At 72.5% G+C, this 41,337-nt stretch carries 31 protein-coding genes and 2 pseudogenes; 14 read left to right on the forward strand and 19 right to left on the reverse strand.

Going from position 1 to position 41,337, the window contains the following annotated elements; translation table 11 throughout:
* Positions 1 to 102 precede the first annotated feature (102 nt).
* Complete coding sequence (locus tag ACWDSL_RS28390; protein WP_450490098.1) at positions 103 to 1,311, reverse strand: lipid II:glycine glycyltransferase FemX; 1,209 nt, start codon at positions 1,309 to 1,311, stop codon at positions 103 to 105.
* A 200-nt stretch (positions 1,312 to 1,511) separates the two neighbouring features.
* Here ACWDSL_RS28390 and ACWDSL_RS28395 point away from each other — a divergent pair, with 200 nt between their 5' ends.
* A complete protein-coding gene (locus ACWDSL_RS28395; RefSeq protein WP_450490100.1) occupies positions 1,512 to 2,708 on the forward strand; it encodes an Ig-like domain-containing protein in 1,197 nt (398 codons plus the stop codon).
* 86 nt (positions 2,709 to 2,794) lie between these two features.
* Here ACWDSL_RS28395 and ACWDSL_RS28400 read toward each other — a convergent pair whose 3' ends face one another.
* The 4 genes from ACWDSL_RS28400 to uraD form a co-directional block, all read right to left on the reverse strand.
* Positions 2,795 to 4,219 carry an 8-oxoguanine deaminase gene (locus ACWDSL_RS28400; RefSeq protein ID WP_450490102.1) on the reverse strand — a complete coding sequence of 475 codons (1,425 nt, stop codon included), beginning with the start codon at positions 4,217 to 4,219 and terminating at the stop codon, positions 2,795 to 2,797.
* Positions 4,220 to 4,236: 17 nt separating this feature from the next.
* Positions 4,237 to 5,145 (reverse strand): factor-independent urate hydroxylase, encoded by a 909-nt coding sequence (pucL, locus tag ACWDSL_RS28405; protein ID WP_450490104.1) that lies wholly within the window; start codon positions 5,143 to 5,145, stop codon positions 4,237 to 4,239.
* Positions 5,146 to 5,151: 6 nt separating this feature from the next.
* The gene (gene uraH / locus ACWDSL_RS28410) at positions 5,152 to 5,505 is read right to left on the reverse strand and encodes a hydroxyisourate hydrolase (protein ID WP_450490149.1); all 354 of its coding nucleotides are present in this window, start codon (positions 5,503 to 5,505) and stop codon (positions 5,152 to 5,154) included.
* An 83-nt stretch (positions 5,506 to 5,588) separates the two neighbouring features.
* On the reverse strand, positions 5,589 to 6,104 hold the full coding sequence (gene uraD, locus ACWDSL_RS28415; RefSeq protein ID WP_450490105.1) for a 2-oxo-4-hydroxy-4-carboxy-5-ureidoimidazoline decarboxylase: 516 nt from the start codon (positions 6,102 to 6,104) through the stop codon (positions 5,589 to 5,591).
* 282 nt (positions 6,105 to 6,386) lie between these two features.
* On the opposite strand from uraD, the gene ACWDSL_RS28420 reads away from it, so the two are divergent.
* Positions 6,387 to 10,121 (forward strand): HAMP domain-containing protein, encoded by a 3,735-nt coding sequence (locus tag ACWDSL_RS28420; RefSeq protein ID WP_450490151.1) that lies wholly within the window; start codon positions 6,387 to 6,389, stop codon positions 10,119 to 10,121.
* A gap of 69 nt (positions 10,122 to 10,190) precedes the next feature.
* The gene (locus ACWDSL_RS28425) at positions 10,191 to 12,614 is read left to right on the forward strand and encodes a SpoIIE family protein phosphatase (protein WP_450490107.1); all 2,424 of its coding nucleotides are present in this window, start codon (positions 10,191 to 10,193) and stop codon (positions 12,612 to 12,614) included.
* Positions 12,615 to 12,632: 18 nt separating this feature from the next.
* Here ACWDSL_RS28425 and ACWDSL_RS28430 read toward each other — a convergent pair whose 3' ends face one another.
* The gene (locus tag ACWDSL_RS28430; protein WP_450490109.1) at positions 12,633 to 13,046 is read right to left on the reverse strand and encodes a helix-turn-helix domain-containing protein; all 414 of its coding nucleotides are present in this window, start codon (positions 13,044 to 13,046) and stop codon (positions 12,633 to 12,635) included.
* A complete protein-coding gene (locus ACWDSL_RS28435) occupies positions 13,043 to 13,324 on the reverse strand; it encodes a hypothetical protein (RefSeq protein WP_089508865.1) in 282 nt (93 codons plus the stop codon). Before ACWDSL_RS28435 ends, ACWDSL_RS28430 begins: the two co-directional genes overlap by 4 nt.
* Before the next feature lie 174 nt (positions 13,325 to 13,498).
* On the opposite strand from ACWDSL_RS28435, the gene ACWDSL_RS28440 reads away from it, so the two are divergent.
* Both ACWDSL_RS28440 and ACWDSL_RS28445 read left to right on the forward strand, forming a co-directional pair.
* Positions 13,499 to 14,236 carry a hypothetical protein gene (locus tag ACWDSL_RS28440; protein ID WP_450490111.1) on the forward strand — a complete coding sequence of 246 codons (738 nt, stop codon included), beginning with the start codon at positions 13,499 to 13,501 and terminating at the stop codon, positions 14,234 to 14,236.
* Positions 14,237 to 14,394: 158 nt separating this feature from the next.
* A complete protein-coding gene (locus ACWDSL_RS28445) occupies positions 14,395 to 15,345 on the forward strand; it encodes an alpha/beta fold hydrolase (protein ID WP_450490113.1) in 951 nt (316 codons plus the stop codon).
* Here the strand turns inward: ACWDSL_RS28445 and ACWDSL_RS28450 are convergent.
* The 3 genes from ACWDSL_RS28450 to ACWDSL_RS28460 form a co-directional block, all read right to left on the reverse strand.
* Positions 15,340 to 17,229: a hypothetical protein gene (locus ACWDSL_RS28450; protein WP_450490115.1), complete on the reverse strand. Its 1,890-nt coding sequence runs from the start codon at positions 17,227 to 17,229 to the stop codon at positions 15,340 to 15,342. The two genes, ACWDSL_RS28445 and ACWDSL_RS28450, sit on opposite strands and share 6 nt — an antisense overlap.
* Positions 17,230 to 17,430: 201 nt before the next feature.
* The gene (locus tag ACWDSL_RS28455) at positions 17,431 to 19,194 is read right to left on the reverse strand and encodes an AMP-binding protein (RefSeq protein WP_450490117.1); all 1,764 of its coding nucleotides are present in this window, start codon (positions 19,192 to 19,194) and stop codon (positions 17,431 to 17,433) included.
* 37 nt (positions 19,195 to 19,231) lie between these two features.
* Positions 19,232 to 20,980 (reverse strand): AMP-binding protein, encoded by a 1,749-nt coding sequence (locus ACWDSL_RS28460; RefSeq protein ID WP_450490119.1) that lies wholly within the window; start codon positions 20,978 to 20,980, stop codon positions 19,232 to 19,234.
* A gap of 100 nt (positions 20,981 to 21,080) precedes the next feature.
* Between ACWDSL_RS28460 and ACWDSL_RS28465 the strand changes: the two genes are divergently transcribed.
* Complete coding sequence (locus ACWDSL_RS28465; protein ID WP_450490121.1) at positions 21,081 to 21,923, forward strand: response regulator transcription factor; 843 nt, start codon at positions 21,081 to 21,083, stop codon at positions 21,921 to 21,923.
* A gap of 162 nt (positions 21,924 to 22,085) precedes the next feature.
* Complete coding sequence (locus tag ACWDSL_RS28470; RefSeq protein ID WP_450490123.1) at positions 22,086 to 23,270, forward strand: magnesium and cobalt transport protein CorA; 1,185 nt, start codon at positions 22,086 to 22,088, stop codon at positions 23,268 to 23,270.
* Positions 23,271 to 23,277: 7 nt separating this feature from the next.
* On the opposite strand, the gene ACWDSL_RS28475 is transcribed toward ACWDSL_RS28470, so the two are convergent.
* A complete protein-coding gene (locus ACWDSL_RS28475; RefSeq protein ID WP_450490125.1) occupies positions 23,278 to 24,402 on the reverse strand; it encodes a winged helix DNA-binding domain-containing protein in 1,125 nt (374 codons plus the stop codon).
* Between the two features lie 121 nt (positions 24,403 to 24,523).
* Here ACWDSL_RS28475 and ACWDSL_RS28480 point away from each other — a divergent pair, with 121 nt between their 5' ends.
* The 3 genes from ACWDSL_RS28480 to ACWDSL_RS28490 all read left to right on the forward strand — a co-directional run bounded on the left by ACWDSL_RS28480 (position 24,524) and on the right by ACWDSL_RS28490 (position 27,542).
* Positions 24,524 to 25,438: an SGNH/GDSL hydrolase family protein gene (locus ACWDSL_RS28480; protein ID WP_450490127.1), complete on the forward strand. Its 915-nt coding sequence runs from the start codon at positions 24,524 to 24,526 to the stop codon at positions 25,436 to 25,438.
* 171 nt (positions 25,439 to 25,609) lie between these two features.
* A complete protein-coding gene (locus ACWDSL_RS28485; protein WP_450490129.1) occupies positions 25,610 to 26,494 on the forward strand; it encodes a phosphatidylinositol-specific phospholipase C domain-containing protein in 885 nt (294 codons plus the stop codon).
* A gap of 661 nt (positions 26,495 to 27,155) precedes the next feature.
* Complete coding sequence (locus ACWDSL_RS28490; protein WP_450490131.1) at positions 27,156 to 27,542, forward strand: tautomerase family protein; 387 nt, start codon at positions 27,156 to 27,158, stop codon at positions 27,540 to 27,542.
* A 1-nt stretch (position 27,543) separates the two neighbouring features.
* Here ACWDSL_RS28490 and ACWDSL_RS28495 read toward each other — a convergent pair whose 3' ends face one another.
* Together ACWDSL_RS28495 and ACWDSL_RS28500 are read right to left on the reverse strand one after the other, a co-directional pair.
* Positions 27,544 to 28,194, reverse strand: a complete 651-nt coding sequence (locus ACWDSL_RS28495) for a response regulator (RefSeq protein WP_450490153.1) — start codon at positions 28,192 to 28,194, stop codon at positions 27,544 to 27,546.
* A 5-nt stretch (positions 28,195 to 28,199) separates the two neighbouring features.
* Positions 28,200 to 29,405, reverse strand: a complete 1,206-nt coding sequence (locus tag ACWDSL_RS28500) for a sensor histidine kinase (protein WP_450490133.1) — start codon at positions 29,403 to 29,405, stop codon at positions 28,200 to 28,202.
* 178 nt (positions 29,406 to 29,583) lie between these two features.
* Here ACWDSL_RS28500 and ACWDSL_RS28505 point away from each other — a divergent pair, with 178 nt between their 5' ends.
* Together ACWDSL_RS28505 and ACWDSL_RS28510 are read left to right on the forward strand one after the other, a co-directional pair.
* Positions 29,584 to 30,537, forward strand: coding sequence for an ABC transporter ATP-binding protein (locus ACWDSL_RS28505; RefSeq protein ID WP_450490135.1), 954 nt, complete (start codon positions 29,584 to 29,586; stop codon positions 30,535 to 30,537).
* Entirely contained in the window at positions 30,534 to 31,328 is a 795-nt protein-coding gene (locus ACWDSL_RS28510; protein WP_450490137.1) for an ABC transporter permease, read from the forward strand. Before ACWDSL_RS28505 ends, ACWDSL_RS28510 begins: the two co-directional genes overlap by 4 nt.
* A gap of 36 nt (positions 31,329 to 31,364) precedes the next feature.
* Here the strand turns inward: ACWDSL_RS28510 and ACWDSL_RS28515 are convergent.
* The 6 genes and pseudogenes from ACWDSL_RS28515 to ACWDSL_RS28540 all read right to left on the reverse strand — a co-directional run.
* Positions 31,365 to 32,021, reverse strand: a pseudogene (locus ACWDSL_RS28515) (glycoside hydrolase family 6 protein); the annotation flags it as partial.
* Positions 32,022 to 32,552: 531 nt separating this feature from the next.
* A pseudogene (locus tag ACWDSL_RS28520) lies at positions 32,553 to 33,008 on the reverse strand (glycoside hydrolase family 6 protein); the annotation flags it as partial.
* 156 nt (positions 33,009 to 33,164) lie between these two features.
* Positions 33,165 to 34,349 (reverse strand): XdhC family protein, encoded by a 1,185-nt coding sequence (locus ACWDSL_RS28525; protein WP_450490139.1) that lies wholly within the window; start codon positions 34,347 to 34,349, stop codon positions 33,165 to 33,167.
* Between the two features lie 78 nt (positions 34,350 to 34,427).
* Positions 34,428 to 36,800 carry a xanthine dehydrogenase subunit D gene (pucD, locus tag ACWDSL_RS28530; protein ID WP_450490141.1) on the reverse strand — a complete coding sequence of 791 codons (2,373 nt, stop codon included), beginning with the start codon at positions 36,798 to 36,800 and terminating at the stop codon, positions 34,428 to 34,430.
* 3 nt (positions 36,801 to 36,803) lie between these two features.
* A complete protein-coding gene (locus tag ACWDSL_RS28535; protein ID WP_450490143.1) occupies positions 36,804 to 37,319 on the reverse strand; it encodes a (2Fe-2S)-binding protein in 516 nt (171 codons plus the stop codon).
* Complete coding sequence (locus ACWDSL_RS28540; protein ID WP_450490145.1) at positions 37,310 to 38,191, reverse strand: FAD binding domain-containing protein; 882 nt, start codon at positions 38,189 to 38,191, stop codon at positions 37,310 to 37,312. The genes ACWDSL_RS28535 and ACWDSL_RS28540 overlap by 10 nt, the downstream gene beginning before the upstream one ends.
* A 231-nt stretch (positions 38,192 to 38,422) precedes the next feature.
* Between ACWDSL_RS28540 and ACWDSL_RS28545 the strand changes: the two genes are divergently transcribed.
* Positions 38,423 to 40,192, forward strand: a complete 1,770-nt coding sequence (locus ACWDSL_RS28545; protein WP_450490147.1) for a PucR family transcriptional regulator — start codon at positions 38,423 to 38,425, stop codon at positions 40,190 to 40,192.
* A 220-nt stretch (positions 40,193 to 40,412) separates the two neighbouring features.
* Positions 40,413 to 41,210, forward strand: coding sequence for a hypothetical protein (locus tag ACWDSL_RS28550; RefSeq protein ID WP_089509190.1), 798 nt, complete (start codon positions 40,413 to 40,415; stop codon positions 41,208 to 41,210).
* Positions 41,211 to 41,337: the final 127 nt, after the last annotated feature.

Below are 41,337 nucleotides of genomic sequence, written 5' to 3' on the forward strand. Positions count from 1 at the left end.
GCGGCGCCGCCACCCGGCTCGCCTGGCCCGTCGGCCTGGCCGGGCCGGCCCGGCCCGCGGGGCCCACCGGACCTGCCGGGCCCACCGGGTTCGCGGGGGCGCTCATCGGCGGGCCAGGTAGAGCTGGAAGGCGCGGTGGAGCGCGTGGTTGGCGGTGCCGCTCAATGGTGTCTCCCACTCCCCCAGCGTCTCGACGACCTGGCCTCCGGTGCCCAGCTTCCAGCGCATCAGCCCGAACGGCCGTTCGTCGGGGTCGAGTGTGGAGGGTACCCCGCGCATGTCGTAGACCTCCGCGCCCTGGGCGTGGGCGTCCAGCATCATCTGCCACTGCAGGGCGTTGGAGGGGCGTACCTCGCGTCGGTGGTCGGCGGAGGCGCCGGTCTGATACCAGACCCGCCGGCCGACCGTGATCATGGTGTGGGCGGCCAGGATCTCGCCCTCGTACCGGGCGAGGTACAACCTCATCCGGCCCGGCGCCTCAGCGTTGAGGGCCGCGTACTGGCGCTCGTAGTACGTCAGGGAGCGGCCGAGCCGGAAGCCGTCGCGCTCCTCGGTGATCCGCAGCAGCCGGTAGAACTCGGGGAGTTCGGCGGGGCCGCCCAGCTCCACCCGTACGCCCGACTTGTGGGCCCGGCGGATGTTGCGCCGCCACTCCTGGTTGAGCCCGCCCCACAGGTCCTCGCGGGTGCGGCCGGCCAGCGGGACGCGGAAGACATAGCGGGGCTGCGCGTCCCCGGCCCCGTCTCCGTCGTCGCCGCAGCGGCGCCAGCCGCGGGCGCGCAGCCGCTCGGTCACGACGGTGCCCAGTGGGTCGACCTGGCAGGTGAGGACGTCGGACAGCCGGCGTCCTGGGCCGGTGGCCGCCTTGAGCGCGGCGGCGGTCCAGCTGCGGTAGGCGGGCGTGGGGCCGATGCGCACGGCGAATACGCCGGAGGTGCGCAGCTGGCGCAGCAGCGGGTCGAGCCAGCCGTCGATGTCCGGGTCGGTCCAATCGGCGACGGGCCCCTCGGGCAGATAGGCGAAGTACTTCCGGGTGCCGGGCAGCTGGCGCAGCAGCACCAGCGCGACCCCGCTCAACTCTCTCGCCCCCGCCCCCGCCCCCGCCCCCTCGGGCCCGGTCTCCGGGCCCCAGCCGAGCAGTTGGGCCTGCCAGCCGTCCTTCACCGCGGCCCAGGACGGACACTGCAGAAAGCCGGGGCCCAGGGCGGAGCCGGTGCGGGATGCCAGGAAGGTGCGGTACGCCTCGGGGCTGATGGGCCCCAGCCGGGCTTGCCGCGGACGAGGGCTCGCCGTCACGAGCAGCGCTGACACTGCGCCTCCTCGGGTGCCGTTGATGGGAACGCGTCGAAGATTCACAGCCGCCCATGACCGCGCCGAGCGGCGAATGTGACCGGACGATGACCGTTCCTCTGCAGCTGCTGTCACATGGCCGCGAAGGCCGATTCCGGGGCTTTTCGCGGCTTAGAGTCCCGAGCGTCCCGTCATCTCCCCGACCTTCACGGAGGTTTCCGTTGCGCCAGATACGTGTGCGCCCCGCCGCCGCGGCCACGGCCGCCGCCGCCCTGCTGACCGCCGCGCTGACCGGCTGCTCCTCCGGCGGGTCGGCCCCGGCGAAGGCGGACGCGAAGGTCGGCGGCGGGGGCTCGGGCGGCGGCAAGGCGGTGACGGTCACCGTCACGCCCCGGAAAGCGGGCGAACCGGTCAAGGTCGCCGCGAGCGGCGGCACCCTCGCCTCGGTGACCGTCACCGACGGCCGCGGTGGCAGGCTCGGCGGCGCGGTGTCGCACGACCGCCGGACCTGGACCTCCGACCGCAACGCCGCGCCCGGCACCACGTACACCGTCAAGGCGGCCACCCGCGCCGAGGGCGGCGCCGCGGGAAACGCGAAGTCCACCTTCACCACCGCCGCGGCGGGCCTGGTCAACAAGGTGGACTGGCGGCCGGGCGGTGACACCACGGTCGGCGTGGCGCAGCCGATCTCCCTGGTCTTCGACCGCCCGGTGGCGAACAAGGCCGCGGTGGAGAAACAGCTCAAGGTCACCACCTCGAACCACACCGAGGGCTCCTGGGGCTGGATGAAGGACTGGTCGGGCAAGGACCGGGTGGACTGGCGGCCCAAGGAGTACTGGCGGCCCGGTACCCGGGTCACCCTGGACGCCCGGCTCAACGGCACCGACTCGGGCGCGGGCGGCGGCTGGTTCGTACGCGACTACGAGCTCGGCTTCACCGTAGGCGCCCGGCAGGTGGTCAAGGTCGACCTCGACAGCAAGCGGCTCACCCTGGAGCGCGACGGCAAGGCGGTACGGACCTTGCCGGTCTCCGGCGGCACCCCCGGCGCCGACACCGGCTCCTGGCGGGGCACGGAGGTGCTGATGGCCAAGGAGGGCACCATCCGGATGAACTCCGAGACCGTCGGCCTCGGCAACGCCTATGACGAGACGGTCGACTATTCGATGCGGCTGACCTGGTCGGGTACGTACGCGCACGCCGCGCCCTGGAACGCCGCCTACTTCGGCAAGGCCAACAGGAGCCACGGCTGCATCGGCATGAGCGACGCCGACGCCGCATGGCTCTACGGCCAGGCGCGGATCGGCGACCCGTTCGAGGTCAAGGGCGCGGAGACCAAGGGGCGGGTGGCGCTGAACAACGGCTTCGGCGACTGGAACGTCGGCTGGGAGGAGTGGCGGGCCAAGAGCGCCCTGCGCTGATCCGGGCTGGGGCCGAGCGCCCCCTCGGTTCCAGGAGAGCCAGGCCCCAGGAAGGCTCAGCCGTCAACCGCTCAACCGTCAGCCGTTCAGCCATCAGCCGCGATACGGGCGAGCCGGCGCGCCTCGTCGCCGGCGCGGCGGGCGATGTCGTCCTCGTCGGCGGTGAGCAGCCGACCCGACTCCACCACCGGGCGGCCGTCCACGAGCGACAGGGTCACCGGCGCCGGTGGGCCGAGGACCAGCGCCGCGACCGGGTCGGCGATCGTGGAGTGGCCGAGGCCGTCGAGCTTCCACAGCACCAGGTCGGCCAGTTTGCCCGGCTCCAGGGAGCCGATCTGCTCGTGGCGGCCGAGCACCCGCGCCCCGCCGTAGGTGCCGAGGCGCAGCGCCTGACGGGCGTTCAGCGCCGTCTCGCGGTGGGTGCCCAGGCGGTTGATCAGCAGGGCGTTGCGCAGTTCGGTGTGCAGTTCGCCGGACTCGTTGGAGGCGGTGCCGTCCACGCCGAGGCCGACCGGTACGCCGGCGGCCAGCAGGTCGGGGACGCGGGCGATGCCGGCGGCCAGGCGGGCGTTGGACGAGGGGCAGTGCGCCACGCCCGTACCGGTGCGGGCGAAGGCCGCGATGTCGGCGTCGTTCATATGGACGCAGTGCGCCATCCACACGTCCTCGCCCAGCCAGCCGGTCGACTCGAAGTAGTCGGTCGGGCCCATGCCGAACAGCTCGTGGCAGAACTTCTCCTCCTCCACCGTCTCCGAGCCGTGGGTGTGCAGCCGTACGCCCTTGCGGCGGGCCAGGACCGCGGCCTCGCGGAGCAGTTCGGTGGAGACTGAGAAGGGCGAGCAGGGCGCGACCGCGATCTGCAGCATGGAGTCGTACGAGGGGTCGTGGTGGGCGTCGATCGCCTCCTCGGTGGCGCGCAGCGCGTCCTCGATGGTCTCGACGGCGAAGTCGGGCGGCAGCCCGCCGTCCGATTCGCCGCGGTCCATGGAGCCGCGCGCGGCCGTGAACCGTACGCCCAGCTCCCTGGCCGCGCGCAGTTCGGCGCCCAGCAGGTCGCCCGCGCCGCGCGGGAAGACGTAGTGGTGGTCCATGGCGCAGGTGACGCCGCCGCGGACCATCATGGCCAGCGAGGCGCGCGCCGACTCGTACACCATGGGCTCGTCGATCCGCGCCCAGACCGGGTAGAGGGCGACCAGCCAGTTGAAGAGGTTGTGGTCCTGGGCCAGGCCGCGGGTGATCCACTGGTAGAAGTGGTGGTGGGTGTTGACCAGGCCGGGGGTCGCCAGCCGGCCGGTGCCGTCGACTCTGCGGACCACCCCGTCGAGGTCGGCGGGCGCGGGGCCCGGTCCCACCGACTCCAGGCGGTTGCCCGCGATGACGATGTGGCCGCTGGTGTACTCGGTGTCGTGGGCGTCCACGGTCGCGATGGCGCAGTTCTCGATGACGATGCGCTTCGCTGCCGCGGTGCTGTTCGGTTCTGCGGTGCTGTTCGGTTCTGCGGGCCGGTTCATGTCTGTCGTGGCGCCCTTCAGTCGGTGGCGATCCGGGGCCGGACGCCGTCCCGCAGGATCGTGGCCTCGATGAGGCCGTACGGCCGGTCGGCGGCGAAATAGACCTCGTTGTCGTTCTTCAGGCCGAAGGGTTCCAGGTCGACCAGGAAGTGGTGCTTGTTGGGCAGCGAGAGCCGTATTTCGTCGATCGCGGGCCGGTTTTCGATCACGCGGGCGCCCATCTGGTACAGCGTCTGCTGGAGCGAGAGCGAGTACGTCTCGGCGAAGGCGGCCAGCAGGTCGGCTCTGGCCCCGGCGTATTCCCGCTCCCAGTCCGGCGCGGGCTCGCCACCGTCGCCGCCGTCACCGTCACCGTCACCGGAACACCAGCCGTAGCGCCACCGGGCCTGCACATCGGTGGCGAGGATACGGTCGCGCACCTCCGGCAGCGTGGTGTATTTGTCCTTGACGAAGCCCCAGAACTCCGAGTCGGTGGAGTTCAGCACGGTCAGCCCCGTCAGCCCGGAGATCACCTCCCACCGCTCTCCGTCGAAGGTGACCTGGGCGGTGCGGGTCTCCTGTCCCGTACGGACGAAGGAGTGGCGGGCCGCCCCCGCGGTCTCGATCCGCTCCCAGCCGTACTCCTCGATCCGGATCCGGGCGGTGTGGATGGCGTCCTGGCCGGTGACGAAGTGACGGGCGAGCAGGATGCCGAACTGCTCGGGCGAGGCGATGCCGTGTTCCTTGGCGAAGGCGTACACGGTGTTCTTGGTGGTGTCCGTCGGCAGCACGTTGGCGTTGCTGCCGGAGAGGTGGACCTCGTCCATGTCGCCGGAGAGCGCCACCGACACGTTCAGGTCCTTGATGTGGTGGACGGCGCCGTCCCGCACGATCCGGACGACGCGGGTTTCCGCCTTGCCGTACTGGTTCTGGCCGAGTGTGGGCATCGGGTGCTAGCTCCCTCGGTATACGGAGTAGCCGAACGGGTTGAGCAGCAGGGGCACGTGGTAGTGCTCCCCGGGCTCGACGGCGAAGACCACCGCCACCTCCGGGAAGAAGGCTCCGTATCCCTGCCCCTCGGCTGATGGGTGTCCCGCGCGGGCGAGATACGGCTCGACCTCGAACCGCAGCCGTACGTGCGCGGTGCCCTCGGGGAGGGCGGGCAGGTCCTTGCAGCGGCCGTCGGCGTCCGTGCTGGAGCCGGCGTGGGCCGCCCAGGGCGCGTCGCCCGCGGGGCGGACGGACAGCTCGACGGCCACTCCGGCGGCCGGGCGGCCGAGGGCGGTGTCCAGGATGTGCGTGGACACGGAGGTGTGCGGGGTGTGCGAGGTGGTGTGCGGGGTGGTGTGCCACGGGTGCGGGGTGGTGTGCGTACCGGGCGTCTTGGCTGTCACCGCTCCCCTCCCTCCTCGTCCCTGGTCATGAGCCGGGCCAGCCGGTTGCGATTGATCTTGCCCAGCTCGGTGCGGACGATCTCGCGTTCGGTGTCGGTGTCGTTGCCGATCCGCTCGTTGAGAGCAGCCAGCATCTCCTCGCCGCCGCGCCCGGTGGCGCAGATGAGGAAGACATGCCCATGGCGCTCCTGGTAGGCGCGGTTCAGCTTCAGCAGCCGCGCGCGCTCGGCCTCCCCCACCCCGCTCTGCTCGCGCGCCGAGGTGGCGTCGCCGGGCTTCGGCCGCCCTATGGGCGGGTGCCCGGCCATCGCCTCGGCGAGGTCGGCGTCGGTCAGCCCCGCCATGGCCTGCTCGGCGGCGGTCAGCAGCGCGTCGACGCTGCCGTACGGCCGCCCGGCGGCCACCGTCGCCGCCCACGCCCGGCTGGCGCACACCTCGTGCAGCAGCGCGGCGACGCCCGGCCCGTCCGCTGCGTTGAACCGGGCCAGTCCCGGCGGAGCGCTGGTAGTCACACTCGCAAGCTAGGAGCCGCCCCCACGAGACGTCAACAGTTTGTTGAAAAGTTCGGGTGGCGCCGCGCAAGAACACAGTGGCACCTCGGGCTGCGCCGCCCGCCACGCAAACGTCGGCGGCACACTGGAGACGACGGAGCGACCGCCGGGCGGCCTCCGGCGGCCGAGGGGCCGCGACCTCGCCTTCCGGTCGGTCGGTGGTGGATCAGTACGGCGGGAGCGGAGATGGCCGAGGCTTTCGGCGCGGCCGCGCGGGACGGACCTGCGAGCGTGGCCTGCCAGATGGACGAGACCGGGTTGCGCCGCCTGCTCGACGGTCTCACCGCGGTCCGGGACGGCGATTTTCGCACCCGGATCCCCGAAGACGGCGACGGGTTGCTCGGTGAGATCGCCACCGTCTTCAACGGCATGCTGGACCAGCTGTCACGGTTCACCTCAGAGGTGACCCGGGTGGCCCGCGAGGTCGGCAGCGAGGGCCGCCTCGGCGGACAGGCCCGGGTGCCGGACGTGTCGGGGTCGTGGAAGGACCTCACCGAGTCGGTGAACGCGATGGCGGGGAACCTCACCACTCAGGTGCGGAACATCGCGCAGGTGGCCACCGCCGTGGCCTGCGGCGATCTCTCCCAGAAGATCACCGTGGACGCTCGCGGGGAGATCCTGGAGCTCAAGGAGACCATCAACACGATGGTCGACCAGCTTTCGGCGTTCGCCGACGAGGTGACCCGGGTGGCCCGCGAGGTGGGCACCGAGGGCAACCTCGGCGGCCAGGCCACCGTCCGCGGGGTCTCCGGCACCTGGAAGGACCTCACCGACAACGTCAATGTCATGGCATCCAACCTCACCGGCCAGGTGCGGAACATCGCGCAGGTGGCCACCGCGGTCGCCCGGGGCGACCTCTCCCAGCGGATCGTCGTCGAGGCCAAGGGGGAGGTCGCGGCCCTCGCCGGGGTCATCAACACCATGGTCGACACGCTGTCCGCGTTCGCCGACGAGGTGACCAGGGTGGCCTCCGAGGTGGGCACCGACGGCATCCTCGGCGGCCAGGCCCGGGTGCCGCATGTGGCGGGCACCTGGAAGGACCTCACGGACAGCGTCAACTCCATGGCGAACAACCTGACCGGCCAGGTCCGCAATATCGCCCAGGTCACCACCGCCGTCGCGGGCGGCGACCTCCACCGCAAGATAGACGTGGACGCCCGCGGGGAGATCCTGGAGCTCAAGACCACCATCAACACCATGGTCGACCAGCTGTCCTCCTTCGCCGCGGAGGTGACCCGGGTGGCTCGCGAGGTCGGCAGCGAGGGCCGCCTCGGCGGACAGGCCGAGGTGGAAGGCGTCTCGGGCACCTGGAAGCGGCTCACGGAGAACGTCAACGAGCTGGCCGGCAACCTCACCCGGCAGGTCCGCGCGATCGCCGAGGTCACCAGTGCGGTGGCCGAGGGTGACCTCACCCGCTCCATCACCGTGGACGCCTCCGGAGAGGTCGCCGAGCTCAAGGACAACATCAACGCCATGGTGAAGTCGCTGCGCCAGACCACCCGGGCCAACCAGGAGCAGGACTGGCTCAAGACCAACCTGGCCCGGATCTCCGGCCTGATACAGGGCCGCCGCGATCTCGCCGACGTCGCCGGGCTGATCATGGACGAGCTGGTACCGCTGGTCTCCGCCCAGTACGGCGCCTTCTTCCTCGCCGAGGACACCCATGAAGGCGTGCGGCTGTGCCTCATCGACTCCTACGGACGTCCCGAGGGCTCCCGCCGCCCCACCCGGTTCCGGCTCGGCGAGTCGCTGGTGGGTCAGGCCGCCCGCAGCCGGCGCACCATCGCGGTGGACGACGTCCCGGCCGATTACGTCATCTCCTCCGGGCTCGGCGGCGCGGCCCCCGCCAGCCTGGTCGTGCTGCCCGTCATGGCGGAGGAGCAGGTGCTCGGCGTCATCGAGCTGGCCTCCACCGGCCGCTTCACCCCGGTGCAGCGGGACTTCCTGGACCAGCTGATGGAGACCGTCGGCGGCAACGTCAACGCCATCATCGCGGGCGCCCGCACCGACGAGCTCCTGGGCGAGTCCCAGCGCCTCGCGGGCGAGCTTCAGGCACGTTCGGAGGAACTCCAGGTCCGCCAGGAGGAGCTGCAGCACTCCAACGCCGAACTGCAGGAGAAGGCCGCGCTGCTGGCCAGCCAGAACCGGGACATCGAGACGAAGACCCAGGAGATCGAGCAGGCACGGCAGGAGCTCGAGGCCCGGGCCCGGGAGCTCGCCCGTGCTTCTCGGTACAAGTCGGAGTTCCTGGCCAACATGAGCCACGAGCTGCGGACCCCGCTCAACAGCCTGCTCATCCTCGCCCAGCTGTTGGCCCAGAACCCCAGCCGCAACCTCACCCCGAAACAGGTGGAGTACGCGGAAGTCATCCACTCCGCCGGCTCCGACCTGCTCCAGCTGATCAACGACATCCTCGACCTGTCCAAGGTCGAGGCGGGGAAGATGGACATCAGCCCCGAGCGTTTCCGGCTGCGCCGGCTGCTGGACTCCCTGGAGGCCGCCTTCCGCCCCCTGACCTCCCAGAAGGGGCTGGAGTTCCAGGTCGTCACGGCGCCCGAAGTCCCGTCCGAGCTGGTCACCGACGAGTCCCGGCTGCGCCAGGTGCTCCGGAACCTGCTCTCCAACGCGGTGAAGTTCACCGAGGCAGGCCATGTCGAACTGCGGATCGAACCCGTCGAGGAGGCCGCCGACCTGCCCGACTCCGTCCGCCGCTCCGGCCGCCCCGCCCTGGCCTTCCGGGTCAGCGACACCGGCATCGGCATCTCGGAACAGCACCTGGAGAGCATCTTCGGCGCCTTCCAGCAGGCCGATGGCACCACCAGCCGCACGTACGGGGGAACCGGCCTGGGCCTGTCCATCTGCCGCGAGATCGCCTACCTGCTCGGCGGCTCCATCCACGCCCGGAGCACCCAGGGCGAGGGCAGCTGCTTCACCCTGTACCTGCCGACCGTGCACCCCTCCGTCCAGGACACCGCGACACCGCATCCGCCGGGCACCGCCACCGCGGCCCCCGCAGCGACAGTGCCCGGCGCAGCGCCCCGCCACCACCGCGGCACCGCACCCGGCGGCCCGGGACGCCCCGGCGAAGCCGGCCACGCCGCGGACCGCCACAGCGTGCCACCCGCAGGGCGCCGCGTGCTGGTCGTCGAGGCCAGGCCGCGGGGGCTGCTGTCCCTGCTGGCCGAGAGCGCTGTCGCCGACCTGCCCGGGATCCCCTCGCCCGTCCGGGTGGACACCGCCGCCGATCCCGGGGAGGCGGCGGCCGCACTGGCCGGCCGGACACACCACTGCGCGGTGGTGGACTGCGGTCTGCCCGGCGAGGGCGCGGGCGAACTGCTGCGTCTCCTCGACACCGACGCCGACACCGACCCGGCCCTGCGCCACGTCCCCGTCCTGGTCCACTGCGGCCACCAGGCGCCCTCGGCCGAGGAGGAGCACCGGCTCCGGGCCCGGGCCGGCGCCCAGCCGCTCGAAGTGCTCACAAGCCTGGACGAGCTGCGGATGCGCATCGTGCTGCACCTGACCGCCGAGCGCCCCGGCGAGGCCCTGCCGCTGGTCCACGCCCCGAAGACCAGTCCGGGGCCCGCACCCCCGGAGGCCGACCCGCTGGCCGGCCGCACCGTACTGATCGTCGACGACGATGCCCGGAACGTCTTCGCCGTCACCGGCATCCTGGAGCTGCACGGCATGCGCGTCGTGCACGCCGAGAACGGCCGTGAAGGCGTGGAGGCGCTGGCCGACGAGGACATCGACCTGGTCCTGATGGACGTGATGATGCCGCAGATGGACGGCTACGCCGCCACCGCGGCGATCCGTGTCATGCCCGGGCGTCGCCGTGTGCCGATCATCGCGGTCACTGCCAAGGCCATGTCCGGTGACCGGGAGAAGTGCCTGGCCGCCGGGGCGGACGACTACGTGCCCAAGCCCGTCGACGCACAGCAGCTGGTCCACTGCATGCGCCGCTGGCTCGACCTGTGATGTGCTTGGGGTGGCCACCCGGCGAGCAGAGCCACCGCCCGCCGGATCCCCGGGCCGAGGAGCAACCCCATGGTGGAGCAGCAGCACGAGCCCACGCGACAGCGGCCCCCTTCCGAACCCGCCGTGCGTCCCGCACCACACGGTGACGCCGGAACGGCCGGGCTGGCGGCCACGGTCGACCGGCTGAGCACCGAGATCCACGCCCTGTGGGAGGACCGCGACGCCCGGGTTCTGGTGGAACTCGCCGAGGGCGTCCTCGTGGAACGGCTGAACTGCGCTCCGGCCGAAGCCGCGCAGCAGCTGCGGACGCTCGCCTCCGACGCCCGGATACCCCTGCCCGAGCTGGCCGCCGACATCATCAACCAGGCCGCCTCGGACGCCACCGCGAGCGCGGTCGCGGAAGCCCGTACCGCGCAGGCCGCCACGTCCGGCACCGGCCGGACGGCAGAGGGAGCCGCGGGGGGCGCCGCGGGCCCGCGGCGCGAAGGGCCCGCCCTACGGCTGCGTACGGCGGAGGCCGCCGCCATCCTGGCCGGTGACGACACCCAGGCGCTCGCCCGCGGCCTCCTCGACCGGGCCCTGAGCCCCTTGGGCGCCACCGCCGCCGCCGTGTGGTCGGCCGCCCCCGACGGCTCCCTCACGCTGGCGGGAGAGGCAGGGTTCGGCCCCGCCGAGGCCGCCCGCTGGCGCTATGTCCCGCCGGGGCTCGGCACCCCGGCCCAGCGGTCCATCACCGAGGACCGAACGCTGTGGATCAACGAGTCCGGCGACCCGCCGCCGCCCAGCATCGGCGGCGGCAGCGGCGGCACACGGGCCGTCGTGCCCGCTCAAGTCGGCGGTCAGCGGGTGGGCGTCCTGGAGGTCCACTGGCCAGGCCCCCACCCCGGGCTCGCCCTCCAACGGCAGCTGGACGCCCTGGCCCAGCTGTGCGCCCTGTCGCTCTCCGACCACGGCGTGGAGCCGGACAGCCCGCCCGGCGGGACCGCCGCCTGGCTCGTCGGACTGCTCGACGGCCTGCTGGACTCCGCCGCCCTGCTGCGCCCGCTGCGGGGCCGCGACGGCCGGATCACCGACTTCATGATCGAGCACACCAACACGCGCTTCACCGACCCGGCCGGCCGTCCCCGTGGCTCCCTGACCGGGCTCCCGCTGCTGGAGGCGTATCCGCTGTTCGCCGCGGAGGACGGCCTGTTCGAGCGGATGAAGCGGGTGCACAGTACTGGGGCTCCGTATCGCAGCCGGAGCACGGTGCTCAGGTTCCCGGGCAGCGCGGCGCGACCGGCTGTGGAAGCTGCCGTGGGGCTGGTCCGCTTCGGCGATGTGGTGCTGCTCAGCTGGCGGCTCCGGGAGGGCGACGCCCGACTGACCGACCTGTTGGAGCACGCCCAGCGGCTCAGCCGGATCGGCGCCTTCGAGGAGAACCTGACCACCGGTGAGATCTCCTGGACCGAGCAGTTGTCCGCCCTGTACGGGCTGGAGCGCGGCGCGGCCCCGGTGCCGCTGCACCAGCTCTCCCGACATGCGCACCCCGACGACACCGGCGCCGTGCGGCGCTTCCTGCGCAGCGTGCTGCATCAGCGGAAGGAGAGCGCGATCACCTTCCGGCTTCGGCGCGCCGACGGGGTGGTCCGCCATCTGCGGGTGGTCGCCGAACCCCTCTGCGACGCCTCCGGGCTCCTGGTCGCGGTACGCGGCGCCTACCAGGACATCTCTCCCCACCGCTGGACCGAGGTCGCGCTGGCCGCCACCCGGGACCGGCTTGCCGGTGCCGAGCAGCAGGCCGCGGAGCGCCATCGGCTGACCCGACAGCTGCAGCGGGCGATCATGCCCCCGACGGAACACCCGGTGTACCGGGCGGGGCTGCGGGTCGCCGTGCGCTACCGCCCGGCGGAGGAGGACCAGCGGGTCGGCGGAGACTGGTACGACGCCGTCGTGTTGCCCGATGGCCGGGTGCTGCTCACGGTCGGTGACATCGCCGGCCACGGCATCGCCGCCGCGACGGGCATGGTCGTCCTGCGCAACGCCCTGCGCGGCCTGGCCGTCACCGGTGCGGGGCCGGGCCGGCTGCTCTCCTGGCTCAACACCGTCGCGTGCTGCCTCCCCGAGCAGGTCACCGCGACAGTCGTCTGCGGCCTGTTCGATCCGGCCGCCCGGACCCTGCGCTGGGCCAACGCCGGACACGTGCCCCCGATCCTCGTCAGCCGCGGGAAGGCCGAAGCGCTCACGCCGCCGGACGGTGTGCTGCTGGGCGCTGTCGCTGCCGCCTCGTACGAGGAGACCCAGCACGAGCTGCGACGGCACGACATCCTGCTGGTGTACACCGACGGCCTGATCGAGCGCCGCGACAGCGGCATCGACCAAGCCCTTGGGCAGCTCCTCGCCGCCGCCGGCCGCCCGGTGGACGACCTCGAGGACTATCTGGACGACCTGCTGTCCTGCGACATCGCCGACACCGACGACGACACCTGCCTGATCGCGGTTCAACCGACCTGATCGTCGCGGTGCGCCGGGTCAGTCGTCCTGCCGCGGCCGCTCACCGCGCCCACGCGCTTTGGCCCGCTGCTCATCGGCGTAATTGAGGTAGTTGTAGACGGTGAAGCGGCTGACGCCGAGCGCGGTCGCGACCGTCTCCACGCCGTGGCGCATGGAGAAGGCGCCGCGCTGTTCGAGGAGGCGGACGACCGACTGCTTGGTCTTGCGGTCCAGGTCGGCGAGCGGGACGCCGTGGCGGCGGCGGAGCTCGGCGAGGATGTGGTCGAGCGAGTCGGAGAGGTGCGGCAGCCGTACGGCCACGACCTCCCGGCCCTCCCAGGAGAGGACCACGTCATCGCCCTGGGCGCTGTCCGGGGCGATCAGCTCGCCGCCGATGGCGTCCACCAGCGGCTTGACCGCCGTGACGAAGGGGTCGTCGGCGGGACGGGTCACCTGCCGCCCTCCCCCGCCTCGCCCGTGGCCGCGGCCGACTCCGGGATGACGTTGACCTGGAGCGAGATCCGGGTCGCCCCCGCCTCCAGGGACTCGCGCAGCAGTTCGTGTACGGCGGCCAGGACGTGCTCCGCGCCGCCCTCCGCCGTGTTGCCGAACGGGCCGACGTCGACGGAGTCCAGCGGGGCGCCCTGGACGATGTCGCGGGCCACCACGGCATGCGGCGGCACCTCGTCGAGGTCGAACGGCTCGGTGGTGAACTCAACCCTCAGTCTCACGCCGCCAACCTACTGCCCTCGCACAGGAGACGTCACGAGCGTCCCACGGCGGTCGGCCCGCCGGACGCAGAACCCCCAAGAACCCCCAAGTCGCCGCCCCCGGCCCCGCGCTTCGGGGAGCATGGGCACAGACCCTCTCTCCCGGAACTCGAACCTCGGAACTCGGAGCCACAGATGACAGAGAGCGTGCCGGTGCGCTGCCCCTCGTGCCGCCGCGAGCAGTCGTTCACTCCGCCCACCTACCCGTGCTCGTGCGGGGCGCCGCTCACCCTCCCCGTGCTGCGCGACGGAGACCCGCAGAAGATCGAGCACCGCACCTGGGACGACACCTGGGTGGCGGCCAACTGCGCCATGTGCGGCCGGCAGGGCCACTGGCCCCAGCCGGAGTTCGGCTGCGCGTGCGGGGCGTTGGTCCGCGTCCCCGTGGCGTCGGCGCCCGACCCCACGGAGCGCGCCCCGGCCACCGCCCGCCCCGGCGGCCCGGCGACGGGGGCCGCCGGACCACCGGGTCGGCCCGTGCTGCGGCCCGCGTTCCGGCCGGTGACGATCCGTACGGCGCGGGACGCGGTGACGGCCGCCGCGCAGTATCTGAAATGGCTCGGCTTCGGCGGTGTGCGGCGGCCGGAGGGGCAGGATGGCTCCGGGGTGGATCTGCGCGGTCCTGGTGTGGTCGCCCAGGTGGACCCGACCACCCGGCCCACCGCGCTGCGCGATATCGAATGTCTGTGGCTGAACGGGCTCAATGAATCCGCCGCCGGCGTCTTCTTCTCGCTCGCGGGCTACGCGAGGGATGCGCGGGCGCGCGCCGACGCGCTGCAGCTGCCGCTTTTCATCATGGATCTGACCGGGACCCCACAGCCCATCAACGACCCCGCGGACACGCTGATCCGGGTGGGGCCGCCCAAGCGGTGAGCCCCTGTTCTGTGTTGGGCCGCTCTGGGTTGGGGCCTTGTTCATTATGACCCGGCAGAGGGTCCTCGGGCCTCCCCTTCGGGGATGATCTTCGGCTCTCCGAAGCGCCCTACGGTGGTGGTCGATCCCCTTTCCGCGACGCTACGGAGCGCTGCCCCATGCCCTCATCCACCCCCGCCGAGCTCACCGTCGAGCGCGACGGCGTGCCGCTGGCCGTACGCGACCACGGCGGCGCCGGCACCCCGCTGCTGCTGCTCCACGGGGCCTCCCGCACCCTCGCCGACTGGTCGGTCGCGGCGGCCGACCTCGCCACGGACCACCGCGTCGTCTCGATGGACCTGCGCGCCCACGGCCGCTCCGGCCCCGGCTCCACACCCTGGACGTTCCCCGCCGTGCTCGACGACATCGAGGCCGTCCTGGATGCCTGCGGCATCGCGGAGGCCATACCGGTCGGCCACTCCCTCGGCGGTATGGCCGCCGCGCTGTACGCGGACGCCCATCCGCACACCCCCGCCGCGGTCAACCTCGACGGCGTCGGCCACGGCCGCCCCGAGCAGTACGTGGGCCTCGACCGGGACACCGTGGTCCAGGGTCTCGACCGCGCCCACCAGTTCTCCGCCGCCGCGATGGGCCGGACCTTTCCGCCGGAGGAGCTGGCGACGACCGTGCTCGCCCAGCAGACGGCGATGGCCCAGGCGCTGGGGATCGCGCCCGAAGTGCTCGACGAGGGCATCCGGCGCGCGCTCGGCGAGACCCCGGAGGGGCAGCTGTATATGCGGCCCGAGCGGGAGCGGGGCCTGGAAATGCTCGGCCAGATGAACGCGCTCGACCTCTTCCCTGTCTATCGCCGCCTCACCCGCCCGGTGCTGATCGTCCGCGCCGGGCGGCTGGTGGCACAGGGCGGCCCGCTGGCGTGGTTCGACGAGCTGATGGCCGCGTACGTCAAGGGCCTCGACCGCGACCTGGGCGGGCTCGCCGCCGCACACCCCCACGTCACCCTCGAAACCCTCGACGCGTCGCATGCGATGCTCCTGGAGCGCCCGAACGCGGTCGCCGGGCTGATCCGCTCCTTCACCGCAGGCACCGCCGGTCTGCGCTCGCGCTCATGACGGACCGGCCCGGCCCTCGGTGAGGGTCGCCTCGATGCTGCCGGCCCGCGGCCACCGCCGGTCCTGCCCGGTCAGCCGGGCGTACGTCCGCTGCCAGGCCGCGTCGGGATCGTCGCTGCCGTCGAGGTGGACCGCGACGAGCTCGGCGATCCGCTCGGTGGCGGCCCGGGCCTGCGGCGGGGCGTCGGGGCGGCGGAGGGCGCTGCCGAGGTAGCCGAGGACGCGGTCGGCGGGGGCGGCGACGGAGACCAGGTCGCGGTCTGTCAGCAGGCCGTCGGCCAGCAGTCGGTCGGCGTCCAGGGTGATCGCCCGCCAGTCGGAGGTCCCGAGGCCGCGCCGGGCCATACCGCGGGCGATCTCGACGTCCCGGGGAGGACGGCCGCGCCGGCTGGCGCGCCGGTCGCCCAGGATCGCGCCGGCGTGGCGGGCCGCGACGGCGGAGGGGGCCGTGGCGTGGCCGACCACCGCCGACCAGAACTCGAACGGCTCGCGGGCGTGCTCGGCCTCCAGATACGCCCAGTCGATGTCCGGGAAGAGGGCGACGAGCCGCTCGGTGTCGGGATAGCCGAGGGTGGAACGCACCCTGCGCAGCCGGCTCGCCAGCTTCTTCGTCGTCAGCTCGCGCTGCGCTCGCTCTTCGAGCGTGGCGAGGGGGTCGGCGGAGGCAAGGGCCTTCTGGCACATCTTGGTGACGGCCGGGCCCACCCGGCCGGTGGCCAGCAGCGCGGACAGGCGGTGAGGGCCGCCACGGCGCAGCATGTTCAGACAGCCGACGAGCTGCTCGGGGGTCTTGAACCGCCCGCGGTCGTGTGTGAACGCGGCCTCGATCAGCTCCGGTTCGGACGCGTGCAGCAAGTGGGGAAAGGCATTGCCTGGGATACGCGACTCGTACGGGGCGAGCGGCACCGAGCCGTCCAGCACCCGGCGGGCCTCCTCGAGACCGTGGTGGAAGTGCGGGGCGAGCAGGGCGAGGTGGATCTCGGGGTCGCCGTGGGCGAGCAGGGCGCGGTGGGTGGGCGGGTCCAGGTCGATCCACTCCGCCAGCATCACCAGCGCCTCGCGGTCGCCACACCGCTTCAGATGCTCGACGACCGCCTCGGGGGCGGCCTGCCGCTGGGCGACCACGTAGAGCGCGAGCAGCCAGCCCGTGTGGTCGGGCAGCAGCGGCATCAGGGCGTCCAGGATCTTGGCGTCGGGTGCGCGCCGCAGCACCTCGCCGGCCGGCCAGGTCCACTCGCGCCAGCGCAGCAGCTTCTCCCGCTCGCGGCCGGTGACCTTGGCGTACGGGACGATCCGCCGGGGGGCGGGCGTGGTGTCGGCGGCGCGCGCCAGCAGATCGGGCCAGGTGGCGTCGCGGTCCGCGCCGGGAAGGGTGCGCACGTCCTCCACGGCGGTCATCAGCCGCAGCCAGGCGTCCGTGTCGGTGCCGAGCACGCCGGCCAGGAAGGTGCGCAGCGCCCGCTCCAACCCGAGCATGGCCGGGGATTCGGACTGGCGCCACACCGGCATGGTGTACCGGGCAGGGATGGCGGCGAGCAGGTCCGGCCCGGTGACGGTGCCCGCGAGCCAGGCCGTGTCCAGTTCGCCGCGGAGCGATCCGGCGATCCCCAGCTTGTCGCTCCAGATGCGGTCCTCGCGGACCCTGCTCAACACCCGGCGGGTGTCGGGCTCCGGCACCAGGCTCAGCGGGTCGGCGATCCCGCGGCCGTCCCACGCTTCCCAGGCGTCGCGCACCCAGGCCGGGAACCGAGCGCCCGGCCAGAAGGTGACATGCGTGGCGGCCAGGCGGCGCAGCACGCCTTCGTCCGTGGGCAGCGGAGGGGCGCCCCGCGAAAGCCCGCGCAGTGTGTCGATTCCGGCCAGTGCCGAACGCCGCCCTGTCATCAGTGCCCCCCGTGGTGCCCCGCCATACCGCTTGCCGTACTGATGACAGTCCATCACGCGGCACTGACAGAGCCGCCGCCCGGGCGAGGGGCAGAGGGGGAGGGAGCGGAGCAGGGGGCAGGGGTGCGGTTTCAATGCCGTGCGGCAGCGGGTGAGGCTGCCGCCGGACATGCTTCTGGCGCCGGGTGTGCGCCGGATGCGTCAGCGCAGGGGGGTGGCCTGGGCCTTCGCGTCCGTCTGTGCTGTCTGTTCTGTTCGGGAGTTCCGCAGCCGGACCGCGTCGGCGATGCCCGCCTGGCGCAGTTCGACCTTGCGGACCTTGCCGCTGACGGTCATCGGGAAGGCGTCCATGACCCGCAGATAGCGGGGCACCTTGTAGTGGGCGAGCCGGCCCCGGCAGAAGCGGGCCAGCTCGTCGCGGGTGAGCGATTTGGCGCCCTCCCGCAGGATGACGCAGGCCAGGATCTCCTCGCCGTACTTCTCGTCCGGTACGCCGACGACCTGCACATCGGCGATCTTGGGATGGGTGTACAGGAACTCCTCGATCTCCCGGGGGTACACCTTCTCCCCACCCCGGATGATCATGTCCTTCATCCGGCCGACGATCCGGACATAGCCGTCCTCGCCCATGATCGCGAGGTCGCCGGTGTGCATCCAGCGGCCCCCGTCGATCACCTCGGCGGTCCGCTCCGGCTCCTCCCAGTAGCCGAGCATCACCGAATAGCCTCGGGTGCACAGCTCACCGCGGGTGCCGCGGGGCACCGTCACCCCGGTCAGCGGGTCCACGACCTTGATCTCGAGGTGCGGCAGCACCCGGCCGACCGTACCGGTGCGATGGCGCAGATCGTCGTCGCGCCGGGTCTGGGTGGACACCGGCGAGGTCTCGGTCATGCCGTAGAAGATCGACACCTCGGCCATATGCATCTCGTCCACCACGCGCCGCAGCACCTCCACCGGACAGGTGGATCCGGCGATGATCCCGGTGCGCAGGGAGGAGAGGTCGTACGAGTCGAAGTCGGGCAGCCCCAGTTCGGCGATGAACATCGTCGGGACGCCGTACAGCGCGGTGCACCGCTCCTGCTCGACGGCCCGGAGCGTGGCGGCCGGGTCGAAGGTGGGGGCGGGGATGACGATGCAGGCGCCGTGGCTGGTGGCGCCCAGGTTGCCCGTCACCATGCCGAAGCAGTGGGAGAAGGGGACCGGCAGACAGACGCGGTCCTGCTCGGTGTAGCTGAGCGTCTCCCCGACGGAGTAGCCGTTGTTGAGGATGTTGTGGTGCGAGAGCGTGGCGCCCTTGGGGAAGCCGGTCGTACCGGAGGTGTACTGGATATTGACCGGGTCGTCGCAGGTCAGCCGGGCCTCGCGCTCGATCAGCCGCTCCCGTGACACATCGGCGCCGGCCCGTACGAGACCGTCCCAGGTGCGGTCGCCGATGTAGATGACATCGCGCAGGGCGGAACACTCGGAGCGCACCTGTTCGACCATGCGGCGGTAGTTGCTGGTCTTGTGCTCGGTCGAGGAGATCAGTACGGAGACACCGGCCTGCCGCAGCACGAACGTCAGCTCATGGACGCGGGAGGCGGGGTTGATATTGACCATGATCGCGCCGATGCGGGCGGTGGCGTACTGCACCAGCACCCACTCGGCGCAGTTGACGGCCCAGATCCCGACCCGGTCGCCCTTGCCGACGCCCTTGGCCATCAGCCCGAGCGCGACCTCCTCGACGGACCGGCCGAACTCGGCGTAGGTCCAGCGGCGGCCGGTGGGGATGTCGACGAGCGCTTCCCGGTCGGCGAAACGCTCTATGGCACCGGCCAGGTTGGCGCCGATGGTGTCGCCGAGCAGCGGGACCTCGCCCGCCCCGCTGGCGTACGACAGCGCGGCGGTGGTCGCGGATGAGTCCGATGGGTCCGGTGGGCCTGATGAGTCCGGTGGGCCTGATGGGTCGGCCGGGCGGTCGGTCATGAGTACTCCTCGTGATCGCGTGGTGAGTGCGGGTCGGTCATGAGGTGGTCTCCTCATGAAACTCGACACCATCGCCGCGCAGCGTGCGCTCGCGTAGCTCTATACGGCGGATTTTGCCGGACACGGTCTTGGGAAGTTCTGCGAATTCCAGTCGACGGACACGCTTGTACGGCGCAAGAACCGCCCTGGAGTGAGCAAACAGGACCTTCGCGGTCTCTGGCCCCGGCTCCCACCCCTCGGCCAGCACGACGTAAGCCTTCGGCACCGCCAGCCGCAGCGGATCGGGCGCCGGCACCACGGCGGCCTCGGCGACCGCCTCGTGCTCCAGAAGGGCGCTCTCCAGCTCGAATGGCGAGATCTTGTAGTCGGATGCCTTGAAGACGTCGTCCGCTCGGCCGATATAGGTGATGTAGCCATCGGCGTCGCGCGATCCGATGTCCCCGGTGCGGTAGTAGCCGCCCGCCGTCGCCTCGGCGGTCCGCTCCTCGTCACCCTCGTAACCGGTCATCAGGCCGACGGGCCGGCCGGAGGGACCCGACAGATCGAGACAGATCTCCCCCTCGTCCCCCGGCTCCCCGGTGACCGGGTCGAGCAGGGTGACCGCGAAGCCGGGGCTGGGGCGGCCCATCGAGCCGACCTTGAGCGGCTGGCCCGGGGTGTTGGCCACCTGCACGGAGGTCTCGGTCTGGCCGAAGCCGTCCCTGATGGTCACCCCCCAGGCGCGCCGGACATGCTCGATGACCTCGGGGTTGAGCGGTTCCCCGGCCGCGGCGACCTCGCGGGGCGGGGTGCGCAGCTGGGTCAGATCGGCCTGGATGAGCATCCGCCATACGGTCGGCGGGGCACAGAAGGTGGTCACCTCGCAGCGGTCCATCTCGGCCATGAGGCGGGTGGGGTCGAAGCGCGTGTAGTTGTGCACGAACACGGTCGCCTCGGCGTTCCACGGGGCGAAGAGATTGGACCAGGCGTGCTTGGCCCAGCCCGGGGAGGAGATGTTGAGGTGGACGTCGCCGGGCCGGAGCCCGATCCAGTACATCGTCGACAGATGGCCGATGGGGTACGAGATGTGGGTGTGCTGGACCAGCTTGGGGCGGGCGGTGGTGCCCGAGGTGAAGTAGAGCATGAGGGGGGCGGTGGCCAGGGTCGGACCGTCCGGCACGAAGGGTTCGCCCCCGCCGGTCTCCGTGCCCGTCCCCGCCTCCCCCGTACTCGTGCCCGCGTCCGTACCCGTACTCGTACTCGTGCCCGCGTCCGCGTAGGCCAGCCAGCCGTCGGGCGCGCCGCCGACCGCGATACGGGTGTAGTCCCCGGGCACCTCGGCGAACTTGGCGGTGTCCTCGGCCCGCACGATCACATGCGCCGCGCGCCCGCGCTCCACCCGGTCGACCAGGTCGAGCGGGCCGAGCAGCGGGGTGGCGGGGATGACCACGGCCCGCAGCTTCATGGCCGCCAGCGCGGTCTCCCACAGCTCGGTCTGGTTGCCGAGCATCACCACGATGCGGTCACCGGCCCGCACGCCCTGGGCGCGCAGCCAGTTCGCCGCCCGGTCGGAGCGGCGGCGCATGTCCTGGAAGCTGATCCGCGTCTCCAGGCCGTCTTCCTCGACGATATGCAGCGCGGTACGTTCGTTGTCCTGGGCGATCTGGTCGAACCAGTCGAGCGCCCAGTTGAACTCGGCCGGGCGCGGCCAGCTGAAACCCTCGTACGCCGCCGCGTAGTCGTCTCCGTGGGCCAGGAGGAAATCCCGTGCCGCCCGGAAACTCTGAGTCGGGCTGTTTGCTGTCACATCTCCTCCTGATTGCTATGGCGCTCGCTAGCATCGTGCGACGGGTGATCTGAGTCTCACCACCCCCGGACGGGGGTGGTGGTATTTCGGGGAGGTGGCCGTGGCGGAATCGGACCGGACGGTGGATGTGCGGACGGCCCTGCTACGGATGCGGCGGCGCGGCGGGCTGCCCGTGGCCTTCGGCGGGCTGTTCTCGAGTGCGCGGCAGTTCCGTATCTCCGAACTCACCGGCACCATGACCAACTCCCTGCGCGGGCTCGCCGTCACCCCCGGCAACGGTCTCGGCGGCAAGGTCCTCACCATGTCCCGGCCGATCTCGGTGGTCGACTACCCGGTCTCCCGGGTCATCAGCCATGAGTACGACGCGGCGGTCGGCGCCGAGGGCCTGCGCTCGATGCTGGCGGTCCCGGTGGTGGTCCGCGGCCGGGTGCGCGGGGTGCTGTACGGCGCGCTGCGCCAGCCCCTGGCCCTCGGCGACCGGGCGCTGAACGCGGCGATGGAGGCGGCGCGCGAACTGGAGCACTCGCTGGCGGTGCAGGACGAGGCACAGCGGCTGATCACCGTCACACAGCAGCAGCCCGAGGCGGATCCGGCGCTGTGGGAAGAGGTACGGGAGGCACACGGCGATCTGCGGGCGCTGGCCCAGCAGGTCACCGACCCGCAGCTGCGGGAGCAGATCCTCAGCGCCTGCGGACGGCTGGCCAAAGCCTCCTCGGGCGGCACGGCGGACACGGCGGCGCGGCCGGGGGTGGAGCTGTCGCCGCGCGAGGTGGATGTGCTGGCCTGCGTGGCGTCGGGCGCGACGAACTCGGCGGCGGCGGACCGGCTGGGGCTGCGGCCGGAGACCGTGAAGAGCTACCTGCGCTCGTCGATGCGGAAGTTGGGGGCGCATACGAGGCTCCACGCGGTGGTGGAGGCCCGGCGCGCCGGGCTGCTGCCGTAGGGCCTGTCGTCAAAGCCCTGGGGCCGGCGCGGCCCGGCGGCGTTTGCGCCCGGTGGGGCAGCCCGACCCGATCCGGGTCATTTGGTACGTATATCCTTCCCTGAGACCCTGAGGTCAGCGCCCCGTGCCCGCGCGCCCAGGCTCAAGGAGGTGAGGTCCGCGATGCACAGCGAAGAGCGCCGTCCCCGGTCCCCGCGCTCACCGCGGAAGCCCTCCTGGCTGCGCCCCGCACCGGGCTCCGGCTCGGCGCGGGACACACCGCCGAGCCCGCCGAACGCAGAGCCGCACCCCGGGGGCCCGGGTGCCCAGGCCGCGCCGGAGGACGACCGCAGCGTGGTCGACGCCGCGGTGTACCGGAACGGGCGCCGGGTCGGCACGCCCAGCTCGCTGGCCGCCACGTACCGGCGGCTGCGCGAGGAGCCCGGGGGCATGGCCTGGATCGGGCTACTACGGCCCACCGAGGCGGAGCTGCTGTCGCTCGCGGACGAGTTCGACCTGCACAAGCTGGCCATCGAGGACGCGCTGGAGGCCCATCAGCGGCCGAAGCTGGAGCGCTACGGCGACACGCTGTTCGTGGTGCTGCGCGCGGCCCGCTACCTCGACGCGCCCGAGGAGGTCGACTTCGGCGAGCTGCATCTCTTCGTCGGCCCCGACTTCGTGATCACCGTACGCCACGGCGCCGCCCCCGACCTCTCGGCGGTGCGCCGCCGGATGGAGGCCGCGCCCGAGCTGCTGGCCCTCGGTCCTGAGGCCGTGCTGTACGCCATCCTGGACTCGGTCGTGGACGGCTATGCCCCGGTGGTCGCGGGCGTGCAGAACGATATCGACGAGATCGAGACCGAGGTCTTCCGCGGCCACCCCGAGGTCTCCCGCCGTATCTATGAACTCTCCCGCGAGATGGTCGAGTTCCAGCGCGCGACCCGTCCGCTGGTGGGGATGTTGCACGGCCTGATGGCCGGGTTCGACAAGTACGGCACGGACGAGGAGCTGCGGCGCTATCTGCGGGACGTCGCCGACCACGTCACCCACACCAGCGAGCGCGTGGACGGCTTCCGCTCCGCCCTCACCGACATCCTCGCGGTCAACGCCACCTTGGTCACCCAGCAGCAGAACGCGGAGATGCGGGCGCTGGCCGAGGCGGGCTTCGAGCAGAACGAGGAGGTCAAGAAGATCTCCGCCTGGGCCGCCATCCTCTTCGCCCCCACCCTCGTCGGCACCATCTACGGCATGAACTTCCGCGAGATGCCGGAGCTGCACTGGGCCTTCGGATACCCCTTCGCGATCCTGCTGATGGCAGTGGTCTGTCTGAGCCTGTACGTGGTGTTCAAACGGCGCGGCTGGCTCTGAACCGCCGTCAGCCCGCCACCGGTTCGAACCGCACATCCCGCTCCCCAGCCGCCGGGTCGGTCACCGCCAGCAGCCGCGCACCCTCGGCCTCCAGGGCCTCCCGGTCGGCGGCGCCGAGCCGGACGAACGGGGTCACGCGCAGCACCGCCGCACCGCGGGCGCGCTCGACCTTCCAGATCCCGGCGACGAAGCCGTCCACCAGGATCGTGCCGCGCACGATGCCGTTGACGCCCATCACCGGCACCCGGTACTCATCGGCGAGGATGCGGGCGCGGTCGGCATGCGAGAGCAGCAGGTTGTCGAAGTCCGCTACGAAACGGGCGGGGACGGGCAGACCGGGGTCCGGGAGCGACGCGTCCGCCGCGTCGGCCGGGTCGTACAGCTCGCGCCCGTTCTCGTCCCGGTACCTCCGCAGGCGGGGCCCCAGCCGCTCGACCACCTCGCGCAGCCCGGTCAACCCGCACCACTTCTGGATGTCCGCGACGGTCGCGGGCCCGAAGGCCGCGAGATAGCGCAGCACCACGGCGTCCAGGGAGGGTTCGGCCTCCATCGGCCGTCCCAGCCAGTCCTCGACGGTCGCGTACCGGGGCCCGCCGCTCTTGCCCCACAGCCCGCGCGGCGGCACCTGCACCAGCGGCGCCCACAGCCGCACCGCGTTGACCAGCGCGTCCGGGTCCGCGTCCGGCCACCGGGGGCCGAGCTCGGCGCGCAGCTCGGCCGGGCTCAGGGCACCCCGCGTGAGCAGCTTCCGCCCGGCCGCCACCAGCTCCTCCCGCGCCACACCGGTCAGCCCGGGCGCGAAGGGCGTACCACGGAACTGCTTGTCGAGCATGGGCTGGATGAACGGCCGCAGCCGCAGCGCGTCGGCCGCGGAGACGAGGTGCACGGTGCCGCGCATCAGCACCATCCGCACCACCTCCCGCTCCTGCGTCAGCCGCGCCAGCTCCTCGAAGGCGAAGCCGTCCAGACGCGTCCACAGGCCGATGTACGGGGCACCGGGCGCCTGGGACTGCATGCCGACGAGCCGCTCGATCACCTCGAGGGCGGTGAGGGACCCCGACCGGTCCAGCAGCAGTTGGCGCTCCAGCAGCGCCCTGTTGAGCGCCCGGGGGCCGAGTACGTCGTTCGTCATGCGCTCCACGCTACGGGGCCTTGCGGTCAGCTTCTGTCCTGGTCTCCGCTTCTTCCCAAGTCCCACGTGCGGTCGGTGAGTTGCTTGGAGGATTACGAGGGCGTTCGCGATACTTGCCCGGGTGAAACCACATTCCACGCACAGCCCACGTCAACGCACCGCCGCCCTCGGCGCCATAGCCGCCGCCGGCGCGCTGGCCTTCGCGATGACGTCCTCTGTACCGGCGAGCGCCGCGCCGCGGCACACCGGATCGCTCGACTACGTGGCCCTGGGAGACTCCTACGCCGCGGCGCCCGGCGTCCCCGAGCAGATCGACACCGCGTGCGCCCGCTCCAACGCCAACTACCCGCATCTCGTGGCCGAGCGGAACACCGCACGGCTGACGGACGTCACATGTTCCGGGGCGACCACAGCCGACCTGGCCCTCGCCACGGACACCGCGCCCGCCCAATACGACGCCCTCAAGCGCGACACCGACCTGGTCACCGTGAGCATCGGCGGCAACGACATCGGCTTCTCCGCCGTACTGGGACGCTGCGCCACGCTGGGCGCGGGAAACCCGTCCGGAAGCCCATGCCGTGACGCTCTCACCCAGGGCGGCAGCGACCAGGTGGAGCAGAGCATCGCCGCCACGGCGCCGAAGATCTCCCAGGTGATCGCCGAAGTTCACCGCCGCGCCCCGCGCGCCAAGGTGGTCATGGTCGGCTATCCGTCGCTCTTCCCGGACAGCGGAGTCGGCTGCACCAGCCCCAGCGTCCCCTTCGCGGCCGGCGACTTCGGCTACCTGCGGGACAAGACGAAGTCCCTCAACTCCATGATCGCTCGCTCCGCCGAGCTCGGCGGAGCCGCGTACGTCGACACGTACAAGCCCACCATCGGCCACGACATGTGCCGGCCCGTCGGTGAGCGCTGGATCGAGACCCTCGCTCCTGAGACTCCGGCGGCACCGGCCCACCCGAACGCACAGGGCGAGCAGGCCATGGCGGAGGCCGTGAACCGCGCGCTGCTCCGGTGCGGGGTCGTTCACCGGGCCTGACGCCTCAGGTGGGGCCACGGCGGCAGGCCGGGGCCCCACCGCAGTGCGAGAGTTGACCGCTTGGCACACTATTTTGATCGTGAGTGACCACAACTAGCGCTTTCCCAAGCGGACTTGTGGTTCGATGCCGTGCGACACGAACGGGTGAGCGACGGCGACGGGAGATTACGCATGGACCGGCGAGGGTTCCTCAGGGGCGCGGCCGCGGTGTCCGCCGCGGGACTTGTCTCAGCCATGGGCGGTACGGCCACGGCGACCGCCGCACCGAGGCCACTGGCGCCCCAGGACTGGCTGTCCGGTATCGCCGGCGCCACCCCCGTCCAGCGGCTGACGCTGCCCGGCACCCATGACTCCGGCGCCCGCTACGGCGGACCCTGGACGGAGTGCCAGAACACCACCATCGGCGACCAGCTGAACAGCGGCATACGCTTCCTCGACATCCGCTGCCGCGCCTTCGAAGGCGCCTTCCCGATCCACCACGGGGCCTTCTACCAGCACCTCAACTTCGACGACGTCCTCACCGCCTGCCGCTCCTTTCTGACCGCGCACCCGTCGGAGACCGTGCTGATGCGGGTCAAGCAGGAGTACTCCGAGGAGAGCGCCGCCGAGTTCCGCCGGATCTTCGACACCTACCTCGACGGGAAGGGCTGGCGGTCGCTGTTCCGCCTGGACGCCACGCTGCCGACGCTGGGCCAGGCCCGCGGCAAGGTCGTCCTGCTCGCCGACTCCGACAACATGCCGGGGGTGCGCTACGCCGACGCGGGGCTCTTCGACATCCAGGACGACTACATGGCGGAGCCGTTCGGCAAGTACCCGAAGATCCAGGCCCAGTTCCGCAAGGCCGCCGCCCAGCCCGGCAAGCTCTTCTTCAACTACGTCTCCACCGCCGCCCTGCTCCCGCCCCGCTCCAACGCTGACCGGCTGAACCCGCAGGTCAAGAGCTTCCTGGAGAGCTCCGAGGCCAACAGCTGGACCGGCCTCGGGGTGGTGCCGATGGACTTCCCGAACACCGTCTCCGGCCTCGTCGACACCCTCATCCGGCACAACCGTTCCTAGCGTTGTTGGCCAGCATTGGCCAATTCGGCATATTCCGGTCCAGGTGGGTGGTGTCTGGTGCCGGTTGCACCCCGAACGGTCTTGGGTGCTGGGAGTGGCACGGGCTGGTCACTTGGGCTCCGGCAGGTCTTGTCGCCCTTGTGGGGCGTGCCTGTGGTCCTGGGTGGGCTCGTGGTCCCACGCGGCCTGGGCGCGGATGCGGTCTGGCCGGTAGCTCTCCGCTGTCCGATGTGCTGGGCGCCCCAGCGGGAGGTGTAGGCGGGGTCCACGGCGACCACGACCAGCCCCTGGTGACAGGCCATGCCGCGCAGCCGTTCCCGGAACCGGGCCGTCGGGATACCGGCCACCGTGCGGACAGGTCTACGGCAAGGAGGAAGACGGGCGGATCGCCGCATGGAGCATGGCACTCGACGACCACGCCGAGATCGTCGATGTCGAGGGACGCGTCCGCATGAACGTGCGGTCTCCGGAGCGCGGAGTGCGGAGGTTCGCCCACCCGCCGCACATTTCCGCGCGATTGATGTGGGTGCGGGAGCAGCCTGCCGGCTGACGGGCCCCGGCGGACCGCGCGAACGGGCCGGGATGTTGACGTGCATCAACCTCGCCCATTAGCTTTACTTGCAAATACATTTGCTTTCAAAGCAATCACCTGGGGGTTGCCATGCCGCATCTGACCGTCAACGTCCTCGAAAGTGATCTCGTCGGCCGGGAGTCCGACTTGATCGAAGCCCTGACCGACGCGATCGTCGCCGTGTACGGGGACTGGGCACGAGACATCGCGGTTGTGCACCTGATCGGTCTGCCGCCGAGCCGTTGGGGCATCGGTGGCAAGCCGGCGCAGGCGCCGTCGCCGAGTGTGACGTTCGGCATCAAGGAGGGCGCATTCAGCCGGCCGGACGCGGAGGAGATCGTGGCCCGGCTGATATCCGGAGTCACCGATGCGATCGTCGCCGTGTTCGGCGAACGCGTCCGCTCCGGTGTGAGCGTCGAGTTGGTGGGCACACCGGCCGGCCGCACCGGCATCGGTGGCGTTGTGGTCTCGCCATAGCCTAAGAGCCGACGACCCCCGCCTCGTGGGCGATCAGCCCGGCCTGGGTGCGGTTCACGCAGCCCAGCTTGTCCAGGAGCCGCGACACATAGCCCTTGATCGTGGCCTCCGAGAGATACAGCCGCGCCCCGATCTGCGCGTTCGACAGCCCCTCGCCGAGCCCGGCCAGCACCTCGGCCTCCCGCTCGGTCAGCGACTCCACCAGCCGCCGCGCGCGGTCGCGTGCCGAGTGGCCGTCGGAGGAGGCCGCGATCAGGCGGCGGGCGGCGGCCGGGGAGAGCACGGTGTGGCCCTCGGCGGCCACCCGCACCAGGCCGATCAGGTCCTCCGGTGGCGTGGTCTTGACCAGGAAGCCCGTCGCGCCGGCCCGCAGCGCGCGCAGTACGTACTGGTCGGCGTCGAAGGTCGTCAGGACCACGATGACCGGCGGGTCGGCGAACTCCCTGATGCGCTCGATCGCGGTGAGCCCGTCCACACCCGGCATCCGCAGGTCCATGAGCACCACGTCCGGCCGGTGGCGCTCGACCGCCTCGGCCCCGGCCGCGCCGTCGTGTGCCTCGGCCACGACCTCGATGTCCTCGGCCGAGCCGAGGATCGTGCGCAGGAACACGCACACCATGGGCTCGTCGTCCACGACCACCACCCGGACCACCGTCCTCACCCCACCGTCTCCGCGGTCGGCACATACGAGGGCAGCGTGGCCTCGACACCGAAGCCGCCGTCCGGCTCGGGCCCGGCGCGCAGCGTGCCGCCCACCAGCTCCACGCGCTGCCGCAGGCTCGCGAGGCCCAGGCCCGAGCCGGTGCCGGCCAGGGCGCGGTGGGGTCCGGCGGCCGGCGGCGTGTTGCGGACCGTGAGCCGCAGGTGCGCCGCGCCGTACCCGACCCGTACGGTCACCCGGGCGCCCGGGGCGTGCTTGCGCACATTGGTCAGCGCCTCGCGCACGATGCGGTACGCCGTACGCCCGACCACCGGCGAGGCGAGCGCCCGGTCGCCCTCCTCGATCAGCTCGGCCGGGGTGCCCACCGCGGTCGACTCGGCGACCAGCGCGGCGAAACCGGCCACCGAGGGCGTCGGGTCCCCTTCTGGGGCGGTGCGCAGGATGCCGACCAGGTCCCGCAGCTCGTCCAGGGCCTGGCAGCCCGCCGCCCGCAGCTCCTCCGCCGCCTGCCGGGTCGCCTCGTCGGGCGCCGTGATCCGCAGCGCCCCGGCCTGGAGCACCATCAGGCTCACCCGATGGGTCACCACGTCGTGCATCTCCCCCGCCAGCCTCGCCCGCTCCTCGGCACGGGCCTGCTCGGCGAGCAGATGGCGCTCCCGCTCGGCCCGCTCGGCGCGTTCGGTCAGCGCCAGCACCAGCCGTCTGCGGGCCTCGAAGTACAGCGTCAGCAGCGGCCCGAGGGCGGTGCGCAGCACCCCGATGGTGATGACCGTGACCGACGGCTGCCACACGCGCGCCACGATCGCCGTGAAGACGGCGAGCGCGACGAGCGCCGTCAGCCGGGACCACCGCTTCCGCCCATAGAAGGGGGGACCGTACGCGGCGAGCGCCGTCGCGAAGGGGGCCCAGACATTGCCCGAGTGCGCCGGAGTCAGCGCGCCCACCGGCGAGATCAGCAAGGACACCGCGAGGGTGAACCCGCCGAGGACGGCCATGACGGTGAGGGGCGCGTGGCGGCGGGCGGCCAGCGAGAGGCAGGCGAGGGCCTGCGCGCCCAGCATGGCCCAGGCCAGCGGGCCCGGGTGGGCCGGCCACCAGGTCGCGCGCAGCAGTGTCGTCCCGGTGTCGAGCAGCGCGAAGCCGACCGCGATCGCCACGTCCACGGCGACCGGATGCCTACGGTGCCACGGTCCGGGAGTCATGCGGCCTACGGTAGGACACCACCCGCGCCCGGAACGCGGGCGGTGTCCCATGGCAGACGTCCGTCGGGGGCGGACCCTACGAAAGTCGTATGCCGCCCCTCACGGCCATGCCTTCGTCGGCCCCGCTGCCGACCACTCGCCCTGCCGCCCGCCACCCCTACCGCCGTGCAATGGACACATGACGACACAAGGGCAGGCCGCCGCAGTGGTGGTGGCGGACCTGCGGAAGAGTTACGGAGCCGTGGCGGCCGTGCGCGGGGTGAGCTTCACCGTCGCGCACGGGGAGATCTTCGCGCTGCTCGGGCCGAACGGCGCCGGCAAGACCACCACGCTGGAGATCCTCGAGGGCTTCCGCGCCCGGGACGCGGGGCGGGTCGGCGTGCTCGGCCTCGACCCCTCGGACCCGGCCGTCGGGCGCCGACTGCGCGAGCGGATCGGCCTGGTGCTGCAGGACATCGCGGTCGAGCCGTATCTGACCGTCCGGGAGACGGTCGCCCGGGACGCCGGGTACTACCCGTCGCCCCGCGACGTCGACGAGGTCATTGGCCTGGTCGGCCTCGCCGGGCAGGAGCGGCGGAAGGTCAGGGCGCTCTCGGGCGGGCAGAAGCGGCGGCTGGACCTGGCGCTGGGTCTGATCGGCGACCCGGGCCTGCTGTTCCTCGACGAACCGACGACCGGGTTCGACCCAAGCGCGCGCCGGAGCGCCTGGCGGCTCGTACGCGGCCTGCGCGACGCCGGGACCACCGTCCTGCTCACCACGCACTCCATGGAGGAGGCCCAGGAGCTGGCCGACCGGGTGGCGGTGATCGCCGACGGCCGGGTGGTGGCCGAGGGGACTCCGTCGTCCCTCGGCGGCCGCGACAGGGCCCGCGCGCGGATCCGCTTCGCCCTGCCCCAGGGGTGCACGACGGCCGATCTGCCGGTCGCCGCCACCGCGCCGGGCGACGGCGGCCTGGTCACCGTGGAGACCGGGGAACCGACCGAGGCGCTGCACCGGCTGACGGGCTGGGCGCTTGGGCGCGGCGTCGCGCTCGGCGGGATCACCGTCGAGCGGCCGAGCCTGGAGGACGTCTACCTCCGGCTGACCGGCCGGGGCGCACCGGAGTACGTGAGGGAGGCGAGCGGGCGATGAGCGCCACTGGCCACCGGCCGCCGCGCCGCGCCCTGACCCTGCTGTGGCACCAGATCCGCTACGAGCAGCTGTCCTTCTGGCGCAACCCGCAGAGCGCCTTCTTCACCTTCGTCTTCCCGGTCGTGGTCATCGCGGTCTTCGGCGCAATGTTCGGTGGCGGCGGCACCGACCCGTACTTCTACGGACTCTCGGCGCTGGGGTACTACGTGTCCACGATCGCCGCGGTCTCCGTCCTGGGCTCCTGCTACAGCCAGCTGGCCATCGTGCTCGCCACGCGGCGGCAGAACGGGATCCTCAAACGGGTGCGGGCCACACCGCTGCCGGCCTGGGCGTACTTTCTCGGTCTGCTGGCGCACTGCGCCATGCTGAGCGTGGTGGACGTGCTGCTGATCGTCGGCGTCGGGCGGCTGTACGGGGTGCCGCTGCCCGGTGTCGCGCGATGGCCCGCGATCGTGGTGACGCTCGTGCTGGGCGCGGCCTGCTTCTGCGCCCTCGGGGTCGCGGTGGCCTCCCTGATCCGCAATGCCGAGGCCGCGCCCGCGGTCGTACAACTCGTCCTTTTCCCGCTGGTGTTCATCTCCGGCACCTATCTGCCGATCCACTCAGGAACGGTGGCCGAGGTGGCCGACGCGCTGCCGGTGCGGCCGTTCAACGAGGCCCTGCTCGGCGCTCTGGCCCAGCACTCCGGCTCTGGATTCGTGTGGCGAAGCCTCGGCGTGCTGCTCGTCTGGGGCGCCGCGGGGGCGGTCGTCGCGGTCCGCCGGTTCCGCTGGGACCCCCGGCCGGAGTGACCGTACCGGGGGTGTCAGCTGCCGTCTGACCGTCCGTCACAGAGAGGGCTGGGCGTTGCGGACCAGTTCGAGGGCCTGCTCGGGGAACCACTCGCCCGCCTCCGGGTCGACCATCCCGCGCTCCGGGTCGTGGGGCCCCTCCGTACCGCGCAGGCACTGGCCGTCCGACTCGCCGGGGGTCTTCACCCACAGCGCGGCGTCCTGCAGCGGATCGCCGGTCTTGGTGGTGGGACGCATGCCCAGGCCGCGGCCGGGAGGGTTGCACCAGGACTGGGGGTCGGCGTGGCTGCCGGCCCGGGGCAGCCAGGGGCCGCGGCCGTTGCGGCTGGTGTCGGTGACGAAGTGCTTCATCTCCTCGGGATCGTTGAGCACGTTGATCTCCAGCCACCGCTCGGCTCGCAGCCGCGGCCACCGCTGGTCGGGGCACTCCGCCGGGTTGCCGCCGTCGGCCACATAGGCCAGGCAGGCGGAGATGAGCCGGCCGTACCAGGCGTTGTCCTCGTCGGTCTGGTAGTGGGAGACGTTGAGGGCGAAGCCGGTGGCGTTGTCGACACCGGCGTGGAGCAGCCGGCTCACGATGCTGCTGACGGGGTGCCAGTCCGTGTGGCCGCCGTCCAGGTAGACCTTGGTGCCGGGCAGCGGTTCCAGTTTGTCGACCGCGTAGTTGAGCTCGGCGTAGCGGGCGGCGTTGCGGGCCCTTGCCTCGGTGGGGGTGAGGGCGGGCGCCTTCCGGGCGGTGCCCAAGGGGGTGTCCAAGGGTGTGTTCGTGAGTGCGTTCGCGGGTTTGCCGATGGGTTCGGGTTCGTCGGCGGCGTTGCCGATGGGTTTCTCGGCGGGGTTCCCGGCGGGGATGTCCGTGGGGCTCTCGGTGGGCGTGTCCGCGGGCGCGTCGGGCTCGGCGTGCACCTCGTCCGGCGTGTCGGAGTGCTCCTCCTCGGGCAGGTCCTTGACCGGGTCGATGTCGGCGGGGACCGCGGCCCGGTGGGCGCCCCGCCTCGCGATCTGCTCCTGGGCCTGCGCATCGGCCTGCGCCTCGGCGCGGGCGAGCTCGCTGCCCAGCACCCCGGCCCCGGCGGCCCCGGCGCCGAAGAGACGGCTGTCGAAGGCATCGCCCTCGGATGCGTCCTCGCCGTTCTGAGCGCCGTCCGGCCCGCCCTCGAGCTCGTCGGCGAAGTCCTCGCCGCGCCCGGCGCTCACGCCGCGGCCGCAGTCGGAGGGCAACAGGGCGAGCGAGTCGGGCTCCAGGACGATCATTGCCCTCCGGTGGCCGATGCCCCGGGCGACGGCGTCGATCCACCTCCGGTACTCGGCGGTGCCCTGCGCGCCGCCCGCCGAGTAGCTGCCACAGTCACGGCCGGGCGTGTTGTAGAGCGCGAGGACGGGCACATGGCCCCGCCGCACGGCGCGCCGGGTGGTCTCGCGGACCAGTTGCTCGATCTCTTCCGGTGTGTCGTCCCCGAACCAGACCGCGTGCGGCGTGCGGACCATCTCGAGCAACGCGGCGGCGGCGCTGCGGTCGCCGTGCCTGACCAGCCGGGTCATCTGGCGGAAGGGGCCCGTTCCGGCCGGCGGGGTGTACAGCCGGTGCAGGGCCCTGGCCGGGGCGGGCTCCCCCGGCGCCACCGCGTATCCGGCGGCCGCGGTGGACAGGGGCAGCGCGATCGCGGCCAGGATGGCCATCGGTTTGGTGGGGATCGTCCGTCTTCTACGCACGTACGCACTCCTCGAGCGGCGTTTTCGGGGTCGATTTCTGAGGCTCAATCAGAAACCGGGACCTCGCAACGCGTACGTCCGCCGGGTGGCCGAACCGCTCCCCCACCCACGGGTGGCGCTCCGTCAGACGACCGAGCCGATCCACCCCATGCCCACGGACGCCGAAAGGTCGTGGTGGATGGGGATATGGGCACCCGTCAGGGGCACGCCGCTGCCGCCCCGCCGGGCCGCGACGATTTCGCTCGCAATGGACAAGGCGGTCTCCTCGGGCGTCCGGGCGCCGAGGTCGAGGCCGATCGGGGAGCGCAGCCGCGCCAGCGCCGACTCGCCAAGACCGGCCTCGCGCAGCCGCCGCAGCCGGTCTTCATGCGTGCGGCGCGAACCCATCGCGCCGACGTACCCTACGGGCAGCCGCAGCGCCCGCTCCAGCAGCGGGATGTCGAACTTGGCGTCGTGGGTGAGCACGCACAGCACCGTACGGGCGTCGACCTCGGTGGCGTCCAGATAGCGGTGCGGCCACTCGACGACCACCTCGTCCGCGTCCGGGAAGCGGCGGGCGGTCGCGAAGACGGGCCGGGCGTCGCACACCGTCACGTGGTAGCCGAGGAACTTCCCGATCCGCGCCAGTGCGCCCGCGAAGTCGATCGCGCCGAAGACGATCATCCGGGGCGGGGGCACGGCGGATTCGACGAGGAGGGTGACCGGCTCGCCGCAGCGGCCGCCGTCCGCGCCGATCTCCACGGTGGCGGTGCGCCCGGCCTCCAGCAGCACGCGGGCCTCGTCCACCGCCGTACGGTCCAGAGCCGCCGTACGGTCCAGGCCCGCCGTACGGTCCGGGGCCGGGCCGAGGCTGCCCTCGTACGAGCCGTCGGGGCGCACCAGCAGCGCGCGGCCCAGCAGCTCCGGCGGCCCGTCGGCGATCCGTACGAGCGCCGCCGGCCGACCGCTGACGGCGGACAGCGCGGCGGCGAGGACCGGGCGCAGCCGGGTGTCGTCGGCGGGCACCGGGGTGACCAGGATGTCGATGGTCCCGCCGCAGGTCAGGCCCACGGCGAAGGCGTCCTCGTCGGAGTAGCCGAAGCTCTCCCGTACGGCCTGACCGGTGCGCAGCGCGTCCTGGCACAGGTCGTAGACCGCGCCCTCCACACATCCGCCGGACACGCTGCCGATCGCCGTCCCCGCCGCGTCCACGGCCAGCGCCGCGCCCGGCTGCCGGGGCGCGCTGCCGACGGCGGTCACGACCGTGGCGACGGCGAAGTCCCGTCCCTCCTCGCACCAGCGGTGCAGCTCGGCGGCGATGTCCAGCATGGCGCTCAGCTCCTGGGTCCGTCGTCACAGGGGGCGTCCGGCGGCGGGCCGCAGCCACGCCACATTTACCCATAACCGTCACGTATCCGTCAGATGTTCCGGGCGGACGGGGACGCGGCCAAGACGCAGCCCCGTCGCCGCCCGGATGGCGGCGACGACGGCCGGAGTGGAGGACAGGGTGGGGGCCTCGCCGACCCCGCGCAGCCCGTACGGGGCATGGTCGTCGGCCAGTTCCAGCACCTCCACCGGGATGCTCGGCGTGTCGAGGATGGTGGGGATCAGATAGTCGGTGAAGGACGGATTGCGGACCCGCGCGCCGTCCGAGACCACGATCTCCTCCATGACCGCGAGCCCGAGCCCCTGCGTCGTACCTCCCTGGATCTGGCCGACCACGGACAGCGGATTGAGCGCCTTGCCGACGTCCTGGGCGGCGGCGAGTTCGACGACCTTGACCAGGCCGAGTTCGGTGTCGACGTCGACGACGGCCCGGTGGGCGCAGAAGGAGTACTGGACGTGGCCGAAGCCCTGCCCGGTCTCCGGGTGGAAGGGCTGGGTCGGGCGGTGCCGGAACTCCTCCTCGATGTCGATGGCGTCCCCGCCCAGGATCTCGGCGAGGTCGCCGATGACCTCGCCCGCCTCGGTGACCACCTTGCCGCCCGCCAGCAGCAGCCCCGCGTCCGCCCAGCCGGGGTGGTCGGCGCCGAACCGCTCGCGGCCGCGCCGGAACACCTCCTCGCGTACCGCCTCGCAGGTGTGCTTGATCGCGCCGCCGGTCATATACGTCTGGCGGGAGGCGGAGGTGGAGCCCGCCGAGCCGACCTGGGTGTCGGCCGGATGCAGCACGACCCGCGCCACGCCGAGCTCGGTGCGGGCGATCTGGGTGTGTACGGTCACCCCGCCCTGGCCGACCTCGGCCATGGCCGTGTGCACCAGGGCGACCGGCTCCCCGCCCAGCACCTCGAGCCGCACCCGGGCGGTGGAGTAGTCGTCGAAGCCCTCGGAGAAGCCGACGTTCTTGATGCCGACCGCGTAGCCGACGCCGCGCACCACGCCCTCGCCGTGGCTGGTGTTGGACAGCCCGCCCGGCAGCTCCCGTACGTCGGAGAAGCCGCCGGCGCGCGGCATCGGCCGGGCCTTGACGCGGCGCAGCAGCTCGGCGACCGGGGCCGGGGAGTCGACGCGCTGGCCGGTGGGCATGAGCGCGCCCTGCTCCATGGCGTTGCGCTGCCGGAACTCCACCGGGTCCAGGCCCAGCTCCGCCGCCACCGCGTCCATCTGCGCCTCGTACGCGAAGCAGGCCTGCACCGCGCCGAAGCCGCGCATCGCGCCGCAGGGCGGGTTGTTGGAGTACAGCGCCAGCGCCTCGATGTCGACGTTGTCGACGGCGTACGGGCCGATGGACAGCGAGGCGGCGTTGCCGACGACGGCCGGGGAGGAGGAGGCGTACGCGCCGCCGTCGAGGACGATGCGGCACTGGACGTAGAGCAGTCTGCCGTCGCGGGTCGCGCCGTGCTCGTAGGTGAGCTTGGCCGGGTGGCGGTGGACATGGCCGAAGAACGACTCGTACCGGTTGTAGACGATCTTGACGGGCCGGCCGGTGCGCAGCGCCAGCAGGCATGCGTGCGCCTGCATGGACAGGTCCTCGCGGGCGCCGAAGGCCCCGCCGACTCCGGACAGGGTCAGCCGGACCTTGTCGGCGGGCAGCCCCAGGACCGGGGCGAGCTGATCGCGGTCGACGTGCAGCCACTGGGTGGCGATGTACAGGTCGACGCCACCGTCCTCGGCGGGCACGGCCAGTCCGGATTCCGGGCCGAGGAACGCCTGGTCCTGCATGCCGACCTCGTAGTCCCGGCGCACCACGACGTCCGCGCGGGCCCGGGCGGCGGCGACGTCGCCGCGCCTGATGGGCTGGCGGTGGACGATGTTGGGGTGCGGGGCGTGTGCGGCGTGGCGGTCCGTACGGCCCGGGTGGAGCACGGGCGCGCCGGGCGCGGTGGCGGTGGCCTCGTCGGTGACCAGCGGCAGCTCGGCGTACTCGACCTTGATCCGGGCGGCGGCGCGGCGCGCGGTCTCGGGGTGGTCGGCGGCGACGATCGCGACGGCCTCGCCGTGGTAGCGCACCCGGTCGGCGGCGAGCACGGGCTGGTCGCGGACCTCCAGGCCGTAGTGGGTCTCGGCGGGGAGGTCGGCGTACGTCATGACGGTGTGCACGCCAGGCATGGCCAGCGCCTCGCCGACGTCGATGGAGCGGATCTCCGCGTGTGCGTACGGGCTGCGGAGGGTGAACCCCCACAGCATGTCCTCGTGCCACAGATCGGAGGAGTACGCGAACTCGCCGGTCGCCTTGAGGGTGCCGTCGGGGCGCGGCGTGGACTCGCCGATGGTGCCCGGGACCGTGGCGCCCTGGGGCGGCCGGGTGGTGGTCGGGGTGGGCGTGCGGCCGGGGCCCATGGGCTACCTCGCCTCCGTGGTGAGCGCGGCCGCCAGGCGGACCGCGTCGAGGATCTTCTCGTAGCCGGTGCAGCGGCACAGATTGCCGGACAGCGCCTCGCGGATGTCGGCGTCGGAGGGGTCGGGGGTGCGCTCCAGCAGTTCATCGGCGGCGACCAGCAGACCGGGGGTGCAGAAGCCGCACTGGATGGCGCCGGCGTCGATGAACGCCTGCTGGACGGGGGCGAGCGGGGGTGGGGCCTCCTCGCCCGTGACCCCCCGGCTGCGGGCCTCGGCGTACTGCGCAAGGCCCTCGACCGTGACGACCTCGCGGCCCTCGGCCTGACCGGCCGCCACCAGACAGGCGCACACCGGCACACCGTCGAGCCGGACCGTACAGGATCCGCATTCGCCCTGCTCACAGGCGTTCTTGGAACCGGGGAGGCCCAGCCGCTCACGCAGTACGTACAGCAGCGACTCGCCCTCCCACACATCGTCGGCCTGCTGTGGCCGCCCGTTGACCGTGAATGTCACGCGCATTGTGCGCCTCCCTCGTTCAGCGCCTGCCAGGTCCAGCCCAGCGTTCGGCGGGCCATGACGGACACCGCGTGGCGGCGGTACGCCGCGCTGCCGCGCACATCGTCGATCGGATCGCAGGCGGCGGCGCACAGTTCGGCGAAGCGGCGGGCGATCGACGGGGTGATGGTCCGGCCGCCGTCCCAGAAGCCGCCCTCGGCGAGTGCGGCGTTCAGAAAGTCCTCGGCCGCCCGCGCCCGTACCGGGGTGGGCGCGGCCGATCCGATACCGGTCCGCACCGTGCGGGTGTCCGGGTGCAGCGCGATCGCGAAGGCGCAGACGGCGATGACCATGGCGTTGCGGGTGCCGACCTTGGAGAACTGCTGCGGCCCGGCGGCCTTGCGGATATGGATCGCCCTGATCAGCTCGTCGTCCGCCAGCGCGTTGCGCTTCACCCCGGTGTAGAACTCCTCGACCGGGATGCGGCGGCTGCCGCGCACCGAGACGACCTCCACCTCGGCCCCGGCGGCGAGCAGCGCGGGGTGTGCGTCACCGGCGGGCGAGGCAGCTCCGAGGTTGCCGCCGACGCTGCCGCGGTTGCGGATCTGCGGCGAGCCGACGGTGTGCGCGGCGATCGCAAGACCCGGCAGCTCGGCCGCCAGCCGCTCGATGATCCGCGTGTACGGTACGGAGGCGCCCAGCCGTACGGTCTCCGCGCCGGTCTGCCACTCGTACAGCTCGGCGATCCGGGTGAGGTCGAGCAGGTGGTCGGGGCGGCGGCGGTCGAAGTTGATCTCGACCATGACGTCGGTCCCGCCCGCGATGGGCACGGCAGCGGGGTACTCCGCCTTCGCGGCGAGCGCTTCCCCCCAACTGGCAGGGCGCAGAAATTCCATGGGTGTCCCTTCCCTCCGGGAGTCCTCCCCCGGAACTCTGCACATGGCTTACCGCCAGTAGACCCAGGTGTGGGCCACCTGGTGCAGTCACCGAAGCCATGAAGCAGTTGGCTGGCCAGCGGCGTGGTCTTGTAGATTCGAACGAAAGACGGGGAGTGGAAACCTCAGCGGTATTCACCGGAAACGGCGAGGACTTCCACCGGCAACACACGAGGATCGGCTGGCGACGACATGCGGCTGCGCGCACTGCTGGAGACCGACGCCCTGGGCCTGCGGCTGCTCGGTGGCGAGGACGAGCTGGACCGCACCGTGCGCGGCGTGATGACCACCGATCTCCGCGATCCGAGCCGCTATCTCTCCGGCGGCGAGCTGGTGCTGACCGGTCTGGCGTGGCGGCGGGAGCCGGAGGACTCCGAGCGGTTCGTACGGATCCTGGTGGCGGCCCAGGTCGCGGGGCTCGCGGCGGGCGAGGCGGAGCTCGGCTCCGTACCCGAGGATCTGGTGCTGGCCTGCGCGCGGCACCGGCTGCCGCTGTTCTCGGTGGTGGAGGACGTGTCGTTCGCGTCGATCACCGAGTATGTGGTGCGCCGGGTCTCTGGTGAGCGGGCCGGGGATCTGGCGGCCGTCGTCGACCGGCACCGGCGGCTGATGAGCTCGGGGCCCGCGGGTGGCGGTCCGGAGGTCGTGCTGGATCTGCTCGGCTCCGACCTCGACCTGCCCGCCTGGGTGCTCTCCCCCACCGGCCGCCGGATCGCGATGCCGAGCGTCGCCGGGGGCGTAGGTTCCCGGGGCACCGGCTCCGCGGGCGAGGGCTCGGGAGGCATCGGCTCCGGCGGCGCGCCCGAGCTGCCGGCCGCGGTACGGGCGCGGCTCGCCGGGGAGCATCTGGCCGCCCAGCGCTCCGGCCGCCGTGGCCCGCACCGGGTGACCGCCGCCGACGGCGCCACGTACTCCCTGTTCCCCATCCGCAGCGGCGGCCGTACGCCGTCGGACACCGGGGACGTACGCGAGACCGTGCTCTTCGACTGGCTGCTTGTGGTCGGGGCGGACGCGGGCGACTGGCCGGAGGAGCGGCTGGATCTGCTGCACGGCGTCACCCAGCTGATCGCGGTGGAGCGGGACCGCAGGGACGCCGACCGCACCGTACGGCGCCGGCTGGCCCAGGAAGTGCTGGAGCTGGTCCAGTCGGGCGCGCCGCCCGCCGAGGTCGCCGCGCGGCTGCGGGTCGCCGCCCCCGTACTGCTGCCGGGGCTGGGCACGGCGCCGCACTGGCAGGTGGTGGTGGCCCGGGTGGAGTGGGAGGGCGACGGGGCGCCGGGCGGTCCGGTGGCCCAGTCGCTGCTGGAAGAGGTGCTGGTCGACCCGGCGGCCACCGGGCCCGAGCCCTCGGACCGGATCGCGGTGGCGTACACCGGCGACGAGGCGGTCGCGCTGGTCCCGCTGCCCGCGCTGCCCGAGGTCCCGGCGGCCGAGGGCGAGGGCGGCGGGGCGTACGACTTCGAGGCGGGGCTGCAGGCCGACGCGCTGCTGGCCGCCGTCCGTGAACCGCTCTCCCGCGGGCTCGACGGCGACGGGCGGCTGACGCTCGGCGTCAGCGCCGTCGTCCACTCCGCGGACGGGCTGCGCGGCGCCCTGGAGGAGGCGCGGCACGCCCGGCGGGTCGCCGCCGCCCGGCCCGGCCGGGTGTGCGCGGCGGGCCACCAGGAGCTCGCCTCGCACGTCCTGCTGCTCCCCTTCGTGCCCGACGACGTCCGCCGCGCCTTCACCGCCCGGCTGCTGGACCCGCTGTACGACTACGACCGCCGCCACCGCGCCGAGCTGATCCTCACGCTGGAGGCGTTCTTGGACTGCGACGGCTCCTGGACGCGCTGTGCGACCCGGCTGCATCTGCACGTCAACACGCTGCGGTACCGGGTGGGGCGGATCGAGCAGCTGACGGGGCGCGATCTGGCGCGCCTCGAGGACAAGTTGGACTTCTTCCTTGCGCTGCGGATGAGCTGACCGGCCGGGCGCCGGTCCGTCTGTGTTCCTGTGTCCCTGTGTCCCTGTCGTTCGCCCGTTTGGCTGTCCACCTGTTGGTCAAGGGATGTTCAGTTTCCCTGGGGGTTTGTGAATTCATTCACACCGACCCCTTGGCCGCGCCCACGCATTCATGCTGAGATTCGGATCACAGCTTCCTGCTCGATGGCGCGCTTGGGAGGGCAATGTGGCGGACACCGCCATGTCACCACCTGGATCATCGGATTCCGATTCTGATCTCAGCCCGGGTCTTGTGGACGACCCCCTGGACACGGCGGTGTGGCGGCTACGCTCGCGCGGCTGTTGGCACGACGCCGCCGCCCTGCTCCAACCACGCGCGGCGGGCGACGCCTCGGCCGCGCTCAAGCGCACCGCCGTACTCACCGAGCGCTGCATGTACACCTCCGAAGGGTGGGACGCGGCCGAGGACTCCCTGAGGGCGGCCGAGGCGCTGGCGCTCACCGATGACGAGCGGGGCGCCACGGCGTGTGAACGCGGCTATCTCGCGTACGCGGCCACGCTGCTGGGGGTGCGCGACCGGGCCGACGAGGCGCGGACCGCGCTCGGGCGCGCCGCCGCGCTGCTCGGCCCCGGTTCGCGGACCCGCCCGCTGCTGGACTTCCGCCGCGGTCTGATCGCCCAGCATCTGGCGCAGAACCCGACCGGCGCCCAGGCCGCCTTCCAGCGCGCACACGCCGGGGCCGCGAACCACGGCGACGAACTGCTGCGCTCGTTCACCTGGCGTCATCTGGCCGCGATGGCGGAGCAGGAGGGCGATCTGGCCGAGGCGCGGCGCGGCTTCACCGAGTCGCTGCGCATCCGGGAGGAGCTGGGCTATCTGATCGGCATCGCCCCGGCCCTCGCGGCGCTGGCCGAGGTGGAGGAGGAGCCGGAGGCGGCCCGGCTGCGTACGGAGGCGATCCGCCTGGTGCGGCTGCTGGGCGGGGTGCCGGTGTGGCTCGCGGAGCAGTTAGAGCGGGCGCCCTCCGCGACGGCGTAGGCCGGGGCGCTGGGTTTGCGGTGAGTATGGGACAGCGACACGCCGGGAAGGCGGCGGGGGGCGGTGGCCTACTCCACGCCAAAAAAGCTTGGCCCCGTACGCTGCGCCCGTGTTGTGGGGGCGTAAC

The sequence above is a fragment of the Streptomyces sp. NPDC000941 genome, assembly GCF_053599555.1.

Excerpts from the sequence above, each read along its gene's own strand:
- ACWDSL_RS28400 (WP_450490102.1), bottom strand. The coding sequence starts at position 4,219 with ATGAACCGGCCCGCAGAACCGAACAGCACCGCAGAACCGAACAGCACC.
- pucL (WP_450490104.1), bottom strand. The coding sequence starts at position 5,145 with ATGCCCACACTCGGCCAGAACCAGTACGGCAAGGCGGAAACCCGCGTC.
- ACWDSL_RS28420 (WP_450490151.1), top strand. The coding sequence starts at position 6,387 with ATGGACGAGACCGGGTTGCGCCGCCTGCTCGACGGTCTCACCGCGGTC.
- ACWDSL_RS28425 (WP_450490107.1), top strand. The coding sequence starts at position 10,191 with ATGGTGGAGCAGCAGCACGAGCCCACGCGACAGCGGCCCCCTTCCGAA.
- ACWDSL_RS28440 (WP_450490111.1), top strand. The coding sequence starts at position 13,499 with ATGACAGAGAGCGTGCCGGTGCGCTGCCCCTCGTGCCGCCGCGAGCAG.
- ACWDSL_RS28445 (WP_450490113.1), top strand. The coding sequence starts at position 14,395 with ATGCCCTCATCCACCCCCGCCGAGCTCACCGTCGAGCGCGACGGCGTG.
- ACWDSL_RS28450 (WP_450490115.1), bottom strand. The coding sequence starts at position 17,229 with ATGACAGGGCGGCGTTCGGCACTGGCCGGAATCGACACACTGCGCGGG.
- ACWDSL_RS28455 (WP_450490117.1), bottom strand. The coding sequence starts at position 19,194 with ATGACCGACCGCCCGGCCGACCCATCAGGCCCACCGGACTCATCAGGC.
- ACWDSL_RS28470 (WP_450490123.1), top strand. The coding sequence starts at position 22,086 with ATGCACAGCGAAGAGCGCCGTCCCCGGTCCCCGCGCTCACCGCGGAAG.
- ACWDSL_RS28475 (WP_450490125.1), bottom strand. The coding sequence starts at position 24,402 with ATGACGAACGACGTACTCGGCCCCCGGGCGCTCAACAGGGCGCTGCTG.
- ACWDSL_RS28485 (WP_450490129.1), top strand. The coding sequence starts at position 25,610 with ATGGACCGGCGAGGGTTCCTCAGGGGCGCGGCCGCGGTGTCCGCCGCG.
- ACWDSL_RS28490 (WP_450490131.1), top strand. The coding sequence starts at position 27,156 with ATGCCGCATCTGACCGTCAACGTCCTCGAAAGTGATCTCGTCGGCCGG.
- ACWDSL_RS28500 (WP_450490133.1), bottom strand. The coding sequence starts at position 29,405 with ATGACTCCCGGACCGTGGCACCGTAGGCATCCGGTCGCCGTGGACGTG.
- ACWDSL_RS28505 (WP_450490135.1), top strand. The coding sequence starts at position 29,584 with ATGACGACACAAGGGCAGGCCGCCGCAGTGGTGGTGGCGGACCTGCGG.
- ACWDSL_RS28510 (WP_450490137.1), top strand. The coding sequence starts at position 30,534 with ATGAGCGCCACTGGCCACCGGCCGCCGCGCCGCGCCCTGACCCTGCTG.
- ACWDSL_RS28525 (WP_450490139.1), bottom strand. The coding sequence starts at position 34,349 with ATGCTGGACATCGCCGCCGAGCTGCACCGCTGGTGCGAGGAGGGACGG.
- pucD (WP_450490141.1), bottom strand. The coding sequence starts at position 36,800 with ATGGGCCCCGGCCGCACGCCCACCCCGACCACCACCCGGCCGCCCCAG.
- ACWDSL_RS28535 (WP_450490143.1), bottom strand. The coding sequence starts at position 37,319 with ATGCGCGTGACATTCACGGTCAACGGGCGGCCACAGCAGGCCGACGAT.
- ACWDSL_RS28540 (WP_450490145.1), bottom strand. The coding sequence starts at position 38,191 with ATGGAATTTCTGCGCCCTGCCAGTTGGGGGGAAGCGCTCGCCGCGAAG.
- ACWDSL_RS28545 (WP_450490147.1), top strand. The coding sequence starts at position 38,423 with ATGCGGCTGCGCGCACTGCTGGAGACCGACGCCCTGGGCCTGCGGCTG.
- ACWDSL_RS28550 (WP_089509190.1), top strand. The coding sequence starts at position 40,413 with ATGTCACCACCTGGATCATCGGATTCCGATTCTGATCTCAGCCCGGGT.